The organism is Domibacillus epiphyticus (assembly GCF_001975785.1).
GTDB classification, from domain to species: Bacteria; Bacillota; Bacilli; order Bacillales; family Domibacillaceae; genus Domibacillus; species Domibacillus epiphyticus.
The window spans coordinates 1-57671 of the sequence record NZ_MSFI01000021.1; the positions used below are offsets into that span (position 1 = coordinate 1).

Consider the following 57671-nt stretch of genomic DNA (forward strand, 5'->3'; position numbering starts at 1 on the left):
TTGACGTTTTTATTGATTTTGTTCAGTTTTCAAAGATCAATTTCATTCACCGTCATTATCGACAGCTAATTAATAATGTCATTATCGAAGATTAAAGTCAACTACTTTATTCAATATTTATTATCTAGGAATAACTATTGTAACAAGGATAATTTATTCTCTTCAACTAATTAATATTCCTTTTAAAAGCAGGTTAACAATATATCATATTTCAGATAATATGTCAATAAGTTATTTGATTTAATTATCCACAAATAATTAACTATACCCGATTTTTCTGAAACCACCTTACTTAGCGGTGGATTAACAATATAACACGCTACCGAATGGATAATCAATAGTATTTCGATAAAAGATTTATTTACCAGTATCCAAGTTTTCTCTTCATCCAGATTATAATATCTTTAACTAGTGATAAATTTTTTAATAGAAATACTAAATTGTTTCATTATATAAATGAAACAACTTTCAAATATATATTTTTTATATACTTGGAAGTTCTGAAATACTATATACACTAAGAGCAGTTGCTAAATGAACAACTGCTCCGTTTACGTGTTTCTTCTTGACGTGGAGTTCTATATATAATGAAGAAAAAGATATTCTTCCTGGAACGGAAGAGAATGAAACAATGATAGAAATGACCTATTCGAGAAAGAAACCTGCCTCGTTTTATCTCATATTAAGCAATATTCAATTAAAGTTAAGGCATGGCAGCAGGTGCAAGAAGGAACCCCATTGGCTAGTAGGGAATTCCGGAAGTACTATAACTTAAAACTACCAAAATTATTATAATAGTATTAATCCCTACTCACAACGAGTAGGGATTATCTATTATTTAAGTGTAAAGATTGAAACAGAGGTATTTAGATCTTCTGCAAGATTAGCAAGAGATTGAGATGTCGCAGCAGTTTCTTCACTAGCTGCAGCTGTTTCTTCGCTTGCTCCTGCAATACTTTCAATCGCACGCATCACTTCTGTTGATTGGGCCGATTGCAGCTCACTCGCTGATGCAATGCTATCAATGGAGCCCATGACCTCACTCGATTGTGCAGCCTGCTGTTCGCTTGCTGCGGCAATTTCCGCTACTTTTGAGTTCGCTTGTCCAACCATTTCATAAATAGAATCGAATGCTTCACCAGACTCTTTAGATGCGGATACGCCTTCGTTTACAGCTTTAACACTTAATGTCGTATTCTCTTGAATTCCTTTAATAAGGTCTGTGATTTCCTTTGTTGCCCCGCTGCTCTGCTCTGCTAGTTTACGAACCTCGTCTGCCACTACCGCAAAACCTTTACCTTGTTCACCTGCTCTTGCCGCTTCAATTGCCGCATTTAAAGCTAAAAGGTTGGTCTGGTTTGCGATATCGTTAATCACATTAATAATATTTCCAATTTTACCTGCGTCCTCTTCTAATAAAGACATTTGATCCGTTAATTGTGTCATCCCATTAATCGACGACTGAATGACTGTACTGCCGTCTTTCGCTACATTTAATAGGGCTTCGGTTACTTCTGCCGTTTCTTCCGCATTTTTAGCAACAGAATCAATAGCATAGTTTAATTCATTAAACTGTTCTTTCATAAGTTGGGCGTCATCAGCTTGACTTTTCGCACTTGCCGAAATATCCCGGAACAATTCGGTAATTGTTTGTGCATCACTTGATTGAGTAGTTGCACTGCTTGCTACCTCTTCAGTCGTAGCAGAAATTTCTTGCGAAGCTGCTGATACACTTTCAGCAGAAGCCAGAATCCCGCCTACTGTTGTTCTTAAACTTAGTACCATATTATCAACGGATTTGGCTAGCTGTCCGACCTCGTCTTTTGTATCAATCTCCATTGTTTCACTAAGGTCACCATTTGCTACCTTGCCCACAACACCTACTACGCGTTTTAAAGGACGGGAGATAATTTGAGAGATGATATACCCAAGTACAAAACTAAACAACACTGCTGCAATAACGATGATAATCGTAATCGTCCGGGAATTTTCGTATAATGCATTTGCATCCTTGCTCGATTTCTCTGCTAATTGAGTGTTGTATTCAATTAATTCTTTCAGAACGTTTTCAGCGTTATCCCCTGCTTCCTTGAATTCAGGAACTAATCTGTGGTAAGCTTTTTGATTGCCCTCATGAGCGTACTGGATCGCCTCATCCATCAAAACGTTATAATCATTCCATGCTATTTCAAACTCATCCAACAATTCCTTCTCTTTTTCAATAATAGTGGTGCCTTGGTATTTATTAATTTCCCCTTCTAATTCTTGTCTTAAATCATTAATTATTTGTTCCCGGTCTGATTTTTGCTGCGGGGTTGTATCAGTAAAGTTCATATCACGGATGTTGACTCTCATCCGTTGATATAAAACCTGTGCACTTGATACGTGGTCAATCGGAACGACTCTCTCTTCATACATAAACTTAAGCTCCTCATTGAGCTTATTCATGTTGTTCAAACCAAAGAATCCGATGAATGCTACTGCAATGGCCATTAAAGCAAACGATGAAATTAATTTTACAGACGTTTTCAAATTATAAAACCACTTCAAAATCCCATACCTCATTCCTATATTATGTATTTCTTGTTGCTGATCCCATTTCTCTTAATATCGACAAATTTTTCATTTATTTCAGATCTAAAGAGGTGATTTTATACAGAAAATTTTACCAAATATCTGAAAGTCTGAAATTTCACTTATGTAATAACATAATAAATACGAAAAGACGAGACTCTTAATTCACGTTTATTTCTCAAATTTAATTCGAGAGACCTGCCTGGTTTCGCCAACTCAAAGCCGATATGACTGCCTCTTCATATTGTTTTGCACCCAAAGCACAACATATATGCTTATGTTCAATCTTGTTTTTGGCAACTTGAATATACCCCAGATTCCTCTCCACCTTTACTAAAGAATTGTTAACTGAAAAACCTTATTCATTTTTTACCTATATACACAAATATTCTATATAAATGATCCTATGTTTTCGAATTAACCAGAATCCTCTGTATCACTTTTACCAGTTCACGTTTAAATTTCAGTACTGTGGAAAGAATAGATACGCATCAAAAAAAAGGAGGGCAAATCGATGAACCTGAAGGACAAAATGACGTTTCACGTTATAGGAAAAACGCAAAAAATGAAAACGACTGTGAAATCGAAGCAGCATGAAATTATTATGGATGAACCTCCTCTTTTGGGTGGTAACGATGAAGGTCCAGATCCGCTTTCTTATCTTTTGGCTTCTTTGGCTGGTTGTGAAAATGTAATCGCTAATATGGTGGCACAGGAAATGAACTTTGACCTGCAGTCAATAAACTTTGATGTGAAAGGCCAACTTGATCCACGCGGAATTCGAGGTGAAGCAGGCGCACAAGTTACTTTCGAGAAAGTTTGGTTCAAAGTAAGTGTAGTAACAAGTGAACCTTCAGAAAGGCTAACGGAACTAAAAGAAAAGACAGATGCCCGCTGCCCTGTTCTTACAATGATTAGAGCTGCTGGGATTGAAATAGAAGTTGATTGGGAAAAAGCGTAGCAAAGGACCAAATTAACCCGATCAAGAGGTTATCAGCAGCCTGACTTTAAACTTAAAAGCCAGACTGCTGATTTTCCCCTTTGAAAAATCACTTTTTAAAAGAAAACCATTTTATAAGGGGATGCTTATGATTATCAATTATTTTAAGTTCGTCTATCACAAGCTTTTCCTTATTATCCTCTACCCATTTTTTTAGTTCTTTTTTATCCTGGCATTGTGTATAATAGGTTTCTCCTCGCTTGCCTGCCGCATTCACAACAAACCTGCTGCTATTATTCATATTTCTCCGCCTTTAAAAATTTTAATTCTTCTATTATAAGATACTTCAAACTATTATTTTGTCGTTTTTCGTATTATTCTACATTTGCAAATAACGACAAATTTTCCTTTTTGCCGATCACTACTGATTTGATTTGAAGGTGGGGACAAAATCATATCGCCATTTTGAATGATCGCAATAATACTGACATTGTAACGAGCCCTAAAAGTACCCAGTTCCCACAGACTTTTCTCTGTCACTGGAGGAGTCTTGATTTCCTCAAGATTGTAATCTTTTGAAAAATGAAATTCATTACGTTTAGTGATAGCAGATATGTGCAACTCGTCCACCCATATCTTTTTTCGGATAGACAATCCAATCCGCTCCAACTTTTTTAATACCTTTTCGTGTTGTTCATTTAAGGCTTTTGCAAACACTTTTTTTACCCCGAACTCCTTTAAAAGCAATACCGCTAGTATACTCGCCTGCATATTACCACCGATGGCGGCGATGACACAGTCACATGATCAATCCCAATCGATTTTAATGTTGCCTTTTCCGTTATCTGCCACTGCTCCGTGCGTAATATAAAGCTACGCATTTTCCACTCGTTTTTCATTTTGATCAATCCCCAATAGTTCCTGACCGGCTCCATAATTATTCCTACTATGCTCGCCCCAATCCGTCCTAAACCAATCACTGCATATTGTAGTTTTTTTCATCTCTCTGGCTCCTTACCATTCTGATTATCCAATCATCATTTTTCCTTTTGGATAACGGAAAGGGTCCGGCCGTCGTCTTATAGCAATTGCGTACATAATGGTTAGCGGTCCGACTCTCCCAGCAAACATAGTAAAAATAATGAGCACCCGTCCTATAGGCGACAATTCAGGCGTTAACCCCATGGACAAACCAACCGTTGCAAAAGCAGAAGTCGCTTCAAACAAAATCATTAAAAAGTCTTTTCCCTCTTCCGTAATTGTCAGCAGCATGGTCATGATAATGACAAGGAATAACCCGCTTACTGTTACCGTCAGCGCTTTGTAAATGGTGTCAAAAACAATACGCTGACGAAAGAACACAACATCTTCTTTCCCTTTAATCTGAGACCAGACAGTGCCCATTAATGTAGAGAAAGTGGTGGTTTTAATCCCGCCGCCAGTTGAGCCTGGAGAAGCCCCAATAAACATTAGAAATATGATCAAGAAAATGGTGGACTGAGTTAAATCCGGTATATTCAATGTATTGGAACCGGCAGTTCTTGGGGTAACCGATTGAAACAACGAAGCCAATATTTTTCCAGAATAGGATAATGGCTGCAGCGTTTTGGGATTTCCAAACTCCAATAAAAAAATCAACATCGTCCCACCCACTGTTAACACGAAGCTCGTGACCAAGACGACTTTCGCATGCAGTGATAAACGGTGGGTTTCACGGTATTCAAACACTTCATTCATGACAATAAAACCGATCCCTCCTAATAAAATGAGGGCGCAAACCGTTAAGGTGACGATCGGATCTTCTGCATAAGGGGTTAAGCTTCGAAATTCACCCATTAAGTCAAAACCTGCATTATTAAAATTCGAAATCGCATGGAAAAAACCGTAATAAATCGCTTTTCCAATTGGCATATCAAACGAAAAGCGAAAAGATAATAAGATCCCTCCGATTATTTCAATGACTGCCGTAAAAATTAAAATTCTTTTGGCTAACCGGACAATCCCTTCCATTGATATGTTATTTAACGATTCACGAAGAACCAGTCGTTCTTTTAATGAAATTCTTTTTCCTAAAACAAAAGCAACGAGCGTTGCAAACGTCATAAATCCTAATCCGCCAATTTGGATTAATGATAAAATGACAAGTTGTCCAAATTTTGTAAATGTTGTGCCGGTGTCCACTATGACCAGGCCTGTAACACAGGTGGCGGAAGTAGAAGTAAATAATGCATTTAAAAAAGACAAGCCATTTCCGTCAACTGTTGCAATAGGGAGCGTCAACAAGAATGCCCCGATCATGATAATAGCCGCAAAGCCTAAAACAAGAATCTTTGGAGGATCTATAAATTTCATGATTTTTTTCATTTTTATCCTTCCGCCTTTTAATAAAATGAAATAAGCAACTACATCTTCAACAGCACTTTTCGAATCCCTAATCCTCTCATTTTGAAAACAAAAAGACCAATGACGTTTTTTCTCCGCACAAAACAAAGGACACGTTGTCCTGTTTTGATTGAGAAAAAGACATCATTGGTCTACGTAACGCCCAGCTAGCATCTCTGCTCTCTTTGCGTTCTGCCTCCCATATGCTTTTTCAAAATAGGCAAAATGAAAAAGACCTATTATTCTTTCAAGCTGCCTGTTTCCGCCGCGTTATTAACGCAACAAAAAAAAGCCCCCTGAATAAAGGTGGTCTTTAGACCTCCTTCGCTTTAGCCGACGAAGTTAGCTGACGGGCAGGATGGCGAAAGAGTGCTCTCATCCCTTCTACAAAACTGTAGAATTAGCCCCAAAAAAATTGGGTCCTCCGTTCCCGATGACGGGACTAGGCCGAGATATGTAGTTGCTGATGGAATTTATTTTACTCCGGTCTATTTTTCATGTCAACACTAGTTTTCAATCCAGCATTTTCTCCAAATTGCGATCAATAATAAACACTTCGATTCGCTCACCTGTTTTCGTACTCATGTCGCTATGACTTGATAGCACCTTGCATTTTGTGTGCTTTTCGACAATCTCTTCAAACTGTTTACTGTACATTTCCCTGAGGACCTGACGCATTTGTTTGACAAGTTTCCTGCCGTCTTGGCGGCTGACTAAATGTTTTTCTTCAACGGTCATCACTCCTTTGAAACGGGCAATAACCATATCTTGAACAATATATGTTTTGGTTTCCTGAGGACCGCGTCCAATTAACTCTCGCTGTAATTTAATTAATGCTTCACTCAACTCTGATTCCAGTTTTTTCTTATTCACCGTCATTTTTTTGCCCCCTTTATTTAAAAAATACAGACTGTGCGAGTTATCATACTTTGAAATAAAAGGGTTTGTAAAGTATATATATGTTATTTTGGTCTTTTCCTCGTCTGATCATAAAAATGATCACAGATAATTGTTAAAATTAAAACGTCGGATATTCCTCTCTTCGCGCAAAAAAGAAGCTTGATCCCCTTTTTCTCTTTTGTGTTGATCGTTTCCCATGCATTTCTTCTTGACACCGCATTTTGTGTCAATAATTAGATTACTTTTCTTCTGTTTATTCATTTTTAATTAACAAACTCCCATTATTCCTCTTTGTAAATTTTATATTGATTTTTTCCTGTCTGTTTCGCCTGATACATCGCAATATCCGCTTTTTTAATTAGTGAATCAGCATTTTCTCCTTTGTCTAAAAAGGAAATGCCGATACTCGGTGTAACATGGACGGTTTTATTTTTAGTTTCGATTGGAGGAACTAATGCTTTTATTATTTTTTTTGCAATATGAACAACTTCTTCTTCATGAATTTCTGTTAATAAAATGGTGAATTCGTCACCGGCTAAGCGAGCTACCATATCTTGTTTTCTAACACTGTTTGTTAATTTTTCTGCAACCCTTACTAATAAGGAATCCCCCACATCATGCCCGTGAATATCGTTGACCTGTTTAAAGCCGTCAAGATCGATAAACATAACAGCTGTTATGCTTGCATCTACTGGTTCAATTCGTACAACTTTATGAAGACTTTCTTCAAACATACGTCGATTTGGCAACCCCGTTAACGTATCATGAAAGGCATACCGAAACGTAATTTCTTCTAACTTTTTTCGCTCTGTTATATCTTGAAACAACACCTGGACATTTGTTTCTCCGTTAATTGTAATGAGTGTACCCATTATTTCGACATCAAATATTTGTCCATCCACCCTCATCATTTTTTCTTCTAAAGTGGCTGACGGAACCTTATTTTCGAACATCGTCCTCAATCGCTCCTTGGCAATATCGTGATAACTTGGATGGATAAAAGATAATGCATTTTTCCCTATAACATCCTCTTTTATCTTCGCACCTAAAAGTTGCATACCGGCCGGATTGATATACGTAAAAACGCCGTATTTATGTATACCTATGGCGATTGGCGATAACTCGACTAATTGACGATAACGCTCTTCACTTTCTTTTAATTTTATAGAAGTTTTTTGGTCCATATAACGACTGATGTAAATAAAAAGCTGAATACATAAAACGGTAATTCCTACACTAACGGCTAAAGCATTATTTTTTGAATATACCTGCAGTGGGTTTAAAACGTAGCTATCCTCCACGATAAAAACCGCCGCCTTCATCCCCGCGTAATGCATTCCAGAAATCGCAACACCTAGTAAAATAGCCGAAACTAGCTTGACCCACATTTTATTATAGACAGGATGATCCCTAAACAAAGCAAACAGCTGTACCGCTGCATTTGCAGACAAAAGAGCAATAAGAACAGAAACAGAAAACCAGAACAAATCATATTGAATGTCCGCTTCTATTACCATGGCTTCCATTCCAATATAGTGCATCAACAAAATTCCAATCCCCAATATCGTACCGCTGACAAACAACAGCTTCTTATTGGCATGTCGAGTTAGCAAGAAAAAAGCTAACCCTGACGTCATAATGGGCAGCAACATGGAGATGACTACCAAAAGTGGATTGTATCGAACGTCTAAATTGATATTGAACGCCAGCATCCCAATAAAATGCATAGCCCATATGCCGCTTCCCATTGCGATAGAGGCTGCAATTAGCCAGTAATTTCTGATAACCCCTTTATCCGACATTGTTAATCTGCCAATTTGATGAAGAGCCGTATAGGATGTACACACAGAAACTAATATCGAAAGAATAACCAGCGATAGGTTATGGTCACCTTCAAGGTAGATCGTATTTCCCATGGACGCCGCTCCTTTATACTGAATGAAAACCAACTTCCAAATCAAAGTCAGTATAGTTACCTTTTAAAACCATTGACAGGAATTGTAATTTCACTATATAGATATAGTTATATGCCCGATGTACTTTTCGAAACGCACTTGTTTTATCAACTTTATATCGTTTCGATTACCTACAAATCGGGAAAAAGTATGAATTATACAAAAATAACAAAATGCGTTTTAAGGGGGCCTCCTAGTGAATTTTAGCAATAGTAGTATTGAAATTGTTCTGGAAAGTATAACAGATGCTTTTTATTCATTAGATAATGATTTACGAATTGAATATATAAATAGAGTATCAGAACAACTTCTTGATCTAAAACGCGAAGAAGTTTTAGGTAACTATATTTACGATGCCCTGCCGCATTCAGATATTAATAAATTCGTGAAAAAATACAAGACTGCTCTTTTGCTGCAACAACCCATCGTGTTTGAAGAATTTTTTAAAAATAAATGGTATGAAGTTAGGGGCTTTCCTTCTCTCCAAGGGGTATCCGTTTATTTTAGGGATATAACAAGACAAAGAGAAGAAAAAGAAAAAATGTATAAAATGGCGTATTACGATGGGTTGACGCAGCTGCCGAACCGTTATTATTTTATGGAGTTTGTCCAAAATAAAATATCGACCAACGAAGAGTCATATTCGTTTTCCATATTATTCATGGACTTAGACCGATTCAAAGTGATCAATGAAACCTATGGTCATAAGGCAGGAGATCGTTTGCTTAAAGCAGTTGCCAAAAGACTTGGAAGAATCATCAATCATCACGGTTTGATCGCCCGTTATTCAGGTGATGAATTTCTTATTTTTTTAAAGCTTGATAAAGAAGAGAAAATCGCACGTTTGGTTAACGAACTAAACGCTTCTTTCTTAAAGCCTTTCCGCATTGACAAACAGGAAATCTATATGACAGCCAAAACTGGGATCAGTCAATTTCCGAAAGATGGCCAACATGTAGACTTACTTATAAAACAGGCGGACATCGCCCTTTATCATGCAAAAAAAAATCGAATAGTCGATTTTATATTCTTCCAGCCCGCGTTAAGTGATCTTTTTCAACGTAACGCCATGATTGAAAGCGAACTAAGAAAAGCCATCCTCTATGACCAAATTCAAGTTTACTATCAACCTAAAATAGAGCTTGAAAGCGGAAAAATTTACGGTGTAGAAGCTTTATCTAGATGGGAACATCCACGAATGGGATTCATTTCACCAGAAGAATTTATACCGATAGCTGAAGAAAGCGGTCTTATACATGAGCTAGGATCCTATGTTCTAAAAAAAGCATGTAAGCAATTAAAGGTATGGCATGAAAGTGGGTATGAGCCTATTCAAGTATCCGTAAATGTATCGGCAAGGCAGTTCGAAAACCTGAAATTTATCGAGATGCTGAAAGGCGTGTTAAACAAAACGCAATTAAGCGCCGAATATCTTGAGTTAGAAATCACTGAAAGCATTATCCAAAACATTACCCAGTCTCAACCGCTTTTAAACGAACTCAAGGCAATAGGGATAAGTTTATCTATAGATGACTTTGGCATAGGCTACTCTTCTTTAAGCAAGCTTCGGCAGCTGCCTATTGATAGCTTGAAAATAGACCGAACCTTTATCAATGATCTGAATACAAATGACCATACGATCGTGAAAACAATTATTGAAATGGGACACAATCTTCATTTCAATTTAGTAGCAGAAGGAATTGAAAATAAAAAACAATTAGAAATTCTAAAACGTTACAATTGCCAATATGGACAAGGGTATTTATTCAGTAAGCCATTGCCTGTAGAGGAGGTGGAACATTTTCTAACTAGTAAATAACTTGCTTTGAAGCACTGATTTCTAGATACATATATTTTTTCGTCTCGAGAATGTTTGAGTGTCCGGTGAATTGCTCCACCCTCGATGGTGAAATACAGTGACGGTGGCCTTTGAATAACAAGCCTTTTTTATAGGAATATGCCAGACTGATTCGATACAACCGCTGCTCATCGTCATATATGGCCGACCCTAAGCTACCCAATACTTTCCTGTTCATCATTTACACAAAATTCTTGACGGTTCCGATTATCCTTACAAAACTAGAATAAATATATTGACAAAAGGCTATCATAAATACCAAAAGTTGATGACCAAGTCCAGTATCTTCGTGATCCTCAAAGTTAGGAGGGTGTATCTTGAAAGTGCCAACAAAACCATGGACATTGCTGTATAAAGTACGGCAAGAGGTACTTCCCTCCGCTCATCAATATGTTAATGAGTGGCGGGAGAAGGCAAATAAAATTCCGAATGATGAATTGCGTAAACAAGCGCTTTCCAGCATTAAAGAGAAAGCGTTCCATTGTGATGGCGGGGCTGTTTATGGATTGCTTGCTGGAAAACAATGCAGAAACATCATTCGTTTTATTGTGGCCTACCAAACGATCAGTGACTACTTAGATAATTTATGTGATAGGAGTACTTCTTTGGAAGAAAGAGATTTCAGATTGCTTCATCTATCTATGTATCATGCCTTAACACCTGGAGAAGAGCCTGAAAATTATTATCAATATCGGAACGATCAAGACGATGGGGGATATTTAGCCTCTCTAGTCTCAACATGCCAAGATGTTCTAAAAGAGCTGCCTGGATTTCTAAATGCGCAGGGAATCATGCATCAACTAGCAGGGTACTATTGTGACTTACAAGTATTCAAACATGTTGAAAAAAATAAGCGGGTTAAGCTATTAGAAGATTGGTTTGCAAGGCACCAGCACAGTGTTCCCACTATGACCTGGTATGAGTTTTCTGCCTGCACAGGATCTACATTGGGCATTTTTTGCTTAGCAGCCTATGCGTCTCATGATTTGAAAACTGAAGATATGGATGTATTAAAAGACGGATATTTCCCCTGGGTCCAGGGTCTTCATATCATGCTTGATTATTTTATCGATCAAGAAGAAGACCGGGAAGAGGATGATTTGAATTTTATCTTCTACTACGATAGTGAAGATAAAATGGTCCAAAGAATTAGATTTTTTAAAGAAAAAGCAGAGGAGAGTATACGAAGTTTGCCGGATCGGGAATTTCATCACCTCATAAACAAAGGTTTGATTGCTTTTTATCTAGCAGATAAGAAAGTTCAACAAAATAAAAAGCTGAAACAAACAGCCAAACAATTTATCCGTTTTGGCGGCTTGCCTACTTTATTCTTCTATCTAAACAGCTGGGTATTTCGCCAAACCTAGGGCGAAGCACATAAGAATTTGTGAAAACCTATCAAAAAAAGCGGGTTAATTTCCCGCTTGATCAAATCATATTTTTATTAAAAAATGTCCATCCAAATTTTCATTGCTGTTCCTATAATCAATAAAGCCAGGAGAACCTGCAATATTTTCGTATTGACTATTTTCCCGACCTTTGCCCCTAATGGCGAAGCAAGCAAACTCGCAATAATCATGATGGCTGCCGGACCGTAAAGAACCTGATCAGTTGTGATTTTTCCGATCGCCGCGCCGATAGATGAAATAAACGTAATCGCAAGAGACGTAGCAATGGTCATTCTTGTTGGAATTTTTAAGACAACGAGCATGATCGGAACGAGAATAAAGGCTCCTGCCGCACCAACGATGCCTGCTGCGATTCCGACAATGAAGGCCATTCCAGCTGCCAGCCATTTATTGAATGTAACCCGATCAAACGGAATATCATCGATCCCCTTTTTCGGTATGAACATCAGAACAGCCGCTATCGTTGCAAGTATTCCGTAAACAAGGTTGACGCCTCCTTCTGACATCATGCCGGAACCATAGCCTCCGATGAAGCTTCCGATTAAAATACTTGATCCCATATAGATAATGAGTGTTTTATTCAAGTAACCGCCTTTTCGATACGCCCAGACTCCAGCGATCGTGGCGAAAAAGACTTGAATGGCACTGATTCCGGATACTTCATGGGCACTGAATACCGCCATCCCGAGCATGGGGGGAATATATAGCAGCATCGGGTATTTAATGATGGAACCGCCGATCCCGACCATCCCGGAAATAAAAGAGCCAATAAAGCCGATCAAGAAAATGGTCACAATAAAATCATAATCCATCCAATTTTCCTCCTTTCAAAAGGAGAAAGGGTATCTCGCCGATACCCTTTCACTCTATTATCATCCTTTTTTAATCCAGAATTTAAGCACACCGCCCTCTTCTGCATGGTTCACTAGTTCGTGTCCGACGGATTTTGCCCATGCAGTCAGGTCCGCTTTTGCGCCTTTATCTGTCGCATGGATTTCCAGTACCTGCCCGGAATCCAGTTCATTCATTTCGTTTTTTGTTTTTACAATTGGCATCGGGCAAGCGAGTCCTTTTGCGTCTAACACTTTATCTGAATTCATCTTAATCTCTCCATTCATTTTTTGAAGTTTTGTTGTTTCCATTCTTTATCGAACGGCACAGCGGTTTGGACCAATTTCCATCTCACGCTGCTTTTCTTCATCCGGGCTGATTTTGCCCATGTTCATTTCACGAATTTCCTGATACGCATTTGGCTGTGGCGGCAGATTGCCGGTTACCATTTCTCGAAACGCGGCTTCATCCTCGATATTTAAGCCATGATTTTTTGCAAATAATGTTCCTAATTTTTCTGATACGCTGCCATCATCATTCAGCTCTTCCATGATCATAAAGTGAGCCGGTAATACGATGAGTTCATCTGATAGTTCTTTGTAGCGTGTGTAAAGTGTTTCTCTCAAATCACCAACCCAGTCCTCTGCCAATCCAGCCAAATCAGGCCGTCCGATAGAGTCAATAAATAGAATGTCGCCTGACAGCAAATACGATTCGTCTATTATAAAAGAGGTAGACCCGATCGTATGGCCTGGAGAATACAGCGGTTGAATCGTAATCGTCGTATTGCCGATTGTTACGTCTTGCCCTTCTTCCAATGGCTGGTATCTAAACGTTACTTCCTGTGCATCCTTTGGCGGCAGCCAATACGTAGCATTTGTTGCTTCTGCGATTTTTCTTCCACCTGAAATGTGATCCGCATGAAGGTGGGTATCAAATACATGGGTAATTATGGCGCCGATTTCCTGCGCAAAGTCTGTGTACACGCCAGTCATACGCGTGGCATCAATAAGGGCTGCTTCTCCATTTGATACCACCATGTAAGAAAGGCATCCTTTTCCGATGCGGACAAACTGGAACAATTCGCCGCCGTCTTTTAAATCGCCCACTTTAACCGGCTCTAAATGTTCACTCCACGCCTTCATTCCACCTTTAAGATAAGCTACTGTCTTTCCTTCTTCTGAAAGCATTTCAGCAACCATAATGGATGAACCCTCTTTTGCACATACAACCAGGACTTCTTGATCTTGAGGGAGCTTCGGCAAAATTTCTCCCACTCCATCCAACAGATCAAAGTATGGAACATTGAGATATTGTATATTTTCTCCTTCTACTTTCCAGTCCTGAAAAGCATCTTCATTCCGAACGTCTAAAAGAAAGAACGACTCTTTATTAACGACCTTTGTTGCGACTTCTTTCGCTGTCATTGGATTAACAGACATAATATCAATTACCTCCCCAGGTATATTTCTAGCTAAAATTTTTTAGTACTTGTATTAGTATTAACATTAAAGGCTATATCGGCACCAATACCGTATGCAACAATGCTGACCGTTGCACTTTTGTTCATTTTCTTCTCATGTTTAAACGATTTCCCCTGTCCAGTCACGCATGCCCGGAACAACATTAATTAATTGTTTGAACCCTTGTTTTGCCATCGATTGCGCCGCTAATTCACTTCTTCTTCCTGAATGGCAGATCACATAAATTAACTCATCTTTCTTTAATTCGCCACAACGCTGTTCCACTTCACCCAGTGGAATGTGTACGGCTCCACGAATGTGCCCCTCTTCGTATTCGTCTAATTCACGAACATCTAAAATCGTTAAATTCTCATTTGCTTCTACTTTTTCTTTAAAGCTTTCTAAAGTAATTTCAGGAATAACTGTCCCTTCTGAAACAGTGTTTGCACCATCTTTACGTAAGAAGTGACGGAGGGTATCTCCTTCTGTTTCTGTTCCTAAATATTCATGACCTGTGCTTTTTGCCCATGCCTGCAGGTCTGCCGTTGAGCCCTTATCGGTTGCTTGAATTTCTAATACTTGACCGGGCTCTAAATCCTTCATTGTTTTTTTTGTTTTGACGATCGGCATCGGGCAAGCAAGCCCTTTGGCGTCTAATACATGGTTTGGTGTAATCATTCTGTTTCCTCCTTATCAGTTAAACCAACGGGGGTATATAAAAGAGTAAAAAAATTATTCCGTTGGTCCTTGCCAATCATTCATGCCGCCCGTCATGTTCATGACTTTATATCCGCGGTTTTCCAAAAAATTCGCTGCCATTGCGCTTCTGCCGCCTGACCTGCATACCAAGATATGTTCTTTTGACTTATCCAAATCCTGCAGACGAAATTCTAATAGACCTAAAGGAATATTTACTGCACCAAGAATTTTTCCAGCTGCTGCTTCTTCTGCCTCACGAACATCAATAATAGATTGATCATTTCTTTGGCTGACTAACTCTTCTACCTCATTTGGCGTGATATGTTTCATTTAAACTCCTCCTGACACGTTTACCAAGCACTCATTCCGCCTTTAACATTCGTAATGTGCTTAAAGCCAAGCTTTTTTAACATTTTGCTTGCTTTACTGCTTCTCATTCCACTTTGACAGATGACCAAAACCTCTTTTTCTTTTGACAGTTCGTTCGCCCGTTTCTGCAATTCATAAAGTGGTATATTTTTAAACCCGTTGATTGAGTTTGCCTGAAATTCATTTGGCGTACGAACATCGATAAACTGCTTCCCATTTTTCTTTAATTCTAATTTTAATTCACTCGTCGTAATCGTTTTAATCCCTTTTACAGGTGCAAAGCTTCGATATATAAACCAAACCATTAAAGCAATCAATAAAATGTTTACTATCATATCTGTATCAAGCATCGTATTCAATCCCCCTCTTCCCTTTATTCACCATTCAGGTTTCTATCTTAAATGAATAAGTTTACATTTCCGTCTTCCGCATCCGCTAAATAAGCTGCTACACCCGCATAATCAATGTCCTCCAGCAATTCTTCCTGCTGCAAACCAAGCAAATCCATTGTCATTGTACAGGCAACTAACTTAACATCCTGTTCCTGAGCCATTTCGATCAACTGGGGAAGTGTCATCGCATTATGCTTTTTCATCACGTGCTTGATCATTTTCGGACCCATTCCAGCAAAGTTCATGTTTGATAAGCCCATTTTATCCGCACCGCGCGGCATCATTTTGGCAAACATTTTTTCAAGGAATCCTTTTTTAATCTCTAATGGCTCGTCCTTTCGTAAAGCATTTAATCCCCAAAATGTGTGGAAAATCGTTACCTCGTGATCATAAGCTGCTGCTCCGTTTGCGATGATATACGCTGCCATTGCTTTATCATAATCTCCACTGAATAAAACAATCGTTGTTCTTTTCTTTTGTTCTGTCATGATGATGCCTCCCTGTTTGATATTCACCCTTACCTGTATGGGTATATTAATAAGTAAAAAAATTATCCTTTTTGAATGTAGAATGTATACACGCTATCTTCTTCTTTTGAATCGAGCATTGTATGCCCTGTTGATTTTGTCCAGGCTGTTAAATCACTTTTCGCGCCTTTATCGGTTGTCTGCACTTCCAATATTTGTCCTGCCTCTAAGTTATTCATCGCTTTTTTAGTTTTCACGATCGGCATCGGACATGCCAGACCTTTTGCGTCTAAAACCTGATCTACTTTCATTGATATCCCCTCCGTTATATTTTTATACCTATAAGGGTATATTATCCGATACAATTTGATTCGTCAACCGTTTCATTTTCTTTATCTGCTTTTTACTAGCAGGTTCACTGCTTCTTTAACAGGATTTTCTGTTTCTTCGCCTTTTTCTATACTCTCTCTAATGCACTGCTCTAAATTTGTGCTGACAATAACCCCCATGGTTCGATCAATTGCTCCGCGTGCTGCCGATAACTGGATTACCACATCTCGACAGTCTTTTCCTTCTTCGATCATGTTCAATATTCCTTTAATTTGTCCCTCGATCCGATTTAATCGATTTACGATTTTCTTATCATAGGTCATCACACAAGTCTCCTTTTGCTTTGTATTCCGTTGGCGATTCTTTATGGGACCAACTATATACCCTATACAGTATAATGTCAATCATTATACTCTTGAACAACACAAAAAAAGATGCCACTTAGACATCTTTTCGTGATGCTATCGAACAGCACATCGGTTAGGGCCCGTTTCCATTTCTCTTTGTTGTTCTAGATCAGTCATTAATTTGCCCATGTTTATTTGGCGTATCTCCTCATAGGAATTTGGCTGCGGCGGCAGGTTTTCGCTTACTGTCTTTCTAAATTCTTCTTCCTCATGGATATTTAGACCATGATTTTGTTTGTATAACACATTGAGTTTTTCTGAGATGCTCCCGTTATCCTTCATTTCATTTATTCCCATAAAATGAGCCGGCAAGACCAACAGTTCACCTTTCAATTCTTTATATCTCTCATAAAGTGTCTCACGCAAGTCACCAACCCAGTCACCCGCTTTCCCCGCTAAATCCGGCCGGCCAATGGAGTCGATAAATAAAATGTCCCCGGTCAGCAGATATTGGTCATCAATAATAAACGAAGTGCTTCCAATTGTATGACCAGGAGAATAGACAGCTTTGATCATTGAACTTCCTACATAGATGATGTCACCATCCTGGATCGGGGAATAATCAAAATTCAGGTCTTCCGCATCATTAGGTGGCAAATAATATGTTCCTCCAAGTTTTTCAGCAAGTGCTCTCCCGCCTGAAATATGATCTGCATGAAGGTGCGTATCTAATAAGTGTGTAATTCGTATGCCGTGTTCCTCCGCAAATTGTTCGTACGTCTCAAGCATCCGGTTCGTATCAATAACGGCGCCATTTCCTTCTGATTCAATTAGATAAGATAAACATCCTTTTCCTAAACGCACGAATTGATAAATGGAGCCTCCACCTATCAAATCACCCACTTTAATCGGCTCAAGATATTCACTCCATGCTTTCATTCCGCCTTCTACGGAATAGACATATTTAAATCCTTTCTCTTCCAGGTATTCTGCTGCCCTTTTAGAAGAATTGCCTTTTGCGCAAATCGTATAAATTTCTTTGTCTTTCGGCAGCTTATCAAGAAGGGCATCTTCTTCAGTAAGCTTAGAGAAAGGGGCATTCATGACTTTTACATTTCTCCCTTCCATTTTCCACTCATCAAAAGCGTCCGTATTACGTACATCTAAAATAAATACATCTTCATGATTCAGCACCTTTTTTGCTATTTCTTGTGTTGAGATGAGTTTAACTGTCATTTCTGACCCTCGCTTTGTTAAAGATTAATACTGTTACCAGCAACCGTATATAAATAAAAAAGAAGAATGTATAAAAACGTTCCTTCTCTTGAATCCCACTTATACGGATAGATCAATACACCCGATTAAGCGTTTTTCAAATTCAAAAACAGGAATCGTAAAAAATGCATACGGTATATATATCTCCATATTTTATGACACTATACAGAACCAACGGCTTACCTAATCTTTTTTAAAATACAAAAATGTACATAAACAATCCCATCACAAAGGTTCAAAATCCTCTTTCGTTTAACAATTGCTTAAATGAAGTTATGGGTTTATGAAAGTCTAAAATTTGGACCGTCTATCCTGCTCATCCTGCTCGTATTCATCTTCTTTTCGAAGCTCGTCGATAACAAAGTTTCTGTGTTCGGGATCTACTTCATCTTGTGCCTGTTGTGATGTGAAACCGTGTTCCTTTTGTAACCAGTCATACATGTGAAGCTGGACAGTTTCGAACTTATCTAATTCTACTTGTCTGGCCCGTTCATCCAGTCCGAGCAGATATTCTTTATGCAGCCGGTGATAATGGTTATTTGCAGTCATATGTATCTCTCCTTTCTTTATTGTTTACCCGAAATTTCAAAAGAAAAAAGCCTTTGGGCTTGTTTTTTGCTTATATTTCGATGAGAACATATACTGATTAATTACTAATTACTTATCAGTTAAAATAAAACTGCCTGGCTCCCGTTACAGACAGGAGCCAGGCAGTTCTGCTTTTATAGGCGGAGTTACACAGCGCCCCTTAAGATGATTTCGCTAATTCCGAAATCTCTCCTTCTAAAGGGGGCATTATTTCTTCTGGAATGCCAACTTCATATTGCTTGCTTTCCGTACTCGTTCTAAATTCTGCTCTTGCCTTTTCAATAATCTTTTCATCCATCAACAAATCAAAAGCAGATAGCGCGATTGTTTTCGCTGCTAGATGCATTCCTTTAAAACCAATTGAAGAGCCGAAAGAAGCGGTTGCTTGCCAGGAATGCAATTGTACGCCAGCCGGCGCACATGTCGTCATCACTTGTGCAACTGGTGTAATCCAGCTAACATCTCCAACATCTGTAGAACCTGCAACTGATGTCCCTCTTAATTGTTTATTATACTGCTGGCTTGTCGGCAGCAATTCATCCGCAGAAGCCCCAAAAAGATTTTTAGCGATTTGTACAACCTTAGGGTCAACTGTATTCACCAGTTCCTGTCCAAAAGACTTTTCCTCTTCTGTAAACTCCAGAGAATTGGCGATTTTCATGTTTTCAAACATAACATCACTTAATGTTTCATTGGCAAGTGTTTCATAGGCAAATGCCAGTACTTCAGAATGCACTTCTGTCTCTGTCATTAACGCCGCGCCTTCAGCAATTTTTTGAATTCTCGCAAGCAGGTCGTCTACGCCTTCTTTTGTGGCTGATCGTAAGTAATACCATACACTTGCATGATCAGGTACAATATTCGGTGCCAGGCCCCCATTCGTAATCACATAATGAATGCGTGACCCGTCCAGAACATGCTCTCTCATATAATTTGCGCCAATATTCATAAGCTCTACTGCATCAAGAGCGCTTCTTCCCGCATGTGGTGCAGCTGCAGCATGTGAGGTTGTTCCTTTAAAGTGGAACTTTATCGAAACCATCGATTGCATGCTTGTATTTATGACAAAATTTGATGTACCCGGATGCCATGTTAAGGCACAATCAAGATCATCAAATACTCCCGCTCTGGCCATAAATGTTTTACCCGAAAGCACTTCCTCCGCCGGGCAGCCATAATAGCGAATCGTGCCTGTAATTCCTTCAGCCTTCATGATTTCTTTTAAAGCCATAATAGCCTCCACTCCTGCTGTTCCAAGCAAATTATGGCCGCATCCATGCCCCGGACCGTTCGGAACCACTTCATTATGATGAGCGCTCACCGTTTGCGACAATCCTGGCAATGCGTCGTATTCTCCCAGCACCCCAATAATCGGTTTACCTGAACCATATTCCGCTACAAAAGCAGTTGGGATTCCGCCTACATTTGATGTAATCGTAAATCCTGCTTCTTCCATCGTTGTTCTCTGCAATTCTGATGCATACTTTTCTTCATAAGCGACTTGAGGATTTTCCCAAATCTGTTTTGCCATACTTGTAAATAGTGATTCATTGCTGTTGATCCAATTTAAGATATTCTCTTTACTCATTTTTCAACAACTCCTATCAGTCTATTTTTTGTGAGCATTATTCATGTTTATTCTTTTTTTTTACTCAGAACTTTTCCTTTTGAATTTTCAATTTTTCCAAGTAAATACAAATGACAACGGTAATCACAATACAAATAATCCCTTTCGCAAAAGAAACAATTGGCAGGATGTTGATGATGATACCGACAGCAAGAGCGACTATACCGTTAATCGGTTTATGAAAAGCGAATTGAGCTAAAACGCCGCCAAAGATTGCTGGAACTATAAATTGAAAAGATGTTTGAAATGATGGTGGAATCAGAGAAATAAGAAATGAGCCGAAAGCAATAATGATGGAGAGTATAAATATATTTACCAGCGATGCAGCACCCATTGCCAGGGAAGCTGTGATTTCTCCCTTTTTTGTCCCAGGTTCAGCACCAATTACATTTTGAGCAGCTGCTGCAGCAGGAAGACACATCGTTGAAATGTTGCCAGTTAAGAATGAAAGATAGGTTCCGGAAACACCCAGGGTAGGATAATAGGAAATGGGTTCTATCACCCACGTATATCCGACCATGGCGGCATATGCGACAAAAGCGGTTATAATCGGCTGCCATCCCGGATGATATCCAGAGACAAATGAAAGATAGAGAGGCAGCAGCAAGCTTAAAATAATCACCATAGACATCGTTAACCGGCCCCAAAAGTGAGACTTCTCATGGAACTCATCCATACTTAATCCTTGAGGTAAGGCTATTTCCTCTTTTATTAGCTCCTGTTTACCCATTTCCATCTGTATTTCCTCCTTTTCTTTAAAGTGTCATCATATAGCCCACTGACAAAGCTGCTAAAATCGATAACCCGAGTGACCATTCTTTTACCCAAGTCAAATTTCTTTTGTTGGCGATAAATAAAATGATATACATGGATATTGCCGAGGTGATAACAACTATTGAGTTCGTAAACCCCTTCATTACTTCACCGCTGGCAAGGTTGGCAAATACACCGATCATAGCGGCACTTGAAATAACCGCCATCAGGTTTACTTTTCCTCTCCCACTTTTCATTGCTACTTTGTTTTGTGCTTTCCCAAATGATTTTGTGAAAAAAACGATGACGAGTAACCACCCGAGCCCGCCTAGGCACAATGTCCATACAACTGTTGTAAAGGCTTGTTCATTAAAATCAGAAGCTCCTAGCTCTGTTCCATATGCACCAGCAGCCAGGCTGGCAGCAGCTGACTCGATAGCAGAAGAGCCAATGACACCCGATCTCATTAATGTGATGGGTTCAGCCAAAAAGGTAATAAGGGAGATGGCAATAATCATACTCCCCATTGCAGGTCCAATGGCATTTATTGCCCCTACCTTTAGAGCACTTTTCACTTCTGTCCGCGTCATGCCAACGCTCTGGCTTGTTTTTACAGCAAGTTTAATAAAAATAATCGCTTGAAAGACCACAATTCCTATTACGATTATGGCAAAAACCCATACAGGAAAACTCGTTGCTACTTGCATTGCCTTCTCCATAAGCCGCCCCCTTTTTTGAATTTTCACTCTATTAAATAAATAAAAAGCTCCATTTCCCTTTTTATTTATTTACTAGTAATCATTTTTTTCTCTCTTTCAGATCATAATTAAGCATACAAAAAAGGACAGAAAAAGGTAATGATTCTACCTTCTCTGTCCTTTTACCTGAGAGTTACCATTCTTTCTGGAAAGAATCTGCTCCTTCGGTGGCTGTTTTACAGCTCTCTTCAGAGTTGCATCTAACTATTGTCCTTTTACCTGAGAGATTAATTCCATAGGCTTTTATGGAACTTGCTCCTTCGGTGTCAACTGAATGACTCTCCAATAATTATCATCTGCATTATATTAAGTTTTTAGACTACATTTACTAAAGAATCTACGTGGATAGAAAATATTTAAATGGACTATATGAAGGACTATACTACAGGGAGATACATTTTTTAATAATTCCGTGAGATTATCTCACAATTTTTTTAGCTTTAAATCGGTAGCGCTTTCTTGATTATAAAATGGCTACGCAGTATAAGCAAGTGTAATTTTACATATAATTGGAATGATACATAATATAAAACTCAGATAATGATACGAATACAGGCCAAACCTATATAGGGAAAATATATGGGGATAGAATTAGAAAGTGAATATATGTTATGGGAGGCAAAAAGAAACTTTCAAAAAAATCATATGTTTTACAAATCCAATCAGACAATATCTATTGAACAGGCACTAGAAGAAAAGGCATCTGCGACAAGGAACCCTTTTTCCTCAGTAAAATCAATTTGTATCTCTTCCCCAATATAACGTTGTGTAAAGCGATCCATTCGAATACGAATTCCATTCAGTTCTAAAATGAAATCATTCCTTCTTTCTTCATCGAAAACAAGGGAAAATGCAACGGTCATTCCACAGCCTCCTGCTACGTCCGCATCGATGCGCGGCAATTGACCCTCTTGTAAAACGACTGTTTTCAGCTTTTTCAATGCACTTTCTGTTAATGATAATCGCATTTCATTCATCTCCTTACTTATGTCAATTTCTCATTGGGATGAAGCCACGGTACATGTAAATTACTCCGTGGCTCACTCAAAATGAAGTTTATGATTTTACGCTCTCCGCTTTTCCTTCTTCAGTCTTTTCTTTCGAATGGCGTACGACCGGCTTTCTTGCCGCTTGGACTTCATCCAGCCGGCCAATCGTGGTCGTGTGAGGTGCATCCAAAACAATATCTGGATTTCCCTCTACTTCTTTTGCAATTTGGATCATGACTTCAGCAAAGGCATCAATTGTTTCTTTCGATTCTGTTTCAGTTGGTTCAATCATCAAGCATTCTTCTACATTTAACGGGAAGTAAATAGTCGGCGGATGGCAGCCAAAGTCAAGCAGCCGTTTAGCCATATCAAGTGTCCGCACGCCCAGCTTTTTCTGTCTGGAACCGGATAATACAAATTCATGCTTACAAACTTGCGAAAATGGTGAATCAAAATACGGTTCGAGCTTTTTGCGAAGATAATTCGCATGAAGGACCGCACTTTCAGACACTTGACGCAGGCCGACAGGACCCATTGTCCGAATATACGTATAAGCCCGAACTAGAATGCCAAAGTTTCCATAGTACCCTTTTACACGGCCAATCGATAACGGTTGATTGTCATTCAAGAAATATTGATCGTTCTGTTTTTCGATACGCGGGACTGGCAAATAAGGGATCAGCTTCTTTTTCACTCCAACCGGACCTGCACCGGGGCCTCCACCTCCATGGGGTGTTGTAAATGTTTTGTGAAGATTCAGATGGACGATGTCGAAGCCCATTTTTCCGGGTGTTGTTTTTCCTAAAATCGCATTGGCATTCGCCCCATCGTAATACAACAAACCGCCAGCCCCGTGCACGACCTTTGCAATCTCGATTATTTCTTTCTCAAATAAGCCAAGTGTATTCGGATTTGTAAGCATCAATGCAGCGGTATCATCATCCACATGCTTTTTTAATTCTTCTAAATCTACCAGGCCATCCCCATTGGATGGAATCGTTACAGTTCGAAAACCGGCAACTGTTGCACTGGCTGGATTTGTCCCGTGAGCGGAGTCCGGGACAAGGACCTTTGTTCTTTTTTCACCTTTTTGTTTATGGTAGGCTTTTACCATCATTAACCCTGCCCATTCACCTTGAGCACCTGCTGAAGGCTGTAAAGTAACAGCATCCATTCCTGTAATTTCAGCCAAGTCTTCTTGCAGTTCATGCAAAAGCTTTAGCGCTCCCTGAACGGTTTCAACTGGCTGATAAGGGTGAATTCGGCTGAATCCTTCTAAGCGCGCCACATCTTCATTTATTTTTGGATTGTACTTCATCGTACATGAGCCGAGTGGATAGAAACCATTATCGATCCCATGATTTTTATTAGAAAGAGCCGTATAATGACGGACAAGCTGCAGTTCTGACACTTCGGGAAGCTCCGCAAGTTCAGTCCGAATCAAATGGTCAGGAAGTTTATTTTGCAAATTGACTTTCGGTACGTCGCTCTCGGGAAGACTTGAACCGATACGTCCGGAACGGCTAATTTCAAAAATTAACTCATTGTACTCAACCATGCACAGCACCCTCCAATGTCTCTACGAAATGATCAATCTCTTCTTTTGTACGTTGTTCTGTTACCGCAACGAGCATTTGATTTTTAAACCCATAGTCTTTTTCCAAATCATATCCGCCGATTATTCCTGCCTCAAAAAGCGTATGATTGACCTCCTTAACTGCAGTCGGAAGTTCAATGACAAATTCATTAAAAAACGGAGATCGATTCTTAATTTTGTATCCTTTATCCTCAAGGCGTTTTGCCATGTAATCCGCTTTTTCAAAGTTCAGTTGTGCCATATGACGGATGCCTTGTTTTCCAAGTGCTGTCATGCAAACCGAAGAGGCAAGCGCATTTAATGCTTGATTGGAACATATGTTTGAAGACGCTTTATCTCGACGAATATGCTGCTCACGAGCCTGCAGCGTTAAGACAAAACCTCTTTTTCCATTAACGTCTTTTGTTTGTCCCACGATACGGCCCGGCAAATTGCGCATAAACTTTTTGCGCACAGCAAAGTACCCGCAATGTGGACCGCCAAAGGACATCGGCAGTCCTAAAGGCTGCATGTCTCCAATAACGATATCGGCTCCAATTTTCCCCGGCGCCTCCAAAAGTGCTAATGCAAGCGGATTGGCACTTACAATAAATAGAGCGCCTTTGTCTTGTGCAATATGTTTGATTTCTTGCAAATCTTCAATTGAACCGAAGAAGTTTGGGTATTGAACGATGACAGCTGCCGTATCCATGTCTATTTGTTCTTTCAGATTTTTTAAATCCGTCACATCTACATTAAGCTCTGCCTCTTCCACTTTGTAGCCTTGGCCGTCAGATACCGTATTTAAAATTGCCCGCGATTCCGGATGCACGGATTTGGAGATCAATACTCTCGGCCGTTTTGTAGAGGCAACAGCAAGAGATGCAGCTTCCGCAAGTGACGTAAAGCCATCATACATGGAAGAGTTGGCAGCATCCATTCCAGTTAGTTCACAAACCATCGTTTGAAATTCAAAAATAGCCTGCAGCTCTCCTTGACTGATTTCTGGTTGATAAGGCGTATAAGCTGTATAAAATTCGGAGCGTGATATCATATGATTCACAACGCTTGGAATATAGTGATCATACGTACCCGCGCCTAAAAAAATGGGGTAATCATTTGCATGTTTGTTAATTGAGGAAAGCTGCTGCATTTTTTTCATAAGAAGTGGCTCTGGAACCGCTTCCGGAATGTTTAATTCATGATCCATGCGAATGTCAGAGGGAAGATCACTGAATAATTCATCTACTGTTGATAGATTCAAAGCCGCAAGCATTTCTTCTTGATCATGTTTTGTATCAGGAAGGTACCGATAAGTCGATGTCATATGATTAATCTCCTTCATTGATGAATTCTTTTATAGAATGGTGTTTTGATGACGTTTGCTGGAATCTTTTTATTCCGTATTTCTACACTCAGTCCCTTGCCTATTTCAGCATATTCTGATTCAATCAATGCAAGACCCAGGCTTTTCTTTAGGGACGGTGAATGCGTTCCCGATGTAACGAAACCAATCTCTTTTCCATCTTCAGAAATGACTTTGTAACCGTGCCGTGGAATCCCCCGTCCTGTCACTTCAATGCCTGCTATTTTTCTTTTTAACCCTTCTTCTTTTTGTGTTTTTAGTGCTTCTTTACCGATAAAATCGCTTTCTTTATTTGTTTTTACGGCAAAGCCAATACCAGCTTCCAGAGGACTAACCTCTTTTGTAAGTTCCTGTCCGTATAGAGCTAAGCGTGCTTCAAAACGAAGCGTGTCACGGGCTCCAAGGCCGCACGGTTTTAAACCTTCTCTTTTCCCGGCTTCCAAAACGTTTTTCCATACCTCTTTTGCTTTTTCTGCTTCTAAATAAAGTTCGAAGCCATCCTCTCCAGTGTAGCCTGTCCGTGATACTAAAACATTCCTTATACCGTTAAGTTTGATTCCCTGGGCAAACTTGAAAAATCCGATCTTTGATAAATCAAAGTCTGTAAGTTTTTGCAAGATACTTTCCGCCTTAGGTCCCTGGATGGCTATCTGTGCTACTTGATTAGAAACATTTTCAACTTTGACGTCTCCAATTGCATGTTGTTTTATCCATACATAATCTTTTTCAATATTTGCTGCATTAACGACGAGTAAATATTTTTCGTTCTCTAATCTGTAGACAAGCATGTCATCCACTGTACCGCCATCCGGATAGCACATCGCTGTATATAAGGCTTCATTCAATTTAAGTTTGGTTACGTCATTGGTTACGAGGTAGTTTATAAACGCCTCCGCGTCTTTTCCTTCAACAATGACCTCCCCCATATGTGAAACGTCAAAGAGTCCAGCTTCCTTCCGTACTGCCTCATGCTCTTCCATAATGCCCGTGAATTGTACAGGAAGCGCCCATCCGCCAAAATCAATCACTTTTGCTCCGCTTTCTTTGTATATCTCATAGAGCGGTGTTTTCTTTAATTCTGTTTCTGTCCTCATTAATACACCTCCATTTTTGATTTTCATCCTGCTTTTCCAAAAATAAAAAAGGACAGAGAAGGGCAATATATCCCTTCTCTGTCCTTTTACCTGAGAGTTTAACTCCATTTTATGTTGGAGTGTTCCCCGTTGGTGGCTTCACTTACTGCTCTCTCCAGAGTTGCGTCCAATTGTGGTCCTGTATGCCTGAGAGATTTGTTTCATGGGTATTTTTGAAACTTGCTCCTTCGGCGGCATGGTGCTTTGCGCTCTCCCACAATCGTCATTCGCTTATAAAGTTGTTTGATAATTCATATAATAATCAATCTATAATGAAAATTCAATATTTTTAAAAAAATATATATTGTCAGATAAATTAACAACTTGCTTGACTTTATGATAAAGAAAATCCAAAAATAGGTGAATAATGACTCTACGCTGGATCAAGGAACCGAAAGGAGTTAAGAAAGTGTTTACCATTGCACTTAACAATCTGCTTGCTATTCTTTGGATATGTTTATTTCTTAAAAATAAAAAAGAGAACAAATTGCAAGTTACAAATTTTCTTCTTTTAACTTTTGCGATTGGAATACTAATAAACTCATTCTATTCAGCCGTGCGCAATTTTTAGTTATGCTACTATCTATTAGCGTTTCCTTAGTCTTGTATAGATTACTCGCGTTTCTTTTCTCATTCCTCATCTGTTTAGCTCGATCTATGCTAAAGTAAGATGAAAAGGAGGAACAGACAAAATGACATTGCAGCAGTTGAAATATGTGATTGAAATTGTGCTGTGCGGCTCCATTAATGAAGCGGCACGGCGTCTTTATATGTCCCAGCCGAGCTTGTCAAAAGCGGTGAAAGAACTGGAGAAAGAACTGGGCATCGATATTTTTCTTCGCACATCCAAAGGCATCACACTTTCAACCGACGGGGCCGAATTTCTCGGGTATGCCCGCCAGGTGGTGGAGCAAGCAGAACTGCTCGAACGCCGTTATTTTAACGCCGCCCCATCTAGGCAGCTGTTTTCCGTTTCCACCCAGCATTACGCCTTCGCCGTCAATGCGTTTGTGGAAATGATAAAAAAACATGGCGCCCCTGAATATCAATTCACCCTGCGCGAAACAAGAACGTATGAAATTATCGAAGATGTGAAAAATCTGCGAAGTGAAATCGGCATTTTGTATATTAGTTCATTTAACGAAAAAGTCATGATGCAAATGATGAAGGAAGAAGGATTAGACTTTCATCCCCTTTTTGAAGCGAAGCCGCATATTTTTGTCAGTGCTAAAAACCCGCTTGCCTCTAGATCATCTGTGACGCTTGAGGATTTAGAAGACTATCCGCGTCTTTCATTTGAACAGGGCGAATATAATTCTTTCTATTACGCAGAAGAAATGTTCAGCACCCTCCCCCGAAAAAAAAGCATACATGTGAGTGACCGTGCGACTCTGTTTAACCTGTTGATCGGGTTGAATGGGTATACGATTTCTACCGGGATTTTAAGTGCTGATTTAAACGGTTCTGATATTGTTTCTGTCCCGCTGGAAGAAGACGAGACCATTTCGGTCGGATGGATTGTCCATAAAAAAACGAGGCTAAGCAGAATGACCAATATTTATTTAGAGGAATTAAAGCAGATAATCGATTATTATGCCAACCCTTGATATAGCTTTTAGCTATATCTAACTATCAATATTAACAGTTACGCTATACCCTTTCTTCCGTGCTATGATACAAACACATTTAACATCACGAAGGAGAGAACAGCATGACAACGAAAACAAAAACAGCGCTCCTTATAGCCGAAGCGTTACGACAAAAGGAGGCAGAGATCAATGCGTAAAATCAATGCTTCTGACGTAATGGCTGGCAGTAAGTTTAGCCGTTTTCACTTATTGGTCTTTTTATGGTGTGTATATGCCATTGCATTCGATGGTTTTGATATTGCTATGTATGGTGTAGGCCTTCCATTAATGATGGAAGATTTCGGATTAACTTCTGTTGAAGCGGGAGCTGTCGGAAGCTATACACTAGTAGGAATGATGGTCGGTGCATTTGTATTTGGCCCGCTGGCAGATCTAATAGGCCGCAAAAAAGTGTTAGCTATTTGTATGTTTTTATTCAGCGTATTTACATTGTTTGCAGGACTGGCGTCAAATGCAACGGTTTTTACGATCATGCGATTTATCGCAGCTCTTGGGATGGGAGGGCTTATGCCAAACGTCATTTCTTTGATGACCGAGTATTCTCCTAAAAAAAACCGGGCTCTTATTGTCGCAACAATGTATTGTGGCTACTCAGTGGGGGGCATTCTTGCTTCACTTATTGGAATGTATATCATGGAAGACTTCGGATGGAGAGTTTTGTACTGGCTCGGCATAATCCCGCTTTTTACATTGCCGCTTTTTCTGAAAACATTTCCTGAGTCTCTTTCATATTACATTCTGCGTAAACAGGGAGACAAACTGGCAGCCATTTTAAATCAAGTGGACCCAAAAGGAAATTACAAAGAAACAGATGATTACGAATATGCAAGTGCAAAGGAAAGTGCGAAAGGCTCCCCTGTCATTAAATTGTTTGCTGACAACCGTGCCGTTAGTACATTTGCTTTTTGGATTGTTGTTTTCAGCTGTCTGCTTATGGTGTATGGCCTCAATACATGGCTCCCAAAAATTATGCAGGAATCCGGCTATGGATTAACTTCCAGCCTCTCATTCAGTCTCGTTTTAGGGGTTGGACAAATTGGAGGATCATTGATCGGCGGCTATTTAGTGGACCGAATCGGCCATCGGAAAGTGCTCGTATCCATGTATCTGCTTGGTGCGGTTTGCTTCGTCGCCCTTAGCATGACCTCCAACTTACTGATGCTGTATGTATTGATTGCAATTGGTGGCGCCTGTACGGTTGGAACGCAAAACCTGGCTAATCCGTATATCTCTGAGTTTTATCCGAAAGAAGTACGTTCCACAGGGGTTGGCGTTACCGTTGGGGTTGGGCGCATCGGTGCCATCCTTGCGCCGCTTATCATAGGGCTGCTGCTCGCAACCAGCCTGGAACCGCAAAGTGCGTTTATGGCCTTTGCCATTCCAAGCATTCTCGGCAGTATCGCACTTTTATTTGTTCAAGAAAAATACGGCAGTTTTGACCAACTGGACATTTCCCATAATAGAAAAGTTGGTTAAAAAAACCGGCAGCTACTGAAGTACTGTGGAAGTCCTGATAAACACTTATGGATGGTTTGTCTTTTATCAAATTTAGACAACAAGAATAACACCGCACCGCCCTATGAATCGGGCGGTGTTTATTATCCTTACTCTCCAATTTTAATCATTCAATTTCCTCTAAACGATTAGCGAGTCTGATCATCCAATACAATATGATCCAGGGAAGAATAAATTTTGTAGTCCATTCAATTACTCTAGGAATTACATTCGGCGAGTCCACACCAGGTAATGAAAGTATTGCCCAAATTCCGGATAAAACGATAAACAACTGCATAACAAAAGCCATACAGCTTACGACTGCATAGCTCATCAATCATTCTTTTTCAAATAATGATTTTAACGGAGTGCCCTCATCCCAATGATCATATAAAGCATCTAGCGCACCATCAATTACGTCCTGGATCTCCGATGCAAAGTTAATAAAAATAAATTGCATGGCTTCTGCTTCTTCCATGTACTTTTCAGGTTCTTCGGTTAAGAGAAAAGGAACCCAAAAATGAACATCGATGTTTCCATTAGAACCCTCAAATCCATAACCAGTAACAATAAAGTAGATAGTTAATTCTCCAATATGTACGTCCTGGCTATCTTTAAAAGAAATCCCCGCACTATACGTTTTGTTGTGCTCAGCATGTTTATTTTCATGAACAGTTTCAACGAGATCCTCTGTTAAATAAGGTTTGATTCCAGTACTTGAAAACAATTTATCACCCCTTTTAAAAAGATCATACAGGATAAACCAAATCAAACCAAATTTTAAGCTGAGCCAAATAACGTTTTAACCGTATGATAATGGCTTGGTTTGTTGTATCTTTTGATAATTTGATAAACGATACACTTTTTCTTCTTCCTCTTTTCCATCTAATGGTTCATCAAATGTATCATCTTCATTACAATAAATGTTTATACAAACTAATAAAGAAGTACTCCTTAAAATCAAAAAAATAAACTAATCAATGAGGGTGTTAACGGTGTTACCCAGCCCCCCATGTTGAAGAAGAGCTTTTATCCTTATTTAACCATCTCATATATTAGCAAAAGGTATTTCTTTATTATTACAATACAACTGAATATTTTTATAAAGTGACTTTAAAATATGTTGCTCTATAATTGCATTTGTATTTTCATTATTATAAGGCACTTTATGGACCAAACATAAGCGTTCCCCATAATATGTAGACTGGTGGAAAAAACAAACACACGATAATCAAACTGCTATAAAAACTGGTCTTTTCTAACCGTTTAAGAATTGGTTCTTTTATCGTTATTCCTGTAGATCGGCCAAGCACAGACGTAACAAAACTTAAAATACCTAAACTATAGAACGGTATGTACTCTGACATGAATATCGACACATCAAGAAAATACACGAGGATACAAAGAACTAACAACAAAAGGGATATGAAAATACATCCTTTTCGAAATGCCTTTTTCAAAAATTCACCTCCCGCATTACCATTTAACCCCATATTATTTTAATATTACTCTATAATCAAGTAAATAACATGATAGATCATCAAACATCCCTTTAGTTTAGAAAATCGATTACGGGATTATCTGTTAAGTATTAAATCTATTGATAGTATGGCTCAATTTAATGAAATCTATTTTGACACTGAACACCCTCGTCATGGCGCTCTTGTTGAAGAATCAAAGACAGGTTTATTACAGCTGGCTCAACAGATTAGCAGCGCTATAATCAATAAAATTGATGATCTAAAAGACGATCCTTATGTGTTCTTTTATGGCGGTGGCGCTGCCATCCTTAAAGATTATCTTTAACATAACGCAAAAAGATAGAACGACTAATGCAACGTTTTTAAATGAACCACTATTCGTTAATGCCCGCGGCTTACTTGTTTACACATGCTCACCACGTTATGAGCAACAAAAAGAAAAAGTATTAGGTATAGCAAAATGGCTCGAAATATGGTTTACCAGCAAGGGGATCGGATCAACATATGTTTAAGCCGCGATCTGACACCTGAGTTTATTGAATGGCTCAATAAACAATCGGACCTTTCAAACTTCTTTTTGTATGCTGCACAACAACTTTACCAGCAGACTGGATTTGTATATGTATCAGCGGTAATGCCAAGAAAGATCAACTTTGATCTTTCTTCGGCACAACCTTCTTCTCTACAACCACCTATGTCTAAACCTTTATCTGCACCTGTGTCTACGAATCTATACCTGTATTTGAATCTACACTTGAAAAAAATACTGATTCTGCACCTGTGTCTAAACCCGATGTTCAATTTCAGGATAAAAAAGAAACAGATACACCAGAAGAACATCAAGACACTAATTCAGAAAAAAAAAGCAGCATCCGCAAAAATCTCATTAAAATTTGAAAAGGAACTTGGAATAAGACCTTTCCAAGTCCCTTTTGTCGACACTCTGAGCCGATTTGTAATAATCGACTTTTAAATTTTTTCTAATTCAATTAAAGCCCCCGTTAGCTTAAGTACACTATTTCACAAACATTTTATTTTATATGTTCTCTTCTACAAGTCGAAAGTCTATTTGGTCTAATTATTTATGAAAATTTTAGGATGGGCTTAATGGTTGTACCCTTATGAGCGTCTTCTACTGCTTTATTGATTTCTTCAAAGGAATAATACGTAATTAATTTATCGAAAGGGAATTTTCCTTGCTTATTTAGTTCAATCAATCTTGGAATAAAGATTTGAGGAACACCTTCTCCCATCAAAAAACCTTCATAGTTTCTTTCAAATAAAATCGTATTGATATCCAGAAATACTTCTGAACCAATAGCACCACCTGCCACTTGCACAGCCCTGCCTGTAACGGCAAGTGAATCTACTGCATTCCGGGAGTTTTCAGGACGACCACTGGATTCAATCGCATAGTTCACCCCTTTTTCGGTAATCTTCATAATCGCTTCTGCCACTTTTTCTTCTTTTGCATTAATAGTATGGGTGGCTCCTAATTCCTTTGCTAAGGCTAATCGGTTTTCTTGAACATCAACAGCAATAATGATGCCGCAATGACACACATTCGCTGCCATGATTGCACTTAAACCAACTGTACCTGCACCAAAGATAACAATGCTTGTGCCGGGTTCCGGTTTCAACTTATTTAATAAGGCGCTCACACCAAAAGAGTTAGCCGAGATCCAGAAAGAAAACCTTCGGTTAAAACAGGAGGTAGAAATCCTAAAAAAGGCTATGGCCATATTCGCGAAAAAGTAACAGAAACAGAGCTCAACGATTTTATCGAAGAACACAAGGATCAATACCCCGTCCAGAAAATGTGCGAAATACTGGCGGTGCCAAGAAGCAGCTACTATGATTCCCCTTGAAAAAACGACGTCAAAGTGTGAACTGGAAAACCAGGAACTCACGAAGGAAAAAGGGCGGATTCACCTGGAAAGTAAGGCGCGTTATGGCGCTCCGAAAATCCATAAAACCTTATTAAACAACGGTTTTTGTCTAAGCTTGAAGCGTGTCCAACGCTTAATGAGAAAGGCTGGGATCCGTTCGATTACCAAGAAGAAATACCGTCCCTCCCCCTCAAAAGAAAAGGTTGTGCAACTGGAGAATCTCTTAAAACGAGACTTCACTACCTGCACGATCAATGAGAAATGGGTGGCGGGTATTACATATATTCCTACGGTAAGAGACCGCTGGTGCTATCTATCCTCTGTATTGGATCTGCATTCGAAAAAAATCGTTGGCTATTCTTTTTCCCGTTCTATGACTTCGGAATTGGTGATCGAAGCACTTCAAAACGCCTGTTTTTCTCAAAAGCCCCGAAAGGGTTTAATTCTTCATACCGATCTTGGCTCACAATATACCAGCAGTGAGTTAAAAACACGGAATCAAGCAGTCTTTCAGCCAGAAAGGCTGTCCTTATGATAATGCCTGTATAAAGTCGTTCCACGCCATACTAAAGAAAGAAGAAGTTTATCATACGCAGTACACAGACCGGGCAGCAAAGCTGGCCATGTTTCAGTTTATAGAAGGCTGGTATAACCGGAACAGAATTCATAGCAGCATCGGCTATCAGACACTACAAGCTATTGAAAACCAGGCTACAAGAACAGCTTAAGACTTAACTTTTTTGTGTCCTAATTATTGACTCAAATCCAATTTATCATGTTCTTGCACTGTTAGGAATAGAAGCCATATTCACAGGGATTCGACCTTATTTAGCGACAACAATTTTAAATGCTAATATTAACTTTTCTTCTTTGAAAACGTTCGCTACCGTACAGCAAGCTATACTTAGTAACTTTCTAAATAAATAAAAATTATGGAGAGAAAGGGATTTTTCAAGCTATAAGAGAATATATTTGTAAGCGTATACATTTTTGTTTATAGGAGGTAGTCTAATGTCTCTTTCGAACGAACTGTCTTATCTATCTGTTGCAGAGTTGAAAACAAAAATAGCAAGTAGAGAGTTATCCCCTGTTGATATTATAGAAGGAGTTATTGGTAGGATTGAAGAAAGGAATGAAAGTTTAAATGCCTTTGTCCATTTAGATTTTGAGGGGGCAAGACAGCGGGCGAAGAAAGCCGAGGATCAGCTGATGTCAGGGGAAGATGTTGGCATTATGCACGGAATCCCAACAGCATTAAAAGATTTATTCGACTTCAAGCCGGGCTGGCCTTCTACTTTTGGCGGAATTCCTGCATTGAAGGATTTCATTGCTGATTTCTATTGCGTATATGCAGAGCGGATGGAACAGAAGGGTGCTATCCTTGTAGGGAAGACAAATAGTCCTGTAATGGGATTCAGGGGAACATGTGACAATTATTTATTTGGCCCGTCGCGAAATCCATTTAATCTGGCGAAAAATACAGGTGGTTCTTCAGGCGGTAGCGCTGCAGCGGTAGCAGATGGACTGCTTCCTGTGGCCGAAGGAACAGATGGCGGCGGATCAATCCGCATTCCTGCTGCTTGGTGCGGCCTGTATGGCTACAAAGCTTCGTTTGGGCGTATTCCCTTTGTTGCAAGACCGAACGTATTTGGAGGATTGAACCCATTTTTATTTGAAGGAACTCTGACTCGAAATGTAGAAGATGCAGCCATTGGTTTAACAGCCTTAGCGGGTTATGACTCGAGAGACCCGTTCAGTATAGATGACAAAGTAAATTATATGGGAGCCTTAAGCAAGTCAGTAAAGGGAATGAAAATTGCGTATAGTCCGGATTTTGATGTTTTCCCAGTGGATAAACAGGTGGCAGAAGTGGTCAGAAATGCTGTGAAGGTATTTGAACAAGCTGGTGCCCATGTAGAGGAAGTGAAATTTGGCATTACTAGGGACCAACGTGAATTAAGCGATTTGTGGAGCAGATTGATCTTGCCATCAAATATTGATACACTTGAAAATTTTAAAGCGCAGGGCATCGATATTTTGAAGGACCATAAGGGCGACCTTCCTCCACAGTATATCGAATGGCTCGAAAAGGGCTATAAATTGAACGTGCTAGATATGAATAGAGACCAGCATATGCGAACTGAGATTTACGATTCTATTCAAAATGTACTTGAACAATACGATTTAATTATTACCCCTACCGTCGCATCTTTGCCGGTAGATAACACTAATGACGGTAATACAATGGGACCGACACAAATTAATGGAGTCGAGGTTGACCCGCTAATCGGCTGGTGTTTGACATACTTCACAAACTTTACTGGCCATCCATCAGCATCCATTCCAGCCGGGCTTTCAAAAGAGAACCTGCCAATCGGAATGCAAATTATCGGAAGAAGATATGCTGATACCGATGTACTAGCTGCCAGTGCGGTGTTTGAAAGAATGAGGCCTTGGAATAGTATCTATGATATTTGTAAAAATAGAGACATATCCAATTTTATTGCAAATTAAAACAGGTTAAGAATGTGTAACAAGGATATCTCACATAAATTTCATTTAGTTAGTCTGTGGCTGCAAGCAAAAAATGGTATCGTTTGTCGATACCATTCAGCTTGGACAAAGTCCATCATTATGAGCCAAATCTACAAACTTTTTTGAAACCATGTCCAGTCTAAGCTATCAAACACCACAAGCTGTTGAAGACCAGGCTAGAAGATCTGCTTAAGACCTTAACTTATTGTCCAAATTATTGACTCAAATCCATCACTTTTCCCAAATCCTTATTGAACTAACCTGCCTCGTTCGTATTATAAGGTCATCCAGATTTTTCTGGTTGATCTTTTTTGTTTAGGATTTATCCTATCGGTAGCCGGGGTAGAACGTACCTGCCCGTGCAACAACAAGTTTCATTCGATTTTAGATCAAGTATTTCCTGAGTATAGAGGTGTGTTTGGTGACTTGTACTCCAAAGTATCCCTGCATACCTTATTGGAGTTTCCTACGTCAGAAGCTGTATTAAACGCTGGAGAAATGAAAATAGCTGAAAGAATTGCCGCATTATGTATGAGCCGTTCCGAACGGTGGGCAAAGGAAAGAACAAAAAAGCTAATGGAGGAAGCTAAACGAAATCCATTTCAAAGCACCATGTATCACAGTCATCTCATAGCCTAGAAATGTATATCACAATGGTTCTCCAATACCAAGAGCATCTAGCTCAGTTGGAAAACCAAATTGATGCCCTGGCTGGAGAACTTGAAGAATATAAGATTATTCAATCAATCCCTGGTATAGGAGAAAAGATCGCTGCCACGATTATTTCTGAAACAGGAGAAATTGATCAGTTTAATCACCCCTTCACTTTTATCAAATATCAACAAATATCAATTTAATTTTTGATGAAAACAATCTTCACATATGAAACTACCTTCGTTTTTTAAATACGCTTTTATTTCAGTCATCCCTTTACGTTTTGGATAACGCATTTTTATAAAAACAACCTCGTCACCCTTAATTTCTTTACCGCATTTAGTACACTTAGGCTCTTCTCCAAACACCGCATATCACCTCCAATTAAAATTTGTTTATGCTCTTTATTACGAATAAGTTTCATAAAAGTTCCTTTATAGACTGAATATCGAATGCTATATTCTGAATTTTGAAAGACGCAAACTATAATATGTGTCCGTCATTTCAAATAGATATGATGATAATAGAAATTCTTTAATGTGCTGTTAGTGCTTTCGTTACTACGACTATCGACAAATAAGAACCAAGCAAGGTAATTATCCAGATATTTCGTAGCCACACCTTTAAAGCGGTCTATCCATTGTTTTAAGCGGAAAGTTATCAAATATCAATACTTAGCTACTTTCAAAGAGCGCAATTTTGTGATTAAAGGAAGTCAGGCTATACACGAGGAAACTGGAAAAACTTTGAAGTCAAAGACATATTATGAGGAAATAAGAAATATACAAGATGCGGAAAAAACGATTTTTTCGTAGTTGCGCCTTCAGAATATAATTTTATCGAAAGTAAGGTACTGGCTCATCTAATCACTCCATTTTTAAATTTTTAGTTCTATGATTCCTTCCTAAAGGCAAAAAGCAGTTTGAAAGCTGCTTTAAACGCGTTTAACACGGCCATTAAAAACTTTAGCCCGATGGCTGCCTGGACTCATATCAGCAATTGCAACGCCTGTACTTCCTTGCGCTCCAATAAATTTTCCGCCGCCCACATAGATGCCCACATGGCCATCTATTTTATATGTGTCAAAGAACACCATATCACCGGGCTGCACTTTCACTTGGTGAAACGGGCTTTCCTAAATGCTTTAACGTTTCCATGCTTGTCGATCCCAACGAGCCTAAATCAACTCCTGTTTGTTTAAATGCCCAATGAACAAAGCTGGAACAATCGAACCGCCCACGTGCAATGTCACTTTGATTTCGCCCACCGCCGAAAACATAAACAGAATTTCCAATGTATTTCTTCCCTACATTCACTACGCTTGAATTGCCGCCACTGCTGCCGCCTGTATCACCATCAATAGCCGCATAGCCATTCACATAAGAATCCGCATAACCCATCACTTCTTCAACGTACCAATCAGCATGATTATAAGCAAAAAGCATCTGTCATGTAAGGTTTCGCATTTTCCAAGTAGCTGGTAGGTTTTTCTGAATCGTAGTTGAAAGGCTTTCGAGAACTCTACTGCAACTTTTTGGCTATCCTCTAATTCTTTCTTAATAGATTAAATTTTATTTTAAAAGGCATTCTCCCCTTTTCATCCTCAAAAGTTATTTTGCTTCATCATTTCTTCAATGCTTTCAAGGTTTCATTATTCTTATTAGAAGGAAAATAATAATGAAATTGTTTACTTTATTTATATTTTGAAAGGAGGCTATTGCTTGAAAATCTTTCTCTATGGGCTATTGTCTGCAGGTTTGCTGTTTTCGTTTCATGGGGATTGTGCTGTTTTTGCAGATGGTGATGAGGAAAAAAAGATGCTCATTGTATTCGATGAGGAATTGAGTGACAAGGAGATTGATAAAACAGTAGAGAATGCTGGGGGAGATGTCACGGTGACATACGATCAAGTGCCTGTCGCTTCAGTTGAAATACCAGAACAATCGATTGATGAGCTTTTGGAGGACCCTTCTGTCAAGCATGTTGAAGAAGATATCCTCATTCATCTAAATGAACAGGTAGAAGATTGGGGCATTCCGGCGACGAATATGCCTGCTACGTGGAATTCCGGTTTTACCGGGAAAGGAATAAAAGTGGCGGTAATTGATTCAGGCATTGCACCCCACAGTGATTTAGCGATTGCTGGAGGCATTTCAACAGTTGATTACACTTCTTCCTACAACGATGATCAAGGTCATGGAACACATGTGGCCGGCATAATTGGCGCTAGAAATAACAGCTTCGGCGTAAAAGGTGCCGCCTATGAATCAGAACTTTATGCAGTAAAGGCATTTAATCAGGACGGTGCTGCTTATTTATCCGATATGATCGAAGGAATCGACTGGTCAATTTCGAATGGCATGGACATCATCAATTTGAGTTCCGGCACACAGGTAGATTCCGCTGCATTCCAATCTGTTATTGATAAAGCTTATGCAAGCGGCCTGCTTATCGTGGCGGCAGCAGGAAACGATGGAGCGCCTGATGGTTTAGATGATACGGTCGACTTCCCTGCCCGTTACTCGTCGGTCATTGGCGTCGGTGCCGTTGATAGCTATTCCATGCGTGCAGCTTTCTCATCAACAGGACCTGCTGTCGAAGTATCAGCTCCCGGTGTAAATATTCTGAGCACGTATTTAGATGATCAGTACGGCTACTTAAGCGGAACTTCTATGGCGGCTCCCTACGCAACAGGAAAACTTGCCTTATTAAAGCAGGCTTATCCACAGCTTACCAATGAGGAGCTCCGTCAATTACTCATCAAGCATACGCGGGATCTTGGGCACCCAGGAAGAGATCCGTTTTTCGGTTACGGTCTTATTCAGGCGTCCTCATTTACAGAACCTGTTAATGAAGAAAATCCATTGACCGGTCTCAACCTGAGCACAAATTCCATATCAGGAGCGCCGGGTGAGGTTCTGAATGTTACAGCTTCCGCCGCCTATAAAAACGGTGATGTTCAAAACGTGACGAATGGGGCAAACTGGTCATCCTCCAACACAGCCGTTGCTGCCATCACAGCTGGAAGAGTAGAACTGAAGGGCTATGGCACCACAACGATAACCGTAACCTATGGAGATCAATCGGCTGTTATCATCGTAAACGTTCCGGAACCAGCGCTGGAGCCGAATCCCATTGTTAAACTTGAAGCCAATCCAACTGTTCTTGTCGGTAAGCCAGGAGAAATCCTTCATATTTCAGCTTTCGCCACATACAAAAATGGTGATGTTCAAAACGTGACCAGCGGATCAAGCTGGTCATCCTCCAATACAACCGTGGCCACCGTCACAGCTGGCAGAGTGGAGCTGAAAGGCTATGGCAGTACGACGATAACGATAACATATGAGGATCAAACGACTATGGTTGTCGTGAATAGTCCTGAACCACAGCCGGAACCGAACCCCGTCGTAAAGCTTGAAACGAACAAAGCATCTTTAACCGGAACTCCTGGAGATATCATTAATGCCACAGCGACGGCCATTTACAAAAACAGCGAAGTTCAAAACGTAACTAATGAGGCAAGATGGTCATCGGCTGATACAAATGTCGCCACGGCAGCGTCCGGAAGATTGGAACTGAAAGGGTACGGCAGTACAACCATTACAGTGACATACGCGGGGGAATCGGCTGTTATCATCGTAAACGTTCCAGAACCGCAGCCGGAACCGGATTTTGTCTTTCGTGATGTCCCTTCTTTTTATTCACCGTCTGTAGATTATTTGGTTCGCAACCAAATTACTCAGGGGATTTCTGAAACGGAATTTGGCGTGTCAAAAAACATTATCCGTGCGGATGCGGCCATATGGTTGGCTAAAGAACTGAATTTAACTACAAAAACAGCCAAAGCATCTGGTTTTGTTGACGTACCGGATCGGGCGGCCGGTGCCGTTAACGCTCTTAAAGAAGCCGGAATCATTGGCGGGAAGACAGAAACAAGATTCGGTGCCTATGATCCGCTAACACGTGGAGAAGTCGCGATTATAGTACAACGGGCTTATACTCTTTCAGGAGGTGGCCTTTCATCTACTTTTACTGATGTATCTTCCCGTTACAAAGAAGCTGTCGATGCACTGGTCGCAAATAAAGTCACAAATGGTCTCACTGCAACACAATTTGGTGTTTCTCATCACATTACACGAGGTCAACTAGCCGTCTTCCTTTACCGCTTGTCATCTAGATAATTTAAAGAAGCTGACGCAAAAAACTCATGCGTCAGCTTCTTTTTTCTCTATACCGGTTACTCGAAGTCATTTTCTACATTCTCCGATTCATTTAATTTCAGTCCCTCTCTTAACACCTCTAAAACTCTTTCAATATCGCTTCATTTCTTCTTGCTTTCTGGTCAGGAAGATATTCTTCGTGAAAGCTAATTGTTAGGAATGGTTCTGCTAACGCCAACTTGAAATCGAGCAGCTTTGGTTTTTCCCGGAATTTTATGTCCCATTGATATCAGCTCTCATACCTTCACTAAGAAAATTTATCGGCTATATTTATTTTTTTATTCGATATCTAACAAAATATACATTTTCATTTATCCCGCCCCGTTATCAGAACAAAGCAAAATAATTAACCTTTATTCTTTGTTGAACAAGGTATATTTTTGTAAAGGATATTTTTTGGAACTAGTTTGTCCATCTAAGGCATACATTATAGGAAAATGTTTTGGAGGGAGGATAAAATGATCGTTTTCATTGAAAAAGCTCTTCTTGGCATTATTTTAATAAGACTTATTTCAGGAAGCATAGAAATCACTGCGGCTATGTTAATGATGAAATTTAATGACTTGGAAAAAGCTTTTTATATTAACAGCCTTCTTGCATTAGTCGGTCCCATCATTTTAGTCCTTACGACAGGGATAGGATTGATGGGGTTATCCGGAAAAGTGCCTTTAACCAAGAGCTTTACTCTTATAGCAGGGGTTTTATTGATTATTTACAGTTTGAGGAAATAAACCGTTGTATAACGATTGATCCTGCTTATTTATAATGGAATTGGACATGCTTCTACTAATAAACGTGAATTTTGATGGTATGTCTTTAGTGTTTTTCTTTTTGAAAAAGAAGAAAAAGAGCTGACTTTTCGCCCGCTCCTTTTACTATGTATGTAAGTATACTTGTTAACTGCTTCCACAACCACTGCCGCAACTGCTTCCACTTGAATCACCCGAACTGGAACAACTGGCCGATGAACTATCGCTCTTATTCGAATCATTCGAATGATGCTTTTGATTTTCATCATAAATATATGGTCCTGAACAAGAAGAATATGCTCCTTCTGATTTCACCGTTTCAGGTTCAATCGTTCCCACCATGGAATAAAATATAATCCAATATATCAAGGAATCTGGATCTGATTAACTGCTCCTCGGTATAGTCAGCGTGTTTTTGTTGTTAGCTGCAGAATATTTCTTAAAACTTAAAGCAGCTTTTTTCGCCTGCTTTTTCAGTGTTTCGCGGATGTCTTGAATCAGTTGCAGACTATCCGGGTGATGAAACTTAAACAATTCATCATCCAGCCAATCGTTGAGTTTATCCCCTGTCAATTCGTTTAGCTTTGTCAAAAATGACTTATCCAGACGATTCTGAAAAAAGCCCCCATGAATAGAATCAGTCCTTTCATGTATGGAGAATATCGCTGTATAAAATAATTCAAATACTGCTCTTTCGTGGCTTGCTTTCTCTTCTGTTTTCTCCCTATCCACCGATGGCATATGGTGAATAAAACCACGATTGAACACGTCACAAAAAACGGAATATTCTTTTGTAAATAAAATCATGTCATGCCAGATCGCATCAACTTTGCTGTTATACATCGGGACGTTTTTCATAACGGCGGACAAAAGGAAAAAGCGTTTCAGCTCAAGCTCATACCACTTATAATCATCTTCAGAGATGATGTTCTTTTCAATTAATCTCTTCTTCACACCTGCCGCATATTGTTCATCCCATGCAGCGTTTAATTTATCACGAAGCGGAGCGGCTTGGTTATTCACAAGTCCGAGAGTTGTCAAGAGTTCTTGCGAGGGGCTGCTTTTTAACACTTCCCTTTCACCAGCAATCTGACCAAAATTTTTCTGTTTAGCCATCTTATTATTTTCAACTGATCTAAATATATTCATAGCTATAAAAACAATCACGATAGCTATAATAAGTACCAGTACTAAATCCAATTCATTGCACCTCCATAATGTAATTCTTACTTACTCCATCACTAGCTAGCGAAAAACCAATAATTACAATTGGTTTATAATGTAATTATATCATATTACTGGGATTATTATGAAAGTAAGAGAATAGTTTGATGTCCCCAATAGTTTATAATCCTTTCGCAAAAATGGAAACTTTTTCTTAATTATTACGTATTTATACTTTGATAAGTCGAATGGACTGGAGGTGTACAATGTTTACAACTGAACTGACTAATAGATTACTTAACATATTGCTTACTTGGTTACTAGTAATACTTGCATATAAAATCTTATATCCTGAACCATCTTTATTGTTTTATTTCTTAATTCCACTATTTGCTGTTGTGAATACGATTGTAAATTTACACAAAATTTTTAAGACAAAATAAATACTGGATTATCTAAAGAAAAAGGTGTTGTTTTCGTGGTTTATTTTATTTATCTATCTTTTTAACAGCTTTATCTTATTTGATTGGCAGTCGCATAATTATTAAAGGTATTGCCATTTGGCCGGTCTTTCTGTTGTTTCTTTAGGTGCTTTGACAGAAGCACTTGGAGCACTAATACCAAAACGTTCTCAAACAATATCAATATTATGGGTTATTCCACCGGGTTACATTTGATTGTTGAATTTAAAAATATTCATTTTACATAAGAATTATTGGAAAAAGTTCAGAAAACAGGAGTGAAGATATATCCTGTCGGTGACCACACATTTGAAAAAGCCTTATCTTTGGCTGCGGACATAACTAAGGAACAAAGTTCAACAATCTTTTTATCGTACATATACAAATCTATATGTATACATGTAGATTTGTATATGTTATTCTTTTATATGACCTGTGATTTTTAATTTTTTTAGGAAAGAGTTTTTAGAAAGGGGATTCTCATGAATAATAAAGCAATGTTTTTACTAATAGATGACTATTTAGACTTATACATTTATGCAAAAAGCATGAACGATTCTGATTGGCAGAAAGAAATCATCAAAAAAATTCAAGATTTTCAACAGCCTTCAATTGCTGAAAAAACACAATCTTTATCTATGAACGAACTTTTAGAAAAATATACTCTTATTAACGATGAAATATGGTCTCTTTTTCAACAATTACGATATGTAAAACCGAACAGCTCTTTAGAAAACCAAATTTCAGAGTTAAAAAAACATCGTCATTCAATTTACCTTTTGATTATCGAAGAACAGTCACAACAGAGTATTTAATTTAAAAGATGTTTTATGAGCATAGGATGTTCCATAAAGGACTGGACATTTTTCTAACATATACAAATATACAAATATACAAATCTATATGTATATTTGTATATGTCATTTTATTTTATGCTGTATTTAAATTCATGATCACTTAAAACGTAAGAATAGAAAAACACGGCAAAATTTTTGGATGCCGTGTCCTGGAATTCTTTTAAGTTAAAGACCTATCATTTATACATTTTCTTTTGATAAGTTGCCATTTGCTTATTCACCAAATCATAATAGCTACTGTAGTCGCAATTAATAACCCTGTTATAACTGGAATGAAATTTTTTCTAGCTAACTCAATTGGCGAGAGTTGCAAAAATCCAGCTACTGCTACAAGTGAAGACCAGGCCACGATTGTTCCGCCACCCCAGATGGCACCCATTTGCCCGATTGCTGCCAATGTTGAAGCATCCATTCCAACTCCCTCTGCCATTGCTCCTGCTAAAGCGCCTGTTAAAGGAAGACCCGAAAATCCTGATCCATCTAAACCAGTTATTAACCCAACTAGTAGTATACCAAAACCAGCAATAATGGAGTTTTGCGGAATAAACGTTTGACCTGCTTGAATCATATCAAATAGAAAAGCTGGTTTAGCAGCAGTTTCCTCCAAAGATAGAATAGAGCCAGTAAAATCGGCACTTCCCATAAAAAAGAACCCTGCAATTGGGATAACCGGCGCCATTGCTCTAAAGGCAAAAATAAAACCATCTGTTATGTGATCACTAATTCTATCCAGAGCATGGATCCGATTAAAGACAATCGTTGCCATTACTGAAAGAATTACTGCGACACCCCCGACAAATGCGGCTCCATCTGTCCCTTCAAATCCTGAACCACCAGATAATTTATTTTGAAACATGTAAAACATAACACCTAACATTGATAAGGGAACAAGAACAGCAAACAATTCCCCCCATCTTTCTTTTCTTTGTACGATGAAAGAATCTTCTTCAAGTGTATATCACGATGAAATGTTACATTACCTTATTTCAACTCTTTTCCGACAGTTGAATGTTGAGAACCTTCTATCTGTTTATGCCTGTTAATCGTCCTGGTTACGTCATGGGTTTATGAGCAGAGCAATAACTCGCGGATTTGCCATGCCATTAATTTGGGCACCGGTTACCCCAATTGTAGGCATTGTCATTGGCATGACAGGTGTAAGCTGGCTGTCCATGCTACCCTATGTTGTCCCATTAAGTTTGTTGGGACTGGGATTGGATTGGTATATTGGATCGCGGCGAGCAAAAAGAGCAAATATACATCAAATTCCGCCATTAAATGAAATTTCCATGACGATCGATGAACGGGAACCACATCCAGGAAAAGTATATCAGATCTTTTTAGCAATCTTTATATTTAACATCGCTATTTCTATAGTCGAATCACAATTTCACTATTCCTTTATCATTCTTGTGGCATTATTAGTCATTCCGTTTGCATTTTGCTGGTCCGTTTTATTGAAAAAAAGGAAAGAATTTGGCTTTCATTTGAAAGAACATTTCCAACTATTTTCAACTAGCATGAAAGATCAATTCTTTATTTATCTAGCAGCTGGTTTTTTCATTTCCGCTATTAACGTTTCGGATACCAATGAATTGTTGAATAGCGTAATTCTTCAGCTTGTGAACACAATTGGAAGTGGAGTATTTTTAATTTTGCTCCCTCTCATCCCTTTAGCTTTTGCTTTTTTCGGCCTTCATCCCGCAGTAACTCTTGCATTGGTAGCTGAAGCTTTAAATCCCGACATTATTGGTATATCGCCTCATATTTTAACCGTTGCGATGCTCGCTGGAGCCGTATCAGCATTTTTAGTAGGACCCTATAATGCTACAATTGGCCTTATGTCAAACATTACGAAGGTGAGTTCATATAAAGTTTCAAATTGGAATTTGTCTTTCACATGTGTTTACATAGCTTGCGTCATGCTATACCTACTCTTTCTTGAATTGCTTACTATATAACACTCTTTCGAGAAATTTTTTAAAACGCAGTTCCCCTGAAAACATCTACACATATACATATCTATTCGTATATGTGTAGATATGTATACACCAAACTAATTTTGGTGTTGCTTTACCCAGAGTTCAAAAAGTATTGTCTAAAAGATGACTTTGAGTTACCCCTGAACTCGAAAATTGCCCATTAATTGAACTTCAATAAACTTGTTGCCTGCTTGCTAGAAAATATATCAGCAAAATCATACTTATTCTAAGAAAAGCTAAACGGAATTAATCAGTTTGCAAAAAGTCATATAGAACTGGATGATTTTCAAACCCTTCTCTTCTTTTTTCGACATTGATCATGTTTCGCAATGTACCAAAGAAATATCCGTCGAAAGCACCTTTTATTCGGCCGTGTTTGTATGCAAAAATAGATTCTTTAAATGCCTGGACCACGATTTGTTCAAGTAGTTCTATGGGCTTTCCGAACTTGCTTATTCGGTGTGCTAATTTCGCTTTACCCCATAATTTGTAAATGGCCTTTGCTTCACCAAAAAATTGTTTAACAGTGGAAACAAAGGTTTGGGGAATATGAGATGGTGTAAAGGAATCATCTAAAAACGGATCTTCTTTACGTATGTTTTTAAAAGATTTATTTAAATTTAAATAATTGGTAGAATCAGTTTGAGTCTCTTGATCCTTAGAGTCATAAGGGTTTTCCGCGTTTTTAGTTTGGCAATCAGTCTGGAAATCTTCTAAACTGAGGTATTCTTTCCACTGAATAAAATATGGATGTTCAGTAAACAAATGGATCGGTGCACTGCGTCCATTTTGGGTGCTTGAACGACGGTATACAGTAACAATTAGACCATGATCGCGAAGTTTTTTTGAAATATTTCTTATGGTCTTCGCTGAAACATTATAACGTTCTGCAAAATAGTCATCACTTGCAAAGAAAAATCCACGTTCGGATGCAAACCAGCACATCATGTCGATCGCTTTGCGAGTCCCCTCTTTTAAACGGTAATATCTTTCTCCGTAAACAGCTTCAATTGATTTTAGCAGCATTAATTTAGTTGATTGCTGTTCTTTATGGTTTTCCGCGTGTAGTTTACATGTACTCATTTCCTTGAATTCACTTATTGAAATCATCTTGCTTACAGTCATGACGTTTTCCCTCCATATCAAAGAAAACAAAAAGACGCATTTACCGTTTAATTCGGTAAACACGCCTTCAATCTAACTATAATAGCAAGATTTTCCCCTTGAAAACTTGGCTTATTTGTCGTAAAATATACGTATAAATAAGTAGTTAATAAGGTGAAAGCAAGTGTTTACCGTGGCCTATTCACGGTGAACGGTTATAAAGATGTTGGTAGCATCTTTATAACACGCTTTTGCCTTTTTTATTTCTCTTTTTCTTTTTTTCTATTCAAAATAACACTACCGCTTAGAATAAACTGAGTATTATTTGAATTTTTTTCAATTATAATTAATAAACTTTGGCGGTACAATAGCGTTTTAGCCTTTTTAGTAATGTTGTAGATAGGTCTACTAATTTACACATCTATAAGTCTACATGTATATAAATTAGAATTAATTTAATTCATATACATGTAGATTTTTTTTGCCTAAAATGTTGTTGTAGCGGGGTTTTTTGCTTGTGGATAACTTCGTGCACATCATCACATTGTAGACTTATCTACAAGTTTATCTGTAGATAAGTCTACATGTTTACGCATTTACAAATCTACCGTTTTTTTAATTTGTGTTTTTTATTAGAAAAATAAAAGAAGCAGCGCTTGAATTGTTCTTCAAACACAGCTTCTCTGCTAATAATCGATTCAATTTTTCTTTTTCTTTGATGCGTATATATCTAGAATTAGAGAATATTGTTTTTTTTCATCTTTTGTTAGATAAGTGGAATGATATTCTTCTATTAAAATCTCTAATAAACTATCCACACTATCGGCAGTACCCATTGTAACCAGTGCATTTAATTTTTCTTTCGTTGACATACTTACTCGTACTGTTGTTGTAGAAGAGGCTGCAGTGGAACGAGTTTTTGTCTCTGGCATTTTCTTGGGAGTGGTTTCTGCTTCCTTAACAGGCTCCCTTGTTTTTATGTCATTATCTAAGGAAAAAGTTGTCGCTGGAGTAATTTGTTTTCCTCGGTTTAAAAGTTTGTTAGGTTTTTTCTTTAACAAATCAGACATGTTCCTTCACTCCTACTTCTTGCTTCCATCTTGCAATAAATTCTTCTGTTACTTCTTGATAACTACGCATTACTTTTCGATCATGCATGTCCTCTTCTGATATCCCCGTTATATCGTAACGCTTTAACCGTTCCATATTTTTTACGAGTGTATTAAAAAGATTATGGTCTCCAAAAATTTCTTTTGCACTTTCAAGAGTTGCTATATCAACGGGTGCTCCATTTTTTAATAGAACAGGTAATATTCCTAGAATGTCCATGTGCGCATCATAGTCATCAATCAATGATTGAAGGTATTTTGTAAACATCTCTGCCCCTTGCAAACTGCGTTCCTGTGTCTGTAAGACAACGACCACGAAATCGGATGCATATAAAGCTGAATCTGTTATATCTGAGATGGTTGGAGGTACGTCGATAAAAATAAAATCAAAATCCTCTTTTAAAGGTTTTAGTAATGAGGAGAAATATTGTACGCGATCCAAATTATTAGGAAATTTTTTCTCTAGAAATTTAGGATAGAGCGCAAAGTCACTGAAACTTGGCAGCAAATATAAGTTTTCTTTTATTTCCGTTACAATACTGGATAAATCCTCCGCTTGAATGGCTGACATAAGAGTTCGATCAAATGAAACAATTTCATCTGAAATAAGGGCTTTTGTACGTAAGTATAGGCTTGTAGCGTTTGCCTGAGGATCCTGGTCACTCAGTAGTACTTTATAGCCCATTTTTGATAATGAATAAGCAATCATAGTACTATTCGTGGTTTTACCTGTGCCACCTTTGAAGTTTCCAAACGTTACAACTGTGCATGGATGTTTCGACATACTAAACACTTCCTTTTATTTTTTATGTATACATGTAGACAAATGAGTTATCTTCATAATAACATCATTTTCCTTATGTGTCCTGTAAATTAGAAAAGATTCTACATATGAATATGTTTTTCTCCAGTAATCTTGATATATAGAATCAAACTGAATCTTCATATACATATATACTAATATACAAGTATACGTGTATATTAGTATATATGTATATGAATGAAATATTTTTTTAGAAATCTATGAATAAGCTTTATCCCATTTTTCCAGTGTTTTAGCAAATTAGTATCCTTCGCGCAATATGTATGTGTCATGTAATACTGCATTGAAGGTAAGTACGATGATTATTAGACGTATATTTTATTACTAACTTTGTAGTATGAGCGTTTAACGTATTCATCTATGTATACAAATATACAGAATTACAAGTAGATATGTATACATTATAAATGTTTATAAAAAATTAAAGCGTAATTGCTAATTAATTTAAGATGGATCGTAACGGAAATGATCTTGTTGTTTTTTATATAGGATATAAAGAATAATGCAACTTCACTTTTCAATTCGCAGGATGCCATGGATCAACAAACACTTAAATGAATAGAAACATCTTTTAGTACTAAAATTAATACTAATACTGGTGTTGATGGTTAGCTTATTATAAGTTTTTATTTTAATGATGTTATTAAAAAAAAATCTACATTAGTATACATATCTACACATATACTAATATACATATTTACAAGTATATTAGTATATGTGTAGATTCATCGTTTCTTTGTCTGGCCCCGTACCATTACAGACTGAAGGCAAAGCTTCTGAATATAGCTTAACTGCTGAGCACAGGCGTAGCTTGTTCGTATTTTGTATCACACCACCCTACCTTTCTAAAATGACCTTCATCTTGATTCTTTACGTTTTTCACGATAGAGCGACACACTAATGCTTAATCTGCTTACTAAAGATATCCACTTAATTTCCCGCAATAAGTGTCCCTTATTCGTACTAAGACTTCCCTTAGATAAATGTATTGAAATCCAAAGATAAAGTTAGAAGTTGATCTCACTGTATTTAGCTAATATGTACGACTATATTTACGGAAGCTTATAACAGAATAAAGTAAACTCCTAAACTGACTGCTGTTTTTATTCCAAACATGTTATACCTAATTTGATTCCAACATACATGTATTTGAGTAGATTTGTATATTCATCTACTTGTAGATGAGTATATATGTAAATATGTATACGAGTTTTTGGAATCCCTCCTTTCCGCTATATTTTTCAGGGACTGTAATCGCACTAGTACCAGCACTTCTATAAAAAAAGTTTCATAAATATAGATACATATCTACACATTTACAAGTATACATGTATATATGTAAATGTGTAGATATGTATATGTATACAAAAAGTATTCAGTATGTATATACGATGGGAGTGAACCCCGCACAGTTTTTCCATGATTACGTTTTTAGCACTCAAAAGTTGTTAGTGATATTCATTATTTTTTAGTGTGAGAAAAAGTCTGGAACAGAAATCGTCCTTAACTTCATAGGCCCTATTTGGCATCACTTTGAATTTGTAATTCTTACTGGTCGGAACGATGAATAAAGGCACAAAATTGCAACCTAATACCGATAATGCTTTTTTTAGAAAAAATGCTGTGCAACAAAGATTAAAATTTCATATTCGTATTAACGGTGTTGTTTAAAGCACCTCCTTAATCTAGAAAAGGACGGAAAAACTTAAGTCAACATAATATTTTCTTCTGTAACAAAAACCTGCTAAACACAAGGCGTCTGTACAGTTTTAAGCGTGCGATGAAAAGTATTAATATTAGTACCAACGTTGAATTGAAACATATATTGCAAGTAAAATTTTTAATGCTTATTGAAGTTAATGAGAAGCTTAGTATCAAAGTTAGTATGAATGTCATTCTTTTTTTTGAAGTTCTATATGAAGGTAAGTTTAACCTTATTCGAATAACTAACGTTTATTGCTTAGTTATGATTGGTACCAAGAATGAAAATATAAACAAATTTAAAGGTACAAAAATTACTTATACGAAAATTCTAGTTAATAACCAAAATAGTGGTACTAAAAGTGTTGATGGACTCATAACCTATAAACTAAGTGTCATTAGTGTTTTTTTATAAGGAGGCTTTCATTAAAATGAAGGTTATTGCAGTTAATAATAATAAAGGCGGTTCTCTTAAAACGACAACTGCTACAAATTTAGCAGGGGTTCTTGCTTCAGAGGGTAAGAAAGTGCTTATCATTGACTCCGATAATCAAAGCAATGTGTCTCTTACATTTGGAAAGAATCCTGATGATTTTGATGTTGGTCTATTTGATGTATTAATTGAAGGGCTATTACCCGAAGAGGCTATTGTGAATGTATATGAGAACTTAGATATCCTGCCAAGTAACGATGATCTGATAGGGTTTGATTTTGAAGTAATCGGTAAGGGGAAAAAATATAAGACTCCCTTTACGATTATGAAAGATACTTGCAGCAGGTTAAAGGAAGAATATGATTTTATCTTAATCGATACACCGCCCTCACTGTCACTCATGGTGGGCAACGTTTTTGCATTTGCTGATTCGGTGTTAATCCCATTTTCACCTGAAAGTTACTCCATGAGGTCCTTAGTGAAAGTGTTAGGGACGATTGACGATTTCAAGGAACAATTTAATCCTTACTTAAAAGTGTTGGGGGTTGTTGGGACAATGGTAAACTTTCAAACTATTTTACATCAACAGGTTATGCAAGAAACGAGAAAATACTGTTCTGAAAGTGAAATTCATTTATTTGATGCATATATTCCAAGGAGTATCCGTTTCGCAAGCAGTGTGGCATACGAAAATGTTCCAGCAACACTCCATAAGAAATCAAATGATGTCGCGAATAGTTACTTTGAGTTATGGAAGGAGATAAAAGAAAATGAGCAAACAAATTAAAGGACTGGCGGGCTTTGGGGCGGTCGCTAATAATAAAGTGAATAACAAAAAAGAAACGACTGTTAGTAATAATAAAGATACTAATACTAATGATAATACAATTATTAGTAATGATCTTAGTACGGAACGTGAAAATGTTGTAGGTAGCAGTGTTAATGATATTCTTGACTCTGTTACCAATAAACCGAAGACGATTAAAAAAAGGCAGATTAGTGCCTACATCGATGAAAGTGTCGCCAAAAAATTAGATAAGTTTGGGAAGGAGCATGGAAAAGGGGCTAAATCGGAATTAATCAATAACTTCTTAAAAAGTGTTTTAAAATAAAGCTTCACTGATATAGGCTAGGGAAGGGAAGACATGAAAAAGATGAAGATCTATAAAAGCTCTTCATCAAGAGGGTTTTACAATGTCAAATTAATTAATAATCCACAATGAGTTAACCCTCCACCAAAGCCATATAAAAGAATATTGTCACCTGGCTTTATCTTTCCCTCTCTAATTCCTTTATGTAATGCTAAAGGGATAGAAGCTGAGGATGTATTCCCGTATTCTTCTAAACTAGTCAATGTACGATCAATTGGAAATAAACTTTTTTCGCATATTGATTCGATCATGCGTAAATTCGCACTGTGAGGGACGAACCAATCAGCTTGATTTACATCTAATTCGGCATGTTGCATAACTTTTTTCATTCCATCAGGTATTGTTGTTACAGCCCACTTATAAACTTGCCGGCCATTTTGAACAATGTAGCCGTTATCAATTAATTCTTTTCCATGCATACGATTGGAAAGGTTCGTGCTATAAAGATTTATCCCTGCCTCGCCTTGAGAACCTAAATAGGAAGAAATAAAGCTCGGTTTTTCTTCGTCATATTCCACCAGTGCTGCACCTGCACCATCTCCAAATAATATACATGTAGTCCGGTCACTGTAATCCGTGATCTTTGACATTGTTTCAGCACCGATAACGAGAATCTTTTTATGTAAACCAGAAGTGACCAACCCATTTGCAATGTGTAATCCATAGGTGAAACCAGCACAAGCAGCATTTACGTCTATTGCTCCTGAGTGCTCAATTTCTAATTTTGCCTGAACGTTAGCGGCAACACTGGGCATATGAAAGTCAGGTGTTATCGTACAAACAATGATCATATCAACATCAGCTATCGACTTGTTGAATGATTCAGTCAAATTTTCAACGGCCTTTACACATAAATCACTTGTAAATTCTTCATCAGCTGCAATTCGTCGTTCTTTAATACCTGTACGCTGGGTAATCCATTCATCAGTAGTTTCGATCATCTTTTCTAAATCGTCATTTGTCAATGCGCGTTCAGGGACATAAGAACCGATTGCGGTAATACGTGCTTTAGATTTACTCACTACCCACACCTCATATCAAGTATTTTTATACCTTATATTATTACTTGGTTCTAATCTTACACTTTTTAACATTGCAATGCAATGAATGCCTATTTTTGTTTGCTAAAAGGGAAAAATGAATGCGGTACATGTAGAAGGGAGAGGAATGAATATTTTTAATTATGGATAAACAGAAATACAAATCTACATATTTACTTATATACATATATACAAATAAATATGTAGATTGGTATATATGTAGATATGTATATGAATGTGTATAATTATTTAAAGGAAGGTAATTATCGCAAACAAAGGAGTTTCTGAATACTGGTAGATCGTAATATATACATGATTTGGAGATACTAATCTGCCGGAAGACAAGTGGTTTTTAAGTTAATACGTCTGTATATAATTATGTTATGATTGAATCAAGGGATTATTTGGTATTGTGTTTGTTTCCTGGGGGCAGAGAGGAAAAACGGTGAAGGCCAAAAATTTGGTGGTTATTTTCTTATGAGTGAAAAAATTCGAGATTTCAAAGGGGATGAAAACATGAATTTACCACTTGTTTTGACACAGTTTCTTGATAGGGCTGTGACTTATTACGGAGAGAAAACAGCTGTGATTACAAGAACGGCATCAATCACTTACCGTGATCTTAATGGACGTGTTCAGCGATTATCACATGGTTTAAAATCGGAAGGGATACAAAAAGGGGATAAAGTTGCGTATCTTGCACCAAATTCACTTGAAATGCTAGAAGGTTTCTACGGTGTGTTTCAGATAGGAGCTGTGATGGTTCCTCTTAATACTCGATTAAAGCCGGAAGATTATTTGTTTATTTTAAATCATAGTGAAGCGAAACTTCTTTTCGTAGACGACGAACTTTATTCACTTATTAAGCCAATTAAAGACAAACTTAAAACAGTAAGTAAATTGATTGTTCATTCAAAATCAAAAGAATGCCCTGAAATCAGTTATGAGGATTGGCTTATGCGTTTTCCTGAAACCGCTTTCTGCAGGGAGGCTGTGAATGAGGATGATCTTGCCAGCCTTCTATACACGAGCGGAACAACAGGAAATCCGAAAGGTGTCATGCTGACGCATAGAAATAACTATTTGCATGCGATGTCATCCATGCATGCATTGCGGGTTTCAGATAGGGATGTATATTTACACGTGCTGCCTATGTTTCACGTGAATGGATGGGGTTCTCCATTTTATTACACAGCTAGCGGCGCCACACACATATGTTATAAAAAAACGGACCCGAAATCGATATTTGATGCGTGTTCGGCACATGGTGTAACGGTAATGCATATGGCGCCAACAGTTTTAAATAGTTTACTTCAATACAATGAAGAGAATAAACCGGAAGTTCCGAAGAATGTGCGTGTGATGATCGCTGGCTCAGCTCCTCCACCATCTTTTGTCGAACGAGTAGAGCAGGAGCTTGGCTGGGAGTTCATTCAAGTTTATGGAATGACAGAATCATCACCATTTAGTACGTATTCGGTTATTCGTCCACAGTTGGATCATCTTTCAGTGAAGGAGCAGTATAATTTAAAAGCAAAAGCCGGATTTGGCATGATTGGCTGCGAAGTAAGGGTTGTGAACGAATTAGGGGATGAAGTACCTCATGACGGTATATCGATAGGAGAGGTGACAGTAAGAAGCCATGGTGTAATGAAAGGCTATTGGAAAAATGAACAGGCTACTATGGAAGCAATTCGGAACGGTTGGCTTTATACAGGGGATATGGGAACCGTAGATGAATATGGATATATCGATATCGTTGACCGGAAAAAAGATATTATTATCAGCGGTGGTGAAAATATCTCTTCCATTGAAGTAGAAGGGGTTCTATATGAGCATAAGGATATTGTCGAGGCTGCAGTTATTGCTGTACCACATGAGAAATGGGGAGAAACTCCACATGCATTTGTAGTAAAACGGCCATCCTCCGTTATCACAGAACAAGAAATCATTGATTTTTCAAGAAGTCACCTTGCACATTTCAAAGCAATAACGGGTGTTACATTCGTGGAAGAACTTCCTAAAACGGCTTCTGGTAAAATTCAAAAAGTGCATTTGCGTAATGAATATTGGGAAACTGCCGGAAAATCTGAACGCTTTGTAAATTAATCTTATCAGCCAGGGCTGCTTAGGCAGCCTGTTATGATCTAATGTGTTAATTTAAGAAAACTACAAAACTTTTACATATTTTTATTCATTAATTTGCACTTAAGTTTATAACCACATCGAATAGATTATTTTGTTAAGATCTTAAAATTAAGAATTTCTAATCATAGTCCAGAACTGATATGAATATTAAAGTGCATTTTGGAATAGAATGAAGAATCAATAGAAAAGTGGAACGTCTAATACCCTTTTTCCATATTCGTATAAAATTATTGGTGTGTGGCTATCCTACCATTAGGATAAACACTCTTAAACAAGGAGAGATAGCAAATGAAAGTACGTCAAGATGCTTGGTCAATTGAAAATGATGCACTGCTGGCGGAAACCGTACTTCGGCACGTACGTGAAGGCAGTACCCAATTGAAAGCGTTTGAGGAAGTGGGTGATTTACTTAATCGGACATCTGCAGCCTGTGGTTTTCGATGGAACGCCGTAGTCCGGCAGCAATATGATAAGGCACTAGATCTGGCAAAAAAACAACGAAAACAACGCAATCGCCTGCTTGAAATGGAGAGAAAAAAGAAAGGGGAAGACGTTTACCAAACACCAGTACTTTCCGAGGCAGAGTCTGAAGTAGATCTTCCTATTTTGGCTCAGCCAATTACAATGGACACAGTGATTTCTTTTTTACGGAGCATTGATGGATCCGATGATTTGAAGATAGAAAATGAGAGACTGCGCAGAGAGTTGGAAGCAGTAACCAGCGAAAAAATTATGTTGGAAAAGAAGCTTGAAAATCTTGAGCAATCGTCTCTGACTATGCAGGAAGATTATGAAACCATGATGAAAATAATGAACCGCGCACGGAGGCTTGTTTTATTTGATGATGAAGAAACATCCAGTACCACCTTTAAAATGGAGAGTAATGGAAATCTGGAAAAGATAGCGGAATAAAAGCATTTAGAAGCAAATAAAGCGAAACTTTATAAGGAGTTTCGCTTTATTTGCTATTCTACATGATTAGTTTTTCATTACTTCGCGTTTTTCTAAAGGCTGTACAGGACGATGGTTATCCGGGAATATTTGACGGAATGAATCGATTTGCTCTTTAGACATTTCAATTGGCTGCTCTAAAACAATCCATTTAACACCTTCTGTACATGGGGGAGTTGTTAAAGAACCGTTATAACGAAATGACTGTTGATCTTTTGGAAGCATACTCATCAAATCAATCGGCTCTGTTAATTTTATTCCTTCAGCTGTTTCTTCTTTTGGAAGTACTCCCCAGGCCTTTTCAAGTTCAGGATTTGAAGCGCCTTCCTTAATCATTAGACCTAAAACGGCTAATTGACCATCCGCATCCTGATGAACGAGATGTATTTCCATATCAAAACTTTGACCATTAAACTGGTGCTCGCTTGGAGTATGAAAGTGAAACTGGATGAGTTTGTACTCTTTCCCATCCACAACAATGGAATTATCGGTTTTTTCAGCATTTCCTTGAACCGTATGACCGTTATTGATGAGAGAAAAATCACTTGGTATGTAGTTTAATTCTAGATTTTCAAGTTTTTCATTTGCTGGTACTTGCGCTATTTCAATATTGATAGGGGATTGCTCTTTGCCGTTCAAACATGCAGCGTTTGCAGGATCTAGGTCGCCCCAATGCTCTGGTCCGGTTTCTCCTTTATAAGACCATTCAGCGCTATGGGCCTCGTGCTCCACGTTCGCTTTCTCTTTTTCACTTGATTCCTGTTCTGGAGAAGAACAGGCAATTAACGTGAGAGATAGGGATGATAAAGCAAATGAAACTAGTAATCTCTTCTTTTCCATAGTTACCCTCCTTTGGATATCAAAGTACTATACCCATTTTAGATTAAATTTATTCATTTATTTTGTTATAAAATTAAAAAATTTTATTTTTCAATCAACTTTTACTCACGTATAACCACAAAAAGCACCCACGAAAGATGGATGCTGGTACTTAAAGTGTAATGGTGCCCTGTATTTCACCATTTTTTATAAGGCAAAAATTTTCCGTTTAATGTGACCAAAACCCGGTCTCCTTTTGGATCTTCTACTTTTTGA

General features: G+C 38.2%; 49 protein-coding genes, 8 pseudogenes and 4 riboswitches (1 of these 61 running past the window's edge). Of the genes and pseudogenes, 18 read left to right on the forward strand and 39 right to left on the reverse strand.

Annotated elements, in window-relative coordinates:
* Positions 1-834 precede the first annotated feature (834 nt).
* Positions 835-2550 (reverse strand): methyl-accepting chemotaxis protein, encoded by a 1716-nt coding sequence (locus BTO28_RS12510; RefSeq protein WP_076766778.1) that lies wholly within the window; start codon positions 2548-2550, stop codon positions 835-837.
* A 538-nt stretch (positions 2551-3088) separates the two neighbouring features.
* On the opposite strand from BTO28_RS12510, the gene BTO28_RS12515 reads away from it, so the two are divergent.
* Positions 3089-3535 carry an OsmC family protein gene (locus tag BTO28_RS12515; RefSeq protein ID WP_332888728.1) on the forward strand — a complete coding sequence of 149 codons (447 nt, stop codon included), beginning with the start codon at positions 3089-3091 and terminating at the stop codon, positions 3533-3535.
* Positions 3536-3623: 88 nt separating this feature from the next.
* On the opposite strand, the gene BTO28_RS12520 is transcribed toward BTO28_RS12515, so the two are convergent.
* From BTO28_RS12520 to BTO28_RS12540, 6 genes and pseudogenes are all read right to left on the reverse strand, one after another.
* Positions 3624-3815 (reverse strand): hypothetical protein, encoded by a 192-nt coding sequence (locus BTO28_RS12520; protein ID WP_076766780.1) that lies wholly within the window; start codon positions 3813-3815, stop codon positions 3624-3626.
* A 53-nt stretch (positions 3816-3868) separates the two neighbouring features.
* Entirely contained in the window at positions 3869-4231 is a 363-nt protein-coding gene (locus BTO28_RS17525; RefSeq protein WP_233129883.1) for a hypothetical protein, read from the reverse strand.
* Positions 4232-4240: 9 nt separating this feature from the next.
* Positions 4241-4285, reverse strand: a pseudogene (locus BTO28_RS17530) (hypothetical protein); the annotation flags it as partial.
* 255 nt (positions 4286-4540) lie between these two features.
* The gene (locus BTO28_RS12530; RefSeq protein WP_076766968.1) at positions 4541-5878 is read right to left on the reverse strand and encodes a TrkH family potassium uptake protein; all 1338 of its coding nucleotides are present in this window, start codon (positions 5876-5878) and stop codon (positions 4541-4543) included.
* A 334-nt stretch (positions 5879-6212) separates the two neighbouring features.
* Positions 6213-6355: riboswitch (cyclic di-AMP (ydaO/yuaA leader) on the reverse strand.
* 54 nt (positions 6356-6409) lie between these two features.
* Entirely contained in the window at positions 6410-6775 is a 366-nt protein-coding gene (locus tag BTO28_RS12535; RefSeq protein WP_076766782.1) for a DUF2294 domain-containing protein, read from the reverse strand.
* Between the two features lie 302 nt (positions 6776-7077).
* Positions 7078-8712, reverse strand: a complete 1635-nt coding sequence (locus BTO28_RS12540; RefSeq protein WP_076766784.1) for an MHYT domain-containing protein — start codon at positions 8710-8712, stop codon at positions 7078-7080.
* A 235-nt stretch (positions 8713-8947) separates the two neighbouring features.
* Here BTO28_RS12540 and BTO28_RS12545 point away from each other — a divergent pair, with 235 nt between their 5' ends.
* Positions 8948-10570, forward strand: a complete 1623-nt coding sequence (locus BTO28_RS12545; protein WP_076766785.1) for a sensor domain-containing protein — start codon at positions 8948-8950, stop codon at positions 10568-10570.
* 356 nt (positions 10571-10926) lie between these two features.
* A complete protein-coding gene (locus BTO28_RS12550) occupies positions 10927-11976 on the forward strand; it encodes a tetraprenyl-beta-curcumene synthase family protein (RefSeq protein ID WP_076766787.1) in 1050 nt (349 codons plus the stop codon).
* 77 nt (positions 11977-12053) lie between these two features.
* On the opposite strand, the gene BTO28_RS12555 is transcribed toward BTO28_RS12550, so the two are convergent.
* The 18 genes from BTO28_RS12555 to gcvT form a co-directional block, all read right to left on the reverse strand.
* Positions 12054-12830, reverse strand: a complete 777-nt coding sequence (locus tag BTO28_RS12555; protein ID WP_076766789.1) for a sulfite exporter TauE/SafE family protein — start codon at positions 12828-12830, stop codon at positions 12054-12056.
* A gap of 60 nt (positions 12831-12890) precedes the next feature.
* Positions 12891-13118, reverse strand: a complete 228-nt coding sequence (locus tag BTO28_RS12560) for a sulfurtransferase TusA family protein (protein ID WP_076766791.1) — start codon at positions 13116-13118, stop codon at positions 12891-12893.
* 45 nt (positions 13119-13163) lie between these two features.
* Positions 13164-14291, reverse strand: a complete 1128-nt coding sequence (locus BTO28_RS12565) for an MBL fold metallo-hydrolase (protein ID WP_076766793.1) — start codon at positions 14289-14291, stop codon at positions 13164-13166.
* 141 nt (positions 14292-14432) lie between these two features.
* Positions 14433-14990 carry a sulfurtransferase TusA family protein gene (locus BTO28_RS12570; RefSeq protein ID WP_076766795.1) on the reverse strand — a complete coding sequence of 186 codons (558 nt, stop codon included), beginning with the start codon at positions 14988-14990 and terminating at the stop codon, positions 14433-14435.
* Between the two features lie 54 nt (positions 14991-15044).
* The gene (locus BTO28_RS12575; protein ID WP_076766797.1) at positions 15045-15341 is read right to left on the reverse strand and encodes a rhodanese-like domain-containing protein; all 297 of its coding nucleotides are present in this window, start codon (positions 15339-15341) and stop codon (positions 15045-15047) included.
* 20 nt (positions 15342-15361) lie between these two features.
* Positions 15362-15730 carry a rhodanese-like domain-containing protein gene (locus tag BTO28_RS12580; RefSeq protein WP_076766799.1) on the reverse strand — a complete coding sequence of 123 codons (369 nt, stop codon included), beginning with the start codon at positions 15728-15730 and terminating at the stop codon, positions 15362-15364.
* Positions 15731-15777: 47 nt separating this feature from the next.
* Positions 15778-16260, reverse strand: coding sequence for a DsrE/DsrF/DrsH-like family protein (locus BTO28_RS12585; RefSeq protein ID WP_076766801.1), 483 nt, complete (start codon positions 16258-16260; stop codon positions 15778-15780).
* A 62-nt stretch (positions 16261-16322) separates the two neighbouring features.
* The gene (locus BTO28_RS12590) at positions 16323-16550 is read right to left on the reverse strand and encodes a sulfurtransferase TusA family protein (RefSeq protein WP_076766803.1); all 228 of its coding nucleotides are present in this window, start codon (positions 16548-16550) and stop codon (positions 16323-16325) included.
* 81 nt (positions 16551-16631) lie between these two features.
* Entirely contained in the window at positions 16632-16892 is a 261-nt protein-coding gene (locus BTO28_RS12595; RefSeq protein ID WP_076766804.1) for a metal-sensitive transcriptional regulator, read from the reverse strand.
* Between the two features lie 138 nt (positions 16893-17030).
* A complete protein-coding gene (locus tag BTO28_RS12600; protein ID WP_076766806.1) occupies positions 17031-18152 on the reverse strand; it encodes an MBL fold metallo-hydrolase in 1122 nt (373 codons plus the stop codon).
* 330 nt (positions 18153-18482) lie between these two features.
* Positions 18483-18740, reverse strand: coding sequence for a hypothetical protein (locus BTO28_RS12605; protein ID WP_076766808.1), 258 nt, complete (start codon positions 18738-18740; stop codon positions 18483-18485).
* Between the two features lie 199 nt (positions 18741-18939).
* A complete protein-coding gene (locus BTO28_RS12610) occupies positions 18940-20367 on the reverse strand; it encodes an amidohydrolase (RefSeq protein ID WP_076766810.1) in 1428 nt (475 codons plus the stop codon).
* Positions 20368-20431: 64 nt separating this feature from the next.
* A complete protein-coding gene (locus BTO28_RS12615) occupies positions 20432-21142 on the reverse strand; it encodes a small-conductance mechanosensitive channel (protein ID WP_076766812.1) in 711 nt (236 codons plus the stop codon).
* A 19-nt stretch (positions 21143-21161) separates the two neighbouring features.
* Positions 21162-21878: a DUF5058 family protein gene (locus tag BTO28_RS12620; protein WP_076766814.1), complete on the reverse strand. Its 717-nt coding sequence runs from the start codon at positions 21876-21878 to the stop codon at positions 21162-21164.
* A gap of 236 nt (positions 21879-22114) precedes the next feature.
* Positions 22115-22213: riboswitch (glycine riboswitch) on the reverse strand.
* Positions 22214-22579: 366 nt separating this feature from the next.
* A complete protein-coding gene (locus BTO28_RS12625; protein WP_076766816.1) occupies positions 22580-22885 on the reverse strand; it encodes an iron-sulfur cluster biosynthesis family protein in 306 nt (101 codons plus the stop codon).
* Between the two features lie 88 nt (positions 22886-22973).
* Positions 22974-24464: an aminomethyl-transferring glycine dehydrogenase subunit GcvPB gene (gcvPB, locus tag BTO28_RS12630; RefSeq protein WP_076766817.1), complete on the reverse strand. Its 1491-nt coding sequence runs from the start codon at positions 24462-24464 to the stop codon at positions 22974-22976.
* Positions 24457-25809 carry an aminomethyl-transferring glycine dehydrogenase subunit GcvPA gene (gcvPA, locus tag BTO28_RS12635; protein ID WP_076766819.1) on the reverse strand — a complete coding sequence of 451 codons (1353 nt, stop codon included), beginning with the start codon at positions 25807-25809 and terminating at the stop codon, positions 24457-24459. The genes gcvPB and gcvPA overlap by 8 nt, the downstream gene beginning before the upstream one ends.
* Positions 25810-25823: 14 nt before the next feature.
* Positions 25824-26942 carry a glycine cleavage system aminomethyltransferase GcvT gene (gene gcvT, locus BTO28_RS12640; protein ID WP_076766820.1) on the reverse strand — a complete coding sequence of 373 codons (1119 nt, stop codon included), beginning with the start codon at positions 26940-26942 and terminating at the stop codon, positions 25824-25826.
* Between the two features lie 76 nt (positions 26943-27018).
* A riboswitch (glycine riboswitch) is annotated at positions 27019-27102 on the reverse strand.
* Positions 27103-27105: 3 nt separating this feature from the next.
* Positions 27106-27208, reverse strand: a riboswitch (glycine riboswitch).
* A gap of 465 nt (positions 27209-27673) precedes the next feature.
* Here gcvT and BTO28_RS12645 point away from each other — a divergent pair.
* Both BTO28_RS12645 and BTO28_RS12650 read left to right on the forward strand, forming a co-directional pair.
* Positions 27674-28588, forward strand: a complete 915-nt coding sequence (locus BTO28_RS12645) for a LysR family transcriptional regulator (RefSeq protein ID WP_076766822.1) — start codon at positions 27674-27676, stop codon at positions 28586-28588.
* Positions 28589-28759: 171 nt separating this feature from the next.
* Positions 28760-30106 carry an MFS transporter gene (locus tag BTO28_RS12650; protein WP_076766824.1) on the forward strand — a complete coding sequence of 449 codons (1347 nt, stop codon included), beginning with the start codon at positions 28760-28762 and terminating at the stop codon, positions 30104-30106.
* 355 nt (positions 30107-30461) lie between these two features.
* Here the strand turns inward: BTO28_RS12650 and BTO28_RS12655 are convergent, their stop codons facing one another.
* A complete protein-coding gene (locus BTO28_RS12655; protein ID WP_076766826.1) occupies positions 30462-30851 on the reverse strand; it encodes a hypothetical protein in 390 nt (129 codons plus the stop codon).
* A gap of 866 nt (positions 30852-31717) precedes the next feature.
* Between BTO28_RS12655 and BTO28_RS17535 the strand changes: the two are divergent.
* Positions 31718-32117 (forward strand): annotated as a pseudogene (locus BTO28_RS17535) (hypothetical protein); the annotation flags it as partial.
* A gap of 570 nt (positions 32118-32687) precedes the next feature.
* Here BTO28_RS17535 and BTO28_RS12670 read toward each other — a convergent pair.
* Complete coding sequence (locus tag BTO28_RS12670) at positions 32688-33179, reverse strand: zinc-binding dehydrogenase (protein ID WP_233129879.1); 492 nt, start codon at positions 33177-33179, stop codon at positions 32688-32690.
* 82 nt (positions 33180-33261) lie between these two features.
* Between BTO28_RS12670 and BTO28_RS17540 the strand changes: the two are divergent.
* The 3 genes and pseudogenes from BTO28_RS17540 to BTO28_RS12685 form a co-directional block, all read left to right on the forward strand.
* Positions 33262-34222: pseudogene (locus tag BTO28_RS17540) on the forward strand (IS3 family transposase); the annotation flags it as partial.
* Positions 34223-34505: 283 nt separating this feature from the next.
* Positions 34506-36008 carry an amidase gene (locus tag BTO28_RS12680; protein WP_076766833.1) on the forward strand — a complete coding sequence of 501 codons (1503 nt, stop codon included), beginning with the start codon at positions 34506-34508 and terminating at the stop codon, positions 36006-36008.
* A gap of 390 nt (positions 36009-36398) precedes the next feature.
* Positions 36399-36868, forward strand: a pseudogene (locus BTO28_RS12685) (transposase); the annotation flags it as partial.
* 9 nt (positions 36869-36877) lie between these two features.
* Here the strand turns inward: BTO28_RS12685 and BTO28_RS12690 are convergent.
* The 3 genes and pseudogenes from BTO28_RS12690 to BTO28_RS17920 all read right to left on the reverse strand — a co-directional run.
* On the reverse strand, positions 36878-37051 hold the full coding sequence (locus BTO28_RS12690) for a Fe3+ hydroxamate ABC transporter substrate-binding protein (RefSeq protein ID WP_076766835.1): 174 nt from the start codon (positions 37049-37051) through the stop codon (positions 36878-36880).
* Between the two features lie 87 nt (positions 37052-37138).
* A pseudogene (locus BTO28_RS12695) lies at positions 37139-37335 on the reverse strand (IS1595 family transposase); the annotation flags it as partial.
* A 282-nt stretch (positions 37336-37617) separates the two neighbouring features.
* Positions 37618-38008, reverse strand: a pseudogene (locus BTO28_RS17920) (C40 family peptidase); the annotation flags it as partial.
* 396 nt (positions 38009-38404) lie between these two features.
* On the opposite strand from BTO28_RS17920, the gene BTO28_RS12705 reads away from it, so the two are divergent.
* Positions 38405-40864 (forward strand): S8 family serine peptidase, encoded by a 2460-nt coding sequence (locus tag BTO28_RS12705; protein WP_076766837.1) that lies wholly within the window; start codon positions 38405-38407, stop codon positions 40862-40864.
* 497 nt (positions 40865-41361) lie between these two features.
* Positions 41362-41634, forward strand: a complete 273-nt coding sequence (locus BTO28_RS12710; protein WP_076766839.1) for a YqhV family protein — start codon at positions 41362-41364, stop codon at positions 41632-41634.
* A gap of 29 nt (positions 41635-41663) precedes the next feature.
* Here BTO28_RS12710 and BTO28_RS16995 read toward each other — a convergent pair whose 3' ends face one another.
* Entirely contained in the window at positions 41664-41921 is a 258-nt protein-coding gene (locus tag BTO28_RS16995; RefSeq protein WP_144289484.1) for a hypothetical protein, read from the reverse strand.
* 115 nt (positions 41922-42036) lie between these two features.
* Positions 42037-42852 (reverse strand): glycine-rich domain-containing protein, encoded by an 816-nt coding sequence (locus tag BTO28_RS12715; RefSeq protein ID WP_076766841.1) that lies wholly within the window; start codon positions 42850-42852, stop codon positions 42037-42039.
* Between the two features lie 592 nt (positions 42853-43444).
* Between BTO28_RS12715 and BTO28_RS17550 the strand changes: the two are divergent.
* Together BTO28_RS17550 and BTO28_RS12725 are read left to right on the forward strand one after the other, a co-directional pair.
* Positions 43445-43594 (forward strand): annotated as a pseudogene (locus BTO28_RS17550) (PLP-dependent aminotransferase family protein); the annotation flags it as partial.
* A gap of 165 nt (positions 43595-43759) precedes the next feature.
* Complete coding sequence (locus tag BTO28_RS12725; RefSeq protein ID WP_076766844.1) at positions 43760-44092, forward strand: hypothetical protein; 333 nt, start codon at positions 43760-43762, stop codon at positions 44090-44092.
* Positions 44093-44351: 259 nt separating this feature from the next.
* On the opposite strand, the pseudogene BTO28_RS12730 reads toward BTO28_RS12725, so the two are convergent.
* Positions 44352-45065, reverse strand: a pseudogene (locus BTO28_RS12730) (hypothetical protein); the annotation flags it as partial.
* Between the two features lie 166 nt (positions 45066-45231).
* Between BTO28_RS12730 and BTO28_RS12735 the strand changes: the two are divergent.
* Entirely contained in the window at positions 45232-46095 is an 864-nt protein-coding gene (locus BTO28_RS12735) for a hypothetical protein (protein WP_076766846.1), read from the forward strand.
* A 267-nt stretch (positions 46096-46362) separates the two neighbouring features.
* On the opposite strand, the gene BTO28_RS12740 is transcribed toward BTO28_RS12735, so the two are convergent.
* The 3 genes from BTO28_RS12740 to BTO28_RS12750 form a co-directional block, all read right to left on the reverse strand.
* Complete coding sequence (locus BTO28_RS12740) at positions 46363-47241, reverse strand: helix-turn-helix domain-containing protein (protein WP_076766848.1); 879 nt, start codon at positions 47239-47241, stop codon at positions 46363-46365.
* Positions 47242-47918: 677 nt separating this feature from the next.
* A complete protein-coding gene (locus tag BTO28_RS12745; protein WP_076766850.1) occupies positions 47919-48290 on the reverse strand; it encodes a DUF5388 domain-containing protein in 372 nt (123 codons plus the stop codon).
* Positions 48283-49113 carry a ParA family protein gene (locus tag BTO28_RS12750; protein WP_076766852.1) on the reverse strand — a complete coding sequence of 277 codons (831 nt, stop codon included), beginning with the start codon at positions 49111-49113 and terminating at the stop codon, positions 48283-48285. The genes BTO28_RS12745 and BTO28_RS12750 overlap by 8 nt, the downstream gene beginning before the upstream one ends.
* 2171 nt (positions 49114-51284) lie before the next feature.
* Between BTO28_RS12750 and BTO28_RS12760 the strand changes: the two genes are divergently transcribed.
* Together BTO28_RS12760 and BTO28_RS12765 are read left to right on the forward strand one after the other, a co-directional pair.
* Positions 51285-52073 (forward strand): ParA family protein, encoded by a 789-nt coding sequence (locus BTO28_RS12760; RefSeq protein WP_076766856.1) that lies wholly within the window; start codon positions 51285-51287, stop codon positions 52071-52073.
* On the forward strand, positions 52057-52398 hold the full coding sequence (locus tag BTO28_RS12765; protein WP_076766858.1) for a hypothetical protein: 342 nt from the start codon (positions 52057-52059) through the stop codon (positions 52396-52398). The genes BTO28_RS12760 and BTO28_RS12765 overlap by 17 nt, the downstream gene beginning before the upstream one ends.
* A gap of 77 nt (positions 52399-52475) precedes the next feature.
* On the opposite strand, the gene BTO28_RS12770 is transcribed toward BTO28_RS12765, so the two are convergent.
* Positions 52476-53459, reverse strand: coding sequence for a ketoacyl-ACP synthase III (locus tag BTO28_RS12770; protein WP_076766860.1), 984 nt, complete (start codon positions 53457-53459; stop codon positions 52476-52478).
* Positions 53460-53993: 534 nt separating this feature from the next.
* Here BTO28_RS12770 and BTO28_RS12775 point away from each other — a divergent pair.
* Positions 53994-55586, forward strand: a complete 1593-nt coding sequence (locus tag BTO28_RS12775) for a long-chain-fatty-acid--CoA ligase (RefSeq protein WP_076766970.1) — start codon at positions 53994-53996, stop codon at positions 55584-55586.
* Between the two features lie 327 nt (positions 55587-55913).
* The gene (locus BTO28_RS12780) at positions 55914-56537 is read left to right on the forward strand and encodes an RsfA family transcriptional regulator (RefSeq protein ID WP_076766862.1); all 624 of its coding nucleotides are present in this window, start codon (positions 55914-55916) and stop codon (positions 56535-56537) included.
* 66 nt (positions 56538-56603) lie between these two features.
* On the opposite strand, the gene BTO28_RS12785 is transcribed toward BTO28_RS12780, so the two are convergent.
* Both BTO28_RS12785 and cynS read right to left on the reverse strand, forming a co-directional pair.
* Positions 56604-57416, reverse strand: coding sequence for a carbonic anhydrase (locus tag BTO28_RS12785; protein ID WP_076766864.1), 813 nt, complete (start codon positions 57414-57416; stop codon positions 56604-56606).
* 176 nt (positions 57417-57592) lie between these two features.
* On the reverse strand, positions 57593-57671 hold the 3' portion of the coding sequence (gene cynS, locus BTO28_RS12790; protein ID WP_076766866.1) for a cyanase. The gene runs 365 nt beyond the window's last position; only the last 79 of its 444 coding nucleotides appear in the window; the start codon falls outside the window, past its right edge; its stop codon occupies positions 57593-57595.

Coding starts and splice junctions, on each gene's coding strand:
- BTO28_RS12680 (WP_076766833.1), top strand. CDS start 34,506: ATGTCTCTTTCGAACGAACTGTCTTATCTATCTGTTGCAGAGTTGAAA.
- BTO28_RS12620 (WP_076766814.1), bottom strand. CDS start 21,878: ATGGAGAAGGCAATGCAAGTAGCAACGAGTTTTCCTGTATGGGTTTTT.
- BTO28_RS12785 (WP_076766864.1), bottom strand. CDS start 57,416: ATGGAAAAGAAGAGATTACTAGTTTCATTTGCTTTATCATCCCTATCT.
- BTO28_RS12735 (WP_076766846.1), top strand. CDS start 45,232: ATGCCATTAATTTGGGCACCGGTTACCCCAATTGTAGGCATTGTCATT.
- BTO28_RS12565 (WP_076766793.1), bottom strand. CDS start 14,291: ATGTCTGTTAATCCAATGACAGCGAAAGAAGTCGCAACAAAGGTCGTT.
- BTO28_RS12625 (WP_076766816.1), bottom strand. CDS start 22,885: ATGCGATTATCATTAACAGAAAGTGCATTGAAAAAGCTGAAAACAGTC.
- BTO28_RS12615 (WP_076766812.1), bottom strand. CDS start 21,142: ATGGAAATGGGTAAACAGGAGCTAATAAAAGAGGAAATAGCCTTACCT.
- BTO28_RS12520 (WP_076766780.1), bottom strand. CDS start 3,815: ATGAATAATAGCAGCAGGTTTGTTGTGAATGCGGCAGGCAAGCGAGGA.
- BTO28_RS12530 (WP_076766968.1), bottom strand. CDS start 5,878: ATGAAAAAAATCATGAAATTTATAGATCCTCCAAAGATTCTTGTTTTA.
- BTO28_RS12775 (WP_076766970.1), top strand. CDS start 53,994: ATGAATTTACCACTTGTTTTGACACAGTTTCTTGATAGGGCTGTGACT.
- BTO28_RS12580 (WP_076766799.1), bottom strand. CDS start 15,730: ATGCTTGATACAGATATGATAGTAAACATTTTATTGATTGCTTTAATG.
- BTO28_RS12595 (WP_076766804.1), bottom strand. CDS start 16,892: ATGACCTATGATAAGAAAATCGTAAATCGATTAAATCGGATCGAGGGA.
- BTO28_RS16995 (WP_144289484.1), bottom strand. CDS start 41,921: ATGATGAAAATCAAAAGCATCATTCGAATGATTCGAATAAGAGCGATA.
- BTO28_RS12765 (WP_076766858.1), top strand. CDS start 52,057: ATGAGCAAACAAATTAAAGGACTGGCGGGCTTTGGGGCGGTCGCTAAT.
- BTO28_RS12740 (WP_076766848.1), bottom strand. CDS start 47,241: ATGACTGTAAGCAAGATGATTTCAATAAGTGAATTCAAGGAAATGAGT.
- BTO28_RS12605 (WP_076766808.1), bottom strand. CDS start 18,740: ATGACTGCAAATAACCATTATCACCGGCTGCATAAAGAATATCTGCTC.
- BTO28_RS12515 (WP_332888728.1), top strand. CDS start 3,089: ATGAACCTGAAGGACAAAATGACGTTTCACGTTATAGGAAAAACGCAA.
- BTO28_RS12710 (WP_076766839.1), top strand. CDS start 41,362: ATGATCGTTTTCATTGAAAAAGCTCTTCTTGGCATTATTTTAATAAGA.
- BTO28_RS12725 (WP_076766844.1), top strand. CDS start 43,760: ATGAATAATAAAGCAATGTTTTTACTAATAGATGACTATTTAGACTTA.
- BTO28_RS12745 (WP_076766850.1), bottom strand. CDS start 48,290: ATGTCTGATTTGTTAAAGAAAAAACCTAACAAACTTTTAAACCGAGGA.
- BTO28_RS12760 (WP_076766856.1), top strand. CDS start 51,285: ATGAAGGTTATTGCAGTTAATAATAATAAAGGCGGTTCTCTTAAAACG.
- BTO28_RS12570 (WP_076766795.1), bottom strand. CDS start 14,990: ATGATTACACCAAACCATGTATTAGACGCCAAAGGGCTTGCTTGCCCG.
- BTO28_RS12590 (WP_076766803.1), bottom strand. CDS start 16,550: ATGAAAGTAGATCAGGTTTTAGACGCAAAAGGTCTGGCATGTCCGATG.
- BTO28_RS12600 (WP_076766806.1), bottom strand. CDS start 18,152: ATGACAGTTAAACTCATCTCAACACAAGAAATAGCAAAAAAGGTGCTG.
- gcvT (WP_076766820.1), bottom strand. CDS start 26,942: ATGAGGACAGAAACAGAATTAAAGAAAACACCGCTCTATGAGATATAC.
- BTO28_RS12610 (WP_076766810.1), bottom strand. CDS start 20,367: ATGAGTAAAGAGAATATCTTAAATTGGATCAACAGCAATGAATCACTA.
- BTO28_RS12540 (WP_076766784.1), bottom strand. CDS start 8,712: ATGGGAAATACGATCTACCTTGAAGGTGACCATAACCTATCGCTGGTT.
- BTO28_RS12585 (WP_076766801.1), bottom strand. CDS start 16,260: ATGACAGAACAAAAGAAAAGAACAACGATTGTTTTATTCAGTGGAGAT.
- BTO28_RS12535 (WP_076766782.1), bottom strand. CDS start 6,775: ATGACGGTGAATAAGAAAAAACTGGAATCAGAGTTGAGTGAAGCATTA.
- BTO28_RS12650 (WP_076766824.1), top strand. CDS start 28,760: ATGCGTAAAATCAATGCTTCTGACGTAATGGCTGGCAGTAAGTTTAGC.
- BTO28_RS12560 (WP_076766791.1), bottom strand. CDS start 13,118: ATGAATTCAGATAAAGTGTTAGACGCAAAAGGACTCGCTTGCCCGATG.
- BTO28_RS12575 (WP_076766797.1), bottom strand. CDS start 15,341: ATGAAACATATCACGCCAAATGAGGTAGAAGAGTTAGTCAGCCAAAGA.
- BTO28_RS12780 (WP_076766862.1), top strand. CDS start 55,914: ATGAAAGTACGTCAAGATGCTTGGTCAATTGAAAATGATGCACTGCTG.
- BTO28_RS12645 (WP_076766822.1), top strand. CDS start 27,674: ATGACATTGCAGCAGTTGAAATATGTGATTGAAATTGTGCTGTGCGGC.
- gcvPB (WP_076766817.1), bottom strand. CDS start 24,464: ATGGTTGAGTACAATGAGTTAATTTTTGAAATTAGCCGTTCCGGACGT.
- BTO28_RS12555 (WP_076766789.1), bottom strand. CDS start 12,830: ATGGATTATGATTTTATTGTGACCATTTTCTTGATCGGCTTTATTGGC.
- BTO28_RS12750 (WP_076766852.1), bottom strand. CDS start 49,113: ATGTCGAAACATCCATGCACAGTTGTAACGTTTGGAAACTTCAAAGGT.
- gcvPA (WP_076766819.1), bottom strand. CDS start 25,809: ATGACATCGACTTATCGGTACCTTCCTGATACAAAACATGATCAAGAA.
- BTO28_RS12670 (WP_233129879.1), bottom strand. CDS start 33,179: ATGGCAGCGAATGTGTGTCATTGCGGCATCATTATTGCTGTTGATGTT.